Here is a 56,979-nt window from a genome sequence, read left to right on the forward strand (position 1 = left end):
AAATCTCCCACGGTCTGTACTGCGTCAACAGTCAGAATCGAGCCTTGTCCCTCCTCCTCCCTTCAAGTCCTACCATACAAGCGAGCCTGCTCGCGATGACGTTTAACCAGCCAACTCCGTCATCCGCTTAAGCACCGCATTCAGGCCATTGCTGCGCGACTGGGACAACTGCCGCCCCAGCCCCAACTGATTGAACCAGTCCGGCAAATCCACCTGTTGCAATTCGGCCACCGACAGTCCGTTGACCCGCGCCAGCAGCAACGCCACCAGCCCGCGAATCAGCCGCGCATCACTGTTGGCATTGAACTGCCAACGGCCATCGCGCAATTGCCCTACCAGCCAGACTTGGCTTTCGCAGCCATGCACCCGGTTGGCTTCGCACATGTCTTCGGCGCTCAACGCAGGCAGACGCTCGCCCCATTGCATCAACAGGCGTGCCCGCTGTTCCCAGCCGGCGGCGGCCTGAAAGGTTTCGAGCGCCGTTACGGCATCGGCAGGCAGGTTCATCGCAGTAACTCCAGCGCCTGATCCAGCGCCTCGAAGAATCGTTCCAGGTCGGCGGAGTCGTTGTACAGCGCCAGTGACACCCGGATTGCTCCGGCCAGTTCGAAGCTTTTCAGCAGCGGCATGGCGCAGTGATGACCGGCGCGCACGGCGATCCCTTGCTCGGTCAGCAAATGCGCCAGGTCGGAGTTATGCACAGCCTCGACGGTGAAACTGACCAGCGCCAGTTGCGGTTTGCCCAGCAGGCGTATGCCATTGCGCGATTGCAGGCCCTTGAGCAGGTAGTCATGCAACGCCGCCTCGTGGGCGGACACTGCGTCCTGATCGAGTCCGGCCAGATAGTCCAGGGTTGCACCCAGACCAATCACGCTGGCGATCGGCGGCGTTCCGGCCTCGAAGCCCAAAGGTGCCGGGCGAAAGCGTGCATCGTGGTAATTGGCATCCAGTACCATTTCACCGCCGAACTGCCATGGCCGCAGCTGCAGCAGCGCCTCATTGCGCCCGAACAGCACGCCCAGGCCATCGGGGCCGTAGAGTTTGTGGCTGGAGAAGACATAGAAGTCGCAACCCAGCGCCTGCACGTCGTGGCGGCCGTGGACCACGCCTTGCGCGCCGTCGATTACGGTCAGCGCGTCGTGCGACTTGGCCAGTGCCAGCAATTGCCCCAGTGGTTGCCAGGCACCGATTACATTGGACAACTGACTGACCGCCAGCAGGCGTGTGCGGGGGGTGATCAGGCGGGTGGCGAGTTCCAGGTCGATCACGCCGTCGGGATTGAGCGGCAGGATCACCAGCCTCAGATCGCGACGGTGCGCCAGTTGTTGCCATGGCAGCAGGTTGGCGTGGTGCTCCAGGGCGCTGATGACAATCTCATCGCCCGGATTGAATAGATGCTCCAGGCCGTAGGCCAGGAGATTCAGCGCGGAGGTCGCACCGTGGGTAAAGACAATCTGTCCGCTGTCACCGGCATTGAGCCATTGTGCCACTTTGCTGCGGCTATCCTCGAACGCCTGGGTGGCGTGGGCACCGGGCAGGTGCTGGGCACGATGCACATTGGCCGCGCCGTTGGCGTAGTAATGCGCCAGGGCATCGAGCAGGGCTTGCGGTTTTTGCGTGGTAGCGGCGTTGTCCAGATAGGTCTGGCCTTGCCGTTGCAGGGCGGCGATGGCCGGAAAATCGGCGCGCCAGGGAGAGGGAATCATCATGTGTTCGGCCCTATGAACTTGGGCGAGTGTACGTCGGACCTTGTGGGACCGAGCCTGTGTGGTGAAGGGACCTTGTGGCGAGGGGGCTTGCCCCCGTTGGGCCGCGGAGCGGCCCCATGCTCATGGCAATGGCCCGGGACTACTGCGTAGTCCAACGGGGGCAAGCCCCCTCGCCACATAAGCCCCCTTGACACAAGCTTGTTCCCACAGGGGATCATGCGACGCTTAGTTGTGAGCGTGCAGCGCTTCGTTCAGTTCGATGGCCGATTTGTGGGTTTTGCACTCCACGGCACCGGTCTGCGAATTGCGGCGGAACAGCAGGTCGGTCTGACCGGCCAGTTCACGGGCTTTGACCACTTTGACCAGGTTGTCGTTGGCGTCCAGCAGGGCAACCTTGGTGCCGGCGGTCACGTACAGGCCCGACTCGACGGTGTTGCGGTCGCCCAACGGGATACCGATACCGGCGTTCGCGCCGATCAGGCAGCCTTCGCCGACCTTGATCACGATGTTGCCGCCACCGGACAGGGTGCCCATGGTCGAGCAACCGCCGCCCAGGTCCGAACCCTTGCCGACAAACACGCCTGCCGACACGCGGCCTTCGATCATGCCCGGGCCTTCGGTGCCTGCGTTGAAGTTGACGAAACCTTCGTGCATCACGGTGGTGCCTTCGCCGACGTAGGCGCCCAGGCGGATACGCGACGCATCAGCGATACGCACGCCGGCCGGAACCACGTAGTCAGTCATTTTCGGGAACTTGTCCACCGAGAACACTTCCAGCAGTTCGCCGCGCAGGCGGGCTTCGAGTTGGTGCTCGGCCAGCTCGGCCAGGTCGATCGCGCCCTGGCTGGTCCAGGCCACGTTCGGCAGCAACGGGAAGATCCCTGCCAGGTTCAGGCCATGGGGCTTGACCAGACGATGGCTCAGCAGGTGCAGCTTGAGGTAGGCCTCAGGGGTGGACGACAGCTGGGCGTCTTCGGCAAGCAACGTGGCGACCAGCGGTTTGTGGCTTTCGGCCAGACGGGTCAGCAAGGCTGCCTGGGCAGCGTCGACGCCTTTGAGCGCTTCAGCCAGTTGCGAGGCCTGGGCGGTGCTGAACGCGATCGCCTGATTGCCTTCGGTGTAACCCAGAACAGGCGCGATGGCGGCGATGACTTCAGCCGAAGGATTGAGAACAGGTGCGGCGTAAAACACTTCCAGCCATGCACCTTGACGGTTTTGGGTGCCGACGCCGAAGGCCAGGCTGAACAGGGTAGTGGACATGTGTATACCTCTAACAAAATTGAACGGGCTGCTTACTTGAGCGCGGCCGCGTAGATATCAGGCTTGAAGCCAATCAGGGTTCGGTCACCGAGATCAAGCACCGGGCGCTTGATCATCGAGGGTTGTGCGAGCATCAGTTCGATGGCTTTCGTCTGGTCGAGATCGGCTTTGCGTTCGTCTTCGAGTTTGCGAAAGGTCGTACCTGCACGGTTCAACACCGCCTGCCAGCCGTGCTCGTCGCACCATTGGGTCAGGTGTTCACGGTCGATACCGGCCGTTTTGTAATCATGGAAGTCGTAGCTGACGGCGTGTTCATCGAGCCAGGTGCGCGCCTTTTTCATGGTGTCGCAGGCTTTGATGCCGAAAAGGTGCAACGTTTTGCTTGAAGCGGTCAAGGAATTGCCCCCTTTGCAGGTACTGTCGAATAAACGGTGACGGATTATGCCATGACCGGACGGTTTCGCGTCGGCTGTGGTGGATATGTCATTCGTGCGCTGGACCTGTACAAGCCTGTGCGACAATGGTGCAACGGTCAGGCGCAGTCTATGCGGCTAATATGGCACTTGTGCGCTGTCGATTGTCCGGGATCCGAGATTTATGCAAACCGCCTACACCGTCCTGATCCTGCTGATGCTGGTTGGCGTTTCACGCCTGATCGGACGGGTGGTCCCGTTGCCGTTGCCACTGGTGCAAATCGCCGCCGGAGCCTTGCTCGCCTGGCCGACGCTGGGGTTGCATGTGGCCCTTGATCCGGAGTTGTTCCTGTTTCTGTTCCTGCCGCCGCTGCTGTTCTCTGACGGCTGGCGCATGCCCAAGCGCGAATTCTGGCGTTTGCGCGGGCCGATTCTGACCCTGGCAGTGGGGTTGGTGTTGTTTACCGTGGTCGGTGCGGGATATTTCATCCACTGGCTGTTGCCGAGCATACCGTTGCCCGTCGCCTTCGCCCTGGCGGCCGTGTTGTCGCCCACCGACGCCGTGGCAGTCTCGGCGATCTCCCAGAACCGTTTGCCGACGCCCTTGATGCACATGTTGCAGGGCGAGGCGCTGATGAACGACGCCTCGGGCCTGGTGACGTTCAAGTTTGCCTTGGTGGCGGCTGTGACAGGTGTGTTCTCCCTGGCCACTGCCAGCGTTACGTTCGTGCTGGTGGCCGTCGGCGGCCTGGCTGTCGGCGTGGCCTTGAGTTGGCTGGTCGGGCGTTTGCGCGCCTGGATGATTGCCCGCGGCTGGGATGATCCGGCGACCCATGTGGTGTTCATGTTGTTGCTGCCGTTCGCCGCCTACGTGCTGGCCGAGCGCGTGGAAGTGTCGGGCATTCTGTCGGCGGTGGCGGCGGGCATGATGCAGAGCTGGCTCGACCTGCTGCCGCGCCAGACCAATACGCGCTTGCTCAACCGCAGCGTCTGGTCGTTGCTGGAGTTCGCCTTCAACGGCCTGATCTTCCTGCTGCTGGGCTTGCAACTGCCGGACATCATCAAAGCGGTGGCCAGCCACGAAACCTCGCTGTGGCCGACGCTGCTGTATCGCTGCTTTGACGTGGTGGCGATTTTCCTGGTGCTATTGGCACTGCGGTATGTCTGGGTGCAGAGCATCTGGCGAGCGTCGATTCTTCTGCGGCGTCTGCGCGGCAAGGGTGAAATGACCCAGTTGCCGACTGCGCGGTCTTGCTGGTTGCTGACCGTGGGCGGAGTGCGCGGAGCGGTGACGCTGGCCGGTGTGATGTCGGTGCCGTTGCTGATGGGTGGGGTGGCGTTCCCGGAGCGTGATCTACTGATTTTCATCGCCGCTGGTGTGATCCTGTTGTCGCTGATCGCCGCCTGTATCGCTCTGCCGCTGTTGTTGCGCGGTATCGATAAAAGCCCCGACGACAAGCGTCGCAATGAAGTACGCGAGGCCTGGCGTAAAACCGCCGAGGCGGCCATTCATGCGCTGGAAGCCGAAGAGGCCGGCCCTCAGGATGCGGCCCAGGCAGCGCTGGCCGCAGAGCTGAAAGCGCGGATCATGTCCGAATATCGGCACCAACTGGATATCTTCAATGACTCGGCAGAAGCCCAGGCCTTGGCCTTGCAGATGGACTTGCTGGAACGGCGCCTGCGTTTGAAAGCGCTGCGGGCGCAGCGCCTGGAGTTGTACAGCCTCAGCCGTCATCACCAGATTGGCGATGACGTGTTGCGTGAGGTGCTGGGCGAGCTGGACCTGAGTGAAGCCAAGCTCGGTCAGGTGAAATAACGCAGGCGGTTATTTGCGGCGCTGGATGAAGTCGCGAATACGTTCTGCCGCTTCCACACATTCGGCCAGCGGTGCAACCAACGCCATGCGCACACGCCCTGCGCCCGGATTGATGCCATCGACATCCCGCGACAGGTAGGAACCCGGCACCACGGTCACATGCTCCTGCTCGAACAGGTCACGGCAGAAGGCGGCATCGTCGCCGGCCACATTCGGCCACAGGTAGAAGCTGCCATCCGGACGTTGTACATCCATCACCGGGCTCAGGATTGCCAGCACCGCATCATACTTCTCCCGATACAGCGTACGGTTGGCCCGTACGTGCACTTCGTCGTTCCATGCTGCAACGCTGGCCAGTTGCGTCTGCACCGGCATTGCGCAGCCATGGTAGGTGCGATAGAGCAGGAAGCCCTTGAGGATGTCGGCATCACCGGCGACAAAGCCCGAACGCAGGCCTGGCAGGTTGGAGCGCTTGGACAGGCTGTGGAACACCACGCAACGCTTGAAGTCTTTACGGCCCAGTTCCACGCAGGCGCTGAGCAAGCCTGGCGGTGGGGTCTGCTCGTCGAAGTACAGTTCGCTGTAGCACTCGTCGGCGGCGATCACGAAGTCGTGTTCGTCGGCCAGGGCGATCAGTTTTTTCAGGGTTTCGACCGGGATCAGCGCGCCGGTCGGGTTGCCCGGCGAGCACAGGAACAGGATCTGGCAGCGTTTCCAGATGTCTGGCGATACCGCGTCGAAGTCCGGGTTGAAGCCGTTTTCATCCAGGCACGGCAGGTAGTGCGGCTTGGCCCCGGCGAGGAACGCGGCGCCTTCGTAGATTTGGTAGAAGGGGTTCGGGCTCACGACCAGTGCGTCGTCGCCCCGGTTGACCACGGTCTGAGTGAAGGCAAACAGGGCTTCACGGGTGCCGTTGACCGGCAGGACGTTGCGCGCGGGGTCGATCCAGCCGCCAGGTACGTTGAAGCGACGCTCGCACCAGGCGGCGATGGCTTCACGCAGGGCCGGGATGCCGAGAGTGGTCGGATACACCGCCATCTGATCCAGGTTGCTGGCCAGAGCCTCGGCGACAAAGCTCGGCGAGCGGTGTTTCGGCTCGCCGATGGACAGTGCGATGGCGCGTTTGTCCGGGTTTGGCGTGACGCTGCCGAGCAGGGCACGGAGCTTTTCGAACGGGTAGGGCTGGAGCTGGGTCAGAGCGTTGTTCATCGGGGGCCTCGTTCAGTGTGGAGGCAGGCCTGTGTGGCGAGGGGGCTTGCCCCCGTTCGACTGCGCAGCAGTCGTAAAACCATGATATGCGGTTTATCTGATAGACCGCGCTTGAGGTTTTAGGGCCGCTTCGCAGCCCAACGGGGGGCAAGCCCCCTCGCCACAGAAATCTGCTTTCACAGTGGGAAATTTGTTGATTCAGATGCTGATGCGCGACAGTTTGATATCGGGTTCCTGGTTGACGCTCAATTGCTCGACGATTGCATCCTGCAAGCGGCTGCACAGCAGCGGGTCGGACAGCGGCTGATTATTTGCGTCGGTAATGAAGAACACGTCCTCCACCCGTTCGCCCAAGGTAGCAATCTTGGCGTTCTGCAGTGACAGGTCGAACTCCAGGAATATCGTGCCGATCCGCGCCAGCAGGCCCGGGCGGTCGGGAGCCGTGAGCTCCAGCACAGTCACCGGGCGTTGGGCGTCGTTGTGGATCGTCACCTGCGGTGCAAAGGCGAAGTGCTTGAGCTGGCGTGGCACCCTGCGCTGGATGATCGTCGGGTAGTCGTCCGGGTTGCGCAAGGCTTCTGTCAGGCCATCGCGGATCTGTTTGACCCGCGCCGGGTTGTCGCCGATCGAATCGCCGTCGGTATCGAGCACGATGTAGGTGTCGAGGGTGAACTGGCTGCTGGAGGTGATGACCCGGGCGTCGTGAATGTTCAGGTTGAGCTGGTCCATCGCCGCCACGGTCACGGCGAAGAAGTCGTGCTGGTCCGGCGCATAGATGAAGATCTGCGTACCGCCTTCGAACTCGCGCTGGGTGGTTTCCTTGATCAACACCAGCGGCCCGCCGTCAGCCGGTTGCTGGAGGATCGCATCACTGTGCCAGGCAACGTCGCCGGCGGTGTGGCGCAGGAAGTAGTCATCGCCCAATTGCGACCACAGTTGCTCGACGTCGTCCGGATCGGTGCCGCCACGCACGAGAATGTCCAGGGCTGCGCTCTGGGTCTGGCGGATCTGCTCTTCGCGGTCCACCGGGTTTTCCAGGCCGCGGCGCAGGGCGCGCTTGGTCTCGGTATAGAGTTGGCGCAACAGGCTGGCACGCCAGGAATTCCACAGGGTCGGGTTGGTGGCGTTGATGTCGGCGACGGTCAGCACATACAAATAATCGAGGCGGGTTTCATCGCCGACGGCGTGGGCAAAATCGTGGATTACCTGCGGGTCGGACAGGTCCTTGCGCTGGGCAGTGGTCGACATGACCAAATGGTATTGCACCAGCCAGACGATCAGGCGGCTGTCCCACACCGGCAACTGATGGCGCTGGCAAAAGGTTTCGGCATCGACCGCGCCGATCTCCGAGTGATCGCCATGCCGGCCCTTGCCGATGTCATGGTACAGACCGGCCAGGTAGATCAGTTCGGGCTTGGGCAGCTTGCCCATGACCTTGCTGGCCAACGGGAATTTTTCCGACACCTGGGTGTACTGCAATTTACGCAGGTGTTTGATCAGGTTCAGGGTGTGCGCATCGACCGTATAGATGTGAAACAGGTCGTGTTGCATCTGCCCGACGATCAGGCCGAACTCCGGCAGATAACGCCCGAGAATGCCGTAACGGTTCATCCGCCGCAGATTGCGGTGAATGCCGATCTTGCACTTGAACAGCTCGATGAACAGGCTGGTGTTGCGGATATCGTTGCGAAAATCGTCGTCGATCAGATGGCGGTGTTCGCGCAACAGACGAATGGTGTCGGCGCGCACGCCTTTGATTTCCGGCTGCTGGGCCATCAGCACAAAGATTTCCAGCATGGCGAATGGCGTGCGGCGGAACACATTGTTGTTGCGCGCCTCGATGTAGCCGTCGTGCAGCTGGAATCGCGAGTTGATCGGTTGCGGCGGCGCTTCGTCTTCCGGTGCGAGGATGACTTCCTCGAAGTGCTGGATGATCAGGTCGCTGAGCTGGGCGATGCTCATGACCACCCGGTAATACTGCTGCATGAAGCTTTCGATGGCTTGCTTGACGTCATTGCCCTCGAAGCCCAGCAGTCCGGCGATGGTGCGCTGGTGATCGAACAGCAGGCGGTCTTCAGCGCGGCCGGCGAGCATGTGCAGGGCGTAGCGAACCTTCCACAGAAATTCCTGGGAGGACGCCAGCAGGGCGTTTTCGCTTTCGACCAGGAAGCCTTCGCCGGCCAGTGCTCGCAGGTTCAGGGTGCCATACTCGCGACGGGCCACCCACAGAATCGTCTGGATGTCCCGTAATCCGCCGGGCGAGCCTTTGACGTTGGGCTCCAGGTTGTACTCGGTGTCGTTGTACTTGTGATGGCGGGCTTTCTGCTCGGCGCGCTTGGCCAGGAAAAAGTCCTTGCTCGGCCACATGTGCGCGGTGCTGGTGACATCCAGCATGCGCTGGCGCAGGTGCTCCGGGCCGGTAATGGTGCGGCTTTCCATCAGGTTGGTGACTACCGTCAGGTCGGCGCGTGCCTCGACGGCGCATTCCTCGACCGAGCGAACGCTCTGTCCGACTTCCAGGCCAATGTCCCACAGCAGGGTCAGGAAGCGCTCGATGGAGTCGCGGAAAATTTCATGGTCTGCACTGTCCAGCAGGATCAGCAAATCGATATCGGAGTAAGGGTGCAGTTCGCCGCGGCCGTAGCCGCCGACCGCGACCAGCGCAATGTCGGCGTCTTCGCTCCAGTCAAACTGATCCCAGGCCTTTTGCAGGATGTTATCGACGAACCAGGCACGATCCTCGATCAGCCTGCGGATGTCCCGGCCGCTGCGAAACCGCGAGTCGAGCACTTCCCGGGCCTGGCGGATGGCCTTCTTGAAGGCCGATATCGGGCTTGCCTTCAGGGCCAGTTCAGCCTGGAACTGGCCGCGGTCGAAGAGTTCGGGATCCACCTGCGGCATCGATTGGCATTCCTTTCTATAAGGCTGGGTAACGGCTGGTCGGACTCAGGCCGAAACGCGTGCGATGGTATCGTCGCTGCGCAGGGTGAAGATCTCGTAACCGGTCTCGGTCACCAGCAGGGTGTGCTCCCACTGGGCCGACAGCTTGCGGTCCTTGGTAATCGCGGTCCAGCCGTCGCCCAATACCTTGGTGTCGGCACGGCCCTGGTTGATCATCGGCTCGATGGTGAAGGTCATGCCGGCTTTCAATTCCATGCCGGTACCGGCACGGCCGTAGTGCAGGATCTGCGGCTCTTCGTGAAATACCTTGCCGATGCCGTGGCCACAGAACTCGCGAACCACCGAAAAGCCGTTCTTTTCCGCGTGCTTCTGGATGATTTCACCGATGTCGCCCAGGCGGCAGCCGGGTTTGACGATTTCAATCGCCTTGTACATGCATTCCTGGGTGACCTGGGACAGGCGCTCGGCCCAGACCGGCACGCTGCCGACGTGGAACATGCGGCTGGTATCGCCGTGGTAACCGTCCTTGATGACGGTGACGTCGATGTTCAGTGTGTCGCCATCCTTGAGCGGCTTGTCGTTCGGGATGCCGTGGCAGACCACGTGGTTGATCGACGTGCAGATCGACTTCGGGTAACCCTTGTAATTGAGCGGGGCAGGGATGGCCTTCTGCTCGTTGACGATGTAGTCGTGGCAGATCTGGTTCAGTTGATCGGTGGTAACGCCCGGCTTGACATGTTCGGCAATCATTTCCAGCACATCGGCGGCCAGCTTGCCGGCGATACGCATCTTGGCGATATCCTCGGGGGTTTTGAGGGTGACGGTCATACAGGCTCTCTCTGCGCTCGAAGGCGCTTTCTAAACGGAAAGGGCGTTGCGCGATCGAACTTCGCAGCCCTGAAAAATGCGATTCTACCAGACGATCAGCGCAAATCAGCGCCTCTGTGCGTCGCTTCTCCTTATAGAATGGTGGATTGCTGGCGGATTCCAAGGCTCGGCGCCGGGATTTCATAATCCGGGTTCCGTTTTTGCCTGCCCTGTGGTATAAAATGCGCCGCTTTCCGGGGATGTCCCGAAAAGCCTAAATCCACACACGTGTCGACACGATGACCTGGGTGCCTTCAGCTGAAGCTGCTGGTTGGTCATTGGGATACGTGGAGGCCAAACCCGACTTATTAAGGAACTATCATGTCCCAAGTCAACATGCGCGATATGCTGAAGGCCGGTGTGCACTTCGGTCACCAGACCCGTTACTGGAACCCGAAAATGGGCAAGTACATTTTCGGCGCGCGTAACAAGATCCACATCATCAACCTTGAAAAAACCCTGCCAATGTTCAACGAAGCTCTGACTTTCGTAGAGCGTCTGGCCCAGGGCAAAAACAAGATTCTGTTCGTCGGCACCAAGCGTTCCGCTGGCAAGATCGTTGCTGAAGAAGCAGCACGTTGCGGTTCGCCGTACGTCGATCACCGCTGGTTGGGCGGCATGCTGACCAACTTCAAAACCATCCGTGCTTCCATCAAGCGTCTGCGTGACCTTGAAGTACAAGCCGAAGACGGTACTTTCGCCAAGCTGACCAAGAAAGAAGCGCTGATGCGCTCCCGTGACCTGGAAAAGCTCGATCGTTCCCTGGGTGGTATCAAGGACATGGGCGGTCTGCCAGACGCTCTGTTCGTTATCGACGTTGATCACGAGCGCATCGCGATCACCGAAGCCAACAAGCTGGGCATCCCGGTTATCGGCGTAGTCGATACCAACAGCAGCCCGGAAGGCGTTGACTACATCATCCCAGGCAACGATGACGCAATCCGCGCTATCCAGCTGTACATGGGTTCGATGGCTGACGCTGTGATCCGTGGTCGCAACAACGTTTCCGGCGGCACCGAAGTCTTCGTTGAAGAAGCTCCGGCAGCTGCAGCTGAGTAATTGACGCCCTGGCGTTGACTCAGTAAGCAAAAAGGGGGCTTGGCCCCCTTTTTGCCACCTCGAAAACCATTTGTCGGCGCCCACTGCTTTATCTGTAACGTGCGGCAGCTAACAAGGGTGGTTCGGGAAGAATTGAACGCCCGTTCGATCGGGTGGAATGGTTGATAACCTATCCAAGAGGAATTTTGAAATGGCAGAGATTACTGCAGCGTTGGTCAAAGAACTGCGCGAGCGTACCGGCGAAGGCATGATGGATTGCAAAAAGGCCTTGACCAAGGCTGGCGGCGACATCGAAAAAGCCATTGATGACATGCGTGCTTCGGGCGCGATCAAGGCTGCCAAGAAAGCTGGCAACGTTGCCGCTGAAGGCGCTATCGCCATCAAGGCTGACGACAAGTGCGCCGTACTGCTGGAAGTTAACTCGCAGACCGACTTCCTGGCCCTGCAAGACGACTTCAAAAACTTCGTTGCTGCCAGCGTAGAAAAAGCTTTCGCCGAGAAACTGACCGACGCAGCTCCGCTGATCGCCGCTCAGGAACCTGCTCGTGAAGCCCTGGTTGCCAAAGTTGGCGAAAACGTCAACATCCGCCGTCTGGTACGCGTGGAAGGTGACGTAGTCGGCACCTACCTGCACGGTAACAAGATTGGTGTTGCTGTTGTTCTCAAGGGCGGCGATGTTCAGCTGGCCAAAGAGATCGCCATGCACGTGGCGGCAAGCAACCCTGAGTTCCTGCTGCCATCGCAGGTTTCGCCAGAAGCCATCGAGCGCGAGAAGGGCGTTTTCCTGTCCCTGAACGAAGACAAGATGAAAGGCAAGCCAGCTGAAATCGTCGAGAAGATGATCGCTGGCCGTATCACCAAGTTCCTGGCCGAAGCCAGCCTGGTTGAGCAAGCTTTCGTCATGAACCCGGAAATCACCGTGGGTGCCCTGGCCAAGAAAGCCGGCGCTGAAATCGTTTCCTTCACTTACTTCAAAGTAGGCGAAGGCATCGAGAAGCCAGTCGACAACTTCGCTGAAGAAGTTGCCGCACAGCTGGCTGCCGCCAAGCAATAAGACGGTTTTTTAACTGTCGCCCTGAAGAGGCTGCCCGCTCACGCGCGCAGCCTCTTTTCAGATGGGGTACCAATTTTTATTTGGTTTCCTGTTGGAACTGGCTTACAAAGCCATGTTCCGATGGCGCTGAAGCAGCACCAAGCTAGAGTGAACGCCAGCTGAAAACAGCTCGCAAAGAATTTTTAAAATACGCCGCAGGAGAGATTCGCAATGGCTCAGCAGGGCAGTGGTTATCAGGCTCGCTATAAACGCATTCTACTCAAGCTCAGCGGCGAGGCCCTGATGGGCTCGGAAGAGTTCGGGATCGACCCGAAAGTTCTGGATCGCATGGCCCTGGAAGTTGGTCAACTGGTCGGCATCGGTGTCCAGGTGGGTCTGGTCATCGGCGGCGGCAACCTTTTCCGTGGCGAAGCGCTGAGCAAGGCTGGCATGGATCGGGTCACGGGCGACCACATGGGCATGCTGGCCACTGTGATGAACGCCCTGGCCATGCGCGACGCGCTTGAGCGTGCCAACATCTCGGCCATCGTCATGTCGGCCATTTCCATGGTTGGCGTGACTGATCACTATGATCGCCGCAAGGCCATGCGTCACCTGAACTCCAAGGATGTGGTGATTTTCGCTGCCGGTACCGGTAACCCGTTCTTCACGACGGATTCGGCGGCCTGCCTGCGTGCAATCGAAATCGATGCCGATGTCGTGCTCAAGGCGACCAAGGTCGATGGCGTCTACACCGCCGACCCATTCAAAGACCCGCATGCCGAGAAGTTCGATCATCTGACCTACGATGAAGTACTGGATCGCAAGCTGGGTGTGATGGATCTGACGGCCATCTGCCTGTGCCGCGACCACAAGATGCCGCTGCGCGTCTTTAACATGAACAAGCCCGGCGCCCTGCTGAACATCGTACATGGCGGCGCTGAAGGGACCCTGATCGAGGAAGGCCAACAATGATCAACGAAATCAAGAAAGACGCTCAAGAGCGCATGCAGAAGTCCCTGGAGTCTCTGTCCCACGCCTTTGGGCAGATCCGTACCGGCAAGGCTCACCCGAGTATTCTGGGTAGCGTGATGGTGCCGTACTACGGTGCTGACACCCCGCTGAGCGGCGTCGCCAACGTGACTGTGAAAGATTCCCGGACCCTCCAGGTCGTGGCGTTCGAGCGCAACATGCTCGCGGCAGTCGACAAGGCGATCCAGAGCGCGGGCTTGAACCTCAACCCGACGAACCTGGGTGAGTTGCTGCTGATCTCCATGCCGGCCCTGACCGAGGAAACCCGCAAGGGCTTCACCAAGCAGGCTCGCAGCGCTGCAGAGGATGCCCGTGTTGCCGTGCGCAACATCCGTCGCGACGCGCTGGGTGACCTGAAGAAACTGGTCAAGGACAAGGAAATCAGCGAAGACGAAGAGCGTCGTGCTGCTGCCGATATTCAGAAACTCACCGATAAGGCAGAGGCCGATATCGACGCGGCGACCAAGCAAAAAGAAGCGGACCTGATGGCCGTATAAGGGTCGCGTTTTCATGGAAAAGACCAAGCAGGTTGCACCGTCCCCGGTGCCGCGCCATGTCGCGATCATCATGGATGGTAATAATCGCTGGGCGAAAAAACGCTTTATGCCGGGTGTCGCCGGGCATAAAGCGGGTGTGGATGCGGTTCGTGCGGTTATTGAGGTGTGTGCCGAGGCCAAGGTCGAAGTATTGACCCTGTTCGCGTTCTCCAGCGAGAACTGGCAGCGCCCCGCCGATGAGGTCAGCGCCTTGATGGATCTGTTCTTCAAGGCGTTGCGTCGCGAGGCCAAGCGCCTCGACGAAAACAACATCAGTTTGCGCATCATTGGTGACCGCTCGCGCTTTCATCCCGAGCTTCAGGCCGCGATGCGCGAAGCTGAGGCCATGACCGCGGGTGCCAACCGTTTCGTCCTGCAGATCGCCGCCAACTACGGCGGCCAATGGGATATCGCGCAAGCGGCGCAGCGACTGGCAAGGGAAGTCCAGGCCGGGCATCTGCGTCCGGAAGACATTACCCCTGAGTTGTTGCAGACCTGCCTGGCTACCGGTGATCTGCCGTTGCCGGACCTGTGCATCCGCACGGGGGGTGAGCACCGCATCAGCAACTTCCTGCTGTGGCAGCTGGCTTATGCCGAGTTGTACTTCTCCGACCTGTTCTGGCCGGACTTCAAACACGACGCCATGCGTAACGCGCTGGCCGATTTCGCTTCCCGCCAGCGCCGCTTCGGTAAAACGAGCGAGCAGGTCGAGGCTGGAGCCCGGGTTTAATGCTTAAACAACGAATCATCACTGCGCTGATCCTGCTGCCGATAGCCCTGTGCGGGTTTTTTCTGCTCGAGGGTTCCGGTTTTGCGCTGTTCATCGGGCTGGTCGTCACGCTGGGTGCCTGGGAATGGGCACGCCTGGCGGGCTTTACCGCTCAGCCAGTCCGTGTCGCCTATGCCGCTGTCGTCGCCTTGATGTTGTTTGTCATGCACCTTGTGCCGGGGCTGGCGCCCTGGGTACTGGGTGCCTCGGTGCTCTGGTGGGGGGTCGCGACGTGGCTGGTGCTGACCTATCCGCGCTCCAGCGAACATTGGGCCAGCGCGGCCTGCAAGCTGGTGATCGGTCTGTTGATCCTGCTGCCGGCCTGGCAAGGTCTGGTGCAGATCAAGCAGTACCCGCTGGGCAACTGGCTGATCATGGCGGTGATGGTGCTGGTGTGGGGGGCTGACATCGGCGCCTACTTTTCCGGCCGGGCCTTCGGCAAGCGCAAGCTGGCGCCGCAGGTCAGTCCGGGCAAGAGTTGGGAGGGCGTCTACGGAGGCCTGGCCCTGAGTCTGGTCATCACCGTGCTCGTTGGCTTTTTCCGCGACTGGACCGTTGCCGAACTGTTCAAGGGGCTGATCGGCGCGGCCTTGATCGTGTTTATCTCGGTGGTGGGTGACCTCACCGAAAGCATGTTCAAGCGTCAGTCAGGCATCAAGGACAGCAGTAACCTGTTGCCCGGTCACGGTGGCGTGCTGGATCGAATCGACAGCCTGACCGCTGCGATCCCGGTGTTTGCCGTACTGCTGTGGATGGCCGCTCCATGAGCCGCCCGCAGCAGATTACCGTTCTGGGGGCTACCGGCTCGATCGGCCTGAGCACCCTTGACGTTATCGCTCGTCATCCCGAGCGTTACCAGGTTTTTGCCCTGAGCGGTTACACGCGCTTGAGTGAGTTGCTGGCGCTTTGCGTACGTCACAACCCGCGTTTCGCCGTGGTGCCCGAGGCGGCAGGGGCTCGACGCCTGCAGGACGATTTGCGTGCTGCGGGCCTTGCCACCCGTGTCCTGGTGGGTGAGGAGGGCCTGTGTCAGGTGGCCGCCGATCCTGAAGTCGACGCGGTCATGGCGGCGATTGTCGGTGCGGCAGGCTTGCGTCCGACACTGGCAGCGGTCGAGGCCGGCAAAAAAATTCTGCTGGCCAACAAAGAAGCGCTGGTCATGTCCGGTGCGCTGTTCATGCAGGCCGTGCGCAAGAGTGGGTCGGTGTTGCTGCCGATCGACAGCGAGCACAACGCGATTTTCCAGTGCATGCCACGGGATTTCGCCAGAGGCCTGGGCGAAGTCGGGGTGCGTCGGATTTTGCTGACAGCCTCCGGCGGTCCGTTCCGACAGACACCCATGGCCGAACTGGCGCATGTTTCACCTGATCAGGCGTGCGCGCACCCGAATTGGTCCATGGGGCGCAAGATTTCTGTCGACTCGGCCAGCATGATGAACAAAGGGCTCGAATTGATTGAGGCCTGCTGGTTGTTCGATGCCCAGCCGTCCCAGGTCGAAGTGGTGATCCATCCGCAGAGCGTGATTCATTCGCTGGTCGATTATGTGGACGGGTCCGTGCTGGCTCAACTGGGCAACCCGGACATGCGTACACCGATCGCCAATGCGCTGGCGTGGCCGGAACGAATCGACTCGGGCGTGGCGCCACTGGATCTGTTTGCCATTGCCCGCCTGGATTTCGAGGCGCCCGACGAAGAGCGTTTCCCGTGTCTGCGGCTGGCCCGGCAGGCTGCGCAAGCCGGTAACAGTGCGCCGGCCATGCTCAATGCTGCGAACGAAGTGGCTGTGGCGGCATTTCTCGACGGACGGGTACGTTACCTGGAAATCGCGAGTATCATCGAGGAAGTATTGAATCTCGAGCCCGTGGTCGTGGTGAATGATCTGCAGGCAGTGTTCACGGCGGACGCGAAGGCGCGAGAACTGGCCGGACAATGGTTGAGTCGTCACGGGCGGTAAGTGCTGCGCACAGATTGAACCCATGCAGCAGCGGATAGGATTGCGGAGAAAGTAGATGAGCGCGCTCTATATGATTGTCGGCACCCTGGTTGCTTTGGGTGTGCTGGTTACCTTCCACGAGTTCGGCCACTTTTGGGTCGCGCGTCGCTGTGGGGTCAAAGTGCTGCGTTTCTCCGTGGGCTTTGGCATGCCGTTGCTGCGCTGGCACGACAAGCAGGGTACCGAGTTCGTAGTGGCCGCCATCCCGTTGGGCGGCTACGTGAAAATGCTCGACGAGCGCGAAGGTGAAGTTCCCCTCGACCAGATCGAGCAGTCTTTCAACCGTAAATCTGTCCGCCAGCGTATTGCTATCGTAGCGGCAGGACCGATTGCCAACTTCCTGCTGGCCTTGGTGTTCTTCTGGGCGCTGGCGATGCTGGGAAGCGAGCAGGTGCGCCCGGTCATCGGCGCAGTCGAGTCTGGCAGCATTGCCGCGAAGGCCGGGTTGAGCCCGGGCCAGGAAATTGTTGCCATCGACGGCGAACCGACTACCGGCTGGGCTGCGGTGAATCTGCAATTGGTCCGTCGCCTGGGGGAAAGCGGTTCCTTGCAGGTAATGGTCCGTGAGCAGGGTTCCACGGCTGATTCGCCGCGCGAACTGGCGCTGGATAAATGGCTGAAAGGGGCCGATGAGCCCGATCCGATACATTCGCTGGGTATTCGCCCTTGGCGTCCGGCGTTGCCGCCGGTGCTGGCTGAGCTCGATCCGAAAGGGCCAGCCCAGGCGGCCGGCCTGAAGACCGGTGACCGCTTGCTGGCGCTCGATGGTCGCCCGCTCGAGGACTGGCAGCAGGTCGTTGATACCGTGCGCAAGCAGCCGGACAGCAAAATCATGCTGCGGGTCGAGCGTGACGGTGCGCAGATCGATGTTCCTGTCACCCTGGCTGCCCGTGGCGAGAGCAAGGCACCCAGTGGATACCTGGGGGCGGGCGTCAAGGCGGTGGACTGGCCGCCGGAGATGGTTCGCGAGGTAAGCTACGGTCCGCTGGCCGCGATTGGCGAAGGTGCACGACGTACCTGGACCATGAGCGTACTGACCCTCGATTCGCTCAAGAAAATGTTGTTCGGCGAGCTCTCGGTAAAAAACTTGAGTGGACCGATAACCATTGCTAAAGTGGCGGGCGCTTCGGCCCAGTCGGGTGTCGCTGATTTCCTGAATTTCCTTGCGTATCTGAGTATTAGCCTGGGAGTTCTGAATCTGCTGCCCATTCCTGTACTGGATGGGGGGCATTTGTTGTTTTATCTGATCGAGTGGGCGCGTGGTCGTCCCTTGTCAGATCGGGTGCAAGGTTGGGGGATACAGATCGGTATCAGTTTGGTGATCGGAGTGATGTTGCTCGCTCTGGTCAATGATCTGGGCCGACTGTAACGTCGCTGAATTGCGAATCTGCCGCATTTTGCGGCAGTTTGTTTATTGCCAGTTGGAATAAGAAAGGACTTCATGAAACGTCTGCTGCTAACTGCGGTTCTCACCGTATTGATGATCGCCGAAGTTCACGCCGAGTCCTTCACTATCTCTGATATTCGCGTCAATGGCCTCCAGCGGGTCTCCGCGGGTAGCGTCTTTGGTGCCTTGCCGTTGAACGTCGGTGAACAGGCGGATGATCGTCGCCTGGTGGAATCCACTCGTGCGTTGTTCAAAACCGGTTTCTTTCAAGATATCCAGCTGGGTCGCGATGGCAACGTACTTGTCATCACGGTAGTGGAGCGTCCATCGGTCGCCAGTATCGAGATCGAAGGCAACAAGGCGATCTCCACTGAAGATCTGATGAAAGGCCTCAAGCAATCCGGTCTGGCCGAAGGCGAGATCTTCCAGCGCGCCACCCTCGAAGGTGTACGTAACGAACTGCAGCGCCAGTACGTCGCTCAGGGTCGCTACTCGGCTACCGTCGATACCGAAGTCGTGCCGCAGCCGCGTAACCGCGTCGGCCTGAAGGTCAACATCAACGAAGGTACGGTTGCCGCTATCCAGCACATCAACGTGGTGGGTAACACCGTCTTCCCTGAAGAAGACCTGGTCGACCTGTTCGAACTCAAGACCACCAACTGGTTGTCGTTCTTCAAGAACGACGACAAGTACGCCCGTGAAAAACTGTCCGGTGACCTGGAGCGCCTGCGTTCCTACTACCTGGATCGTGGCTATATCAACATGGATATCGCTTCGACCCAGGTTTCGATCACTCCGGACAAAAAGCACGTCTATATCACTGTCAACGTCAACGAAGGCGAGAAGTACACCGTTCGTGACGTCAAGCTCAGCGGTGACCTGAAAGTCCCTGAAGACCAGGTCAAGTCGCTGTTGCTGGTTGAGAAGGGCCAGGTGTTCTCGCGCAAGCTGATGACCACCACGTCTGAACTGATCACCCGTCGTCTGGGTAACGAGGGTTACACCTTCGCCAACGTCAACGGCGTGCCAGTACCTCACGATGACGACCACACCGTGGACATCACCTTCGCTGTCGATCCGGGCAAGCGTGCTTACGTCAATCGCATCAACTTCCGTGGCAATACCAAGTCCGAAGACGAAGTACTGCGTCGTGAAATGCGTCAGATGGAAGGCGGCTGGGCTTCGACCTACCTGATCGACCAATCCAAGACCCGTCTGGAGCGTCTGGGCTTCTTCAAGGAAGTCAACGTAGAGACTCCGGCCGTGCCAGGTGTCGATGACCAGGTCGATGTCAACTACAGCGTTGAAGAGCAGGCTTCCGGTTCGATCACCGCCAGCGTCGGTTTCGCCCAGAGCGCGGGCTTGATTCTCGGTGGTTCGATCACCCAGAACAACTTCCTGGGTACCGGTAACAAGGTCAGCGTCGGCCTGACCAAAAGCGAATACCAGACCCGCTACAACTTCGGTTTCGTTGACCCCTACTGGACCGCCGATGGCGTGAGCCTGGGTTACAACGCGTTCTACCGCACGACTGACTACGATGAACTCGATACTGACGTTGCCAGCTACGCCGTAGACAGCCTGGGTGCCGGTGTGAGTGTCGGTTATCCAATCAGCGAGACTTCGCGTCTGACCTTCGGCCTGAATGCGCAACAAGACGAAATCAAGACCGGCGTTTACACCGTTGACGAGATTTTCGACTTCGTAAACCAGGAAGGCGACAAGTACCTGAACTTCAAGGCGTCGGCCGGTTGGTCCGAGTCCACCCTGAACAAGGGCGTGCTCGCCACCCGTGGCCACTCCCAGAGCCTGGTGCTGGAAAGCACCATCCCTGGCAGCGACCTGTCGTTCTTCAAGCTCGACTACCGTGGCCAGTTGTTCCAGCCGCTGACCGAAAACTACACGGTGCGCCTGCATACCGAATTGGGTTATGGCGATGGTTACGGTTCGACCGATGGCTTGCCGTTCTATGAAAACTACTATGCTGGTGGCTTCAACTCGGTACGTGGCTTCAAGGACAGCTCCCTGGGTCCTCGCAGTACGCCAAGTACCGGCAAGAATCCCGGCACCGCGTTTGACCCGGACCAGGATCCGCTGCCGTTTGGTGGTAACGTCCTGATCCAGGGTGGTGCAGAACTGCTGTTCCCTCTGCCGTTCGTCAAGGATCAACGTTCCCTGCGCACCTCGGTATTCTGGGATGTGGGTAACGTATTCGACTCGTCGTGCTCCGATAGCACCAACGCCGATGGCACTCCGTCCAATACCAAGTGCAACGACATCAGCCTGAGCAACATGGCCAGTTCTGTCGGTTTAGGCGTGACCTGGGTGACTGCGCTGGGTCCTCTGAGCTTCGCTTTGGCCATGCCAGTGAAGAAACCGGATGACGCTGATACTCAAGTGTTCCAATTCTCCCTCGGCCAGACGTTCTAAGCGTCTGACCCAAGATAACGACAACGGATTTTTTAGGGGTGCATCGTGCGTAAGTTGACTCAATTGGTTCTGCTGGCTTCCGTACTGGTAGCAGGCCCGGCATTTGCCGACATGAAAATCGCTGTCCTGAACTATCAGATGGCTCTGCTGGAATCCGACGCAGCCAAGAAATACGCTGTGGATGCCGAGAAGAAGTTCGGTCCTCAGTTGACCAAGCTCAAGACGCTGGAAAGCAGCGCCAAGGGCATCCAGGATCGTCTGGTGGCAGGTGGCGACAAGATGCAGCAAGGCGAGCGTGAGCGCCTTGAGCTCGAGTTCAAGCAAAAGGCCCGTGACTTCCAGTTCCAGTCCAAGGAGCTGAACGAAGCCAAAGCTGTTGCCGACCGTGAAATGCTGAAGCAGCTCAAGCCGAAACTGGACAGCGCTGTGGAAGAAGTCATCAAGAAAGGTGCTTTTGACCTGGTCTTCGAGCGTGGCGCAGTGATTGATGTCAAACCTCAGTACGACATCACTCGCCAGGTTATCGAGCGCATGAATCAGCTGAAGTAACCATGACAGCGACTATAAAGCTCGGCCAGCTGGCCGAGTTCCTCGGCGCCACGTTACGTGGCGACCCGGAGAAAGCAATCACTGGGCTAGCCACCTTGCAGGAGGCTGGCCCAGCTCAGTTGAGCTTTCTGGCAAATCCTCAATACCGTAAATACCTGGCAGACAGCCGGGCCGCAGCCCTGTTGCTGAAGGCTGCTGATGCCGAAGGTTTTTCCGGTGATGCCCTGGTGGTGCCTGATCCGTACCTGGCCTACGCGCGCATTTCCCATTTGTTCGATCCCAAGCCCAAGGCAGTTGCCGGTATTCACCCGACAGCGGCAGTGGCCGAGGACGCAGTGGTTGATCCGGCAGCGAGCATCGGTGCGTTTGCGGTAATCGAAAGCGGCGCGCGTATTGCGGCGGGCGTGACCATCGGCGCTCATTGCTTCATCGGTGCGCGCTGCGAAATCGGCGAAGGCGGCTGGTTGGCCCCGCGTGTCACGCTGTACCACGACGTGCGCATCGGCAAGCGAGTGGTCATTCAGTCCGGTGCCGTGCTCGGCGGGGAAGGCTTCGGTTTTGCCAACGAGAAAGGTGTCTGGCAGAAAATCGCCCAGATCGGTGGTGTGTTGGTCGGTGACGATGTTGAGATCGGCGTGAATACCGCTATAGATCGCGGCGCGCTGGCCGATACCATTCTCGGTAATGGCGTCAAGCTCGACAACCAGATCCAGATTGCCCACAACGTGCAGGTCGGCGATCACACCGCCATGGCTGCCTGCGTGGGGATTTCCGGCAGCACCAAGATCGGCAAGCATTGCATGCTTGCCGGTGGCGTAGGGCTGGTGGGGCATATCGAAATTTGCGACAACGTTTTCATCACCGGAATGACCATGGTGACCCATTCGATAACCGAAAAGGGTGCCTATTCTTCCGGTACAGCCATGCAACCGGCTGCCGAGTGGCGCAAAAGCGCGGCACGCATCCGCCAGCTCGATGACATCGCGCGGCGACTGCGACAACTGGAAAAGCAGGTTGGGGAAGTGACCCCTGACGGTAATGCTTCATCAGATGGCTGATACCATTTCCATATCAAGTATGCACAGCTACTAGACTGCATCCTTGATTTGCTAGAGGAGTGCGTGCCCCTCGCGCGCTCCCAATCTTTACATAGGCTTCCCCCCGAAATGATGGACATCAACGAGATTCGCGAATACCTGCCTCACCGTTACCCGTTCCTGCTGGTGGACCGGGTAGTGGACCTCGATGTGGAAGGCAAGCGCATTCGCGCCTACAAGAATGTCAGCATCAACGAACCGTTCTTCAATGGTCATTTCCCTGCGCATCCAATCATGCCGGGCGTACTGATCATCGAAGCGATGGCTCAGGCTGCCGGGATCCTTGGTTTCAAAATGCTCGATGTGAAGCCGGCCGACGGCACCCTTTACTACTTCGTCGGCTCCGACAAGCTGCGCTTCCGTCAGCCGGTGTTGCCGGGCGATCAGTTGATCCTTGAAGCCAAGTTCCTGAGCTGCAAGCGTCAGATCTGGAAGTTCGAATGCCAGGCTTCGGTCGATGGCAAGCCGGTCTGCTCCGCTGAAATCATCTGTGCGGAACGCAAGCTATGAGTTTGATTGACCCTCGCGCAATCATCGATCCGACGGCCGTACTGGCCGAGGGTGTCGAGGTCGGCCCATGGTCGATCATCGGCGCAGGTGTGGAAATCGGCGAGGGGACAGTGATCGGGCCACACGTGATCCTCAAAGGGCCGACCCGGATTGGTAAGCACAACCGCATCTACCAGTTTTCCTCGGTGGGTGAAGACACGCCGGACCTCAAATACAAAGGCGAAGAGACCCGCCTGGTAATTGGCGACCACAACACCATCCGTGAGGGCGTGACGATTCACCGTGGCACCATCCAGGACCGTGCGGAAACGACCCTGGGCGATCACAATCTGATCATGGCCTACGCGCACATCGGTCACGACAGTGTCATCGGCAATCATTGCATCCTGGTGAACAACACTGCACTGGCTGGCCACGTGCACGTGCATGACTGGGCGATCCTGTCCGGCTTTACCCTGGTCCATCAGTACTGCCACATCGGCGCTCACAGCTTTTCCGGCATGGGCACCGCCATCGGCAAGGATGTTCCTGCCTACGTCACAGTGTTCGGTAACCCGGCCGAAGCCCGCAGCATGAACTTCGAAGGCATGCGCCGTCGTGGTTTCAGCGAGGACGCCATTCACGCCCTGCGTCGTGCCTACAAGGTGGTTTACCGCCAGGGCCTGACGGTAGAGCAGGCGCTCGCCGAGCTGGCCGAACCCTCGGCGCAATTCCCGGAAGTGGCGGTATTTCGCGACTCCATCCAGTCTTCGACTCGCGGCATCACCCGCTAATCATGGCCAATCTGCGTATTGCGCTGGTGGCGGGCGAGGCTTCCGGTGACATTCTGGGCGCCGGTCTCATGCGCGCGCTCAAGGCTCAACACCCGGCGGTCGAGTTCATTGGTGTCGGCGGGCCGTTGATGCAGGCCGAAGGCCTGACTTCGTACTTCCCCATGGAACGCCTGTCGGTCATGGGCCTGGTGGAAGTGCTGGGCCGGTTGCGCGAGTTGCTGGCGCGACGCAAGAAGCTGGTTGCCGACCTGATCGCCGCGAAGCCGGATGTGTTCATCGGTATCGATGCCCCGGACTTCAACCTCAATATCGAACTCAAGCTGCGTCAGGCCGGGATCAAGACCGTGCATTACGTCAGCCCGTCGGTCTGGGCCTGGCGGCAGAAGCGGGTGCTGAAGATTCGCGAGGGTTGCGACCTGATGCTTACGCTGTTCCCGTTCGAAGCGAAATTCTATGAAGAAAAGGGCGTGCCGGTGCGATTTGTCGGGCACACCCTGGCCGATGCCATACCGCTTGAGGCCGATCGCGCGGCCGCCCGGGCTCAGCTCGGATTGCCTGACGGGCCGCTGGTAGCGCTGATGCCTGGCAGCCGCGGCGGTGAAGTCGGCCGGCTTGGCGCATTGTTTTTCGATACGGCGCAACGCCTGCGGGCCCTGCGTCCGGGCGTGCGCTTCGTCGTGCCTTGCGCCAGCCCGCAGCGTCGGGCGCAGCTTGAAGAGCTGTTGGCCGGTCGCGACTTGCCCCTGACGTTGCTCGACGGTCAGTCCCATCTGGCGCTGGCGGCCTGCGACGCCGTGCTGATTGCCTCGGGAACGGCGACGCTTGAAGCGCTGCTGTACAAGCGGCCAATGGTGGTCGCCTACCGAATGGCGCCTCTGACGTTCTGGATTCTCAGGCGCATGGTGAAAAGCCCGTACGTCTCCCTGCCGAACCTGCTGGCCCAGCGGTTGCTGGTGCCCGAGTTGTTGCAGGACGATGCGACAGTCGAAACCCTGGCTCAGACGCTGTCGCCGCTGATCGAAGGTGGCGAAGAGCAGACCCGTGGCTTCGATGAAATTCACCGGACCCTGCGTCTGGATGCCTCCAATCAGGCTGCGGACGCAGTACTGAAGTTGATCGGCCAAGCACAATGAGTAAAACAAGCATGCAAATGGGCCTGGATTTCACCTTGGTCGCCGAAGTCGAAGAACTGGTTGCCGGAGTCGATGAGGTCGGTCGCGGCCCGCTCTGTGGTGCGGTGGTCACGGCGGCGGTGATCCTTGATCCGAACCGTCCGATCCTCGGTCTGAATGACTCGAAAAAGCTCACCGAGGCGCGGCGCGAAAAACTCTACGACGAAATCTGCGAAAAGGCTCTGAGCTGGTGCATCGCTCGCGCTGAAGTCGAAGAAATCGACGAGCTGAACATCCTTCACGCCACCATGCTGGCCATGCAGCGCGCGGTGGCAGGTCTGCACATCCAGCCGAAACTGGCGATGATCGACGGCAACCGTTGCCCGAAACTGCCGATGCGTGCCGAGGCGGTGGTGCAGGGCGATGGCAAGGTGCCGGCGATCGCCGCGGCATCGATCCTGGCCAAGGTCAGCCGTGACCGTGAAATGGCTGCTTTCGAATTGATCTACCCGGGTTACGGGATCGGCGGCCATAAAGGCTACCCGACGCCCGTTCATCTGGAAGCGCTCGCGCGCCTGGGGCCGACGCCTATTCACCGGCGCTCGTTCGCTCCAGTGCGTCTGGCATACGAAGCGCGGGAAAGCCTGATCGAGAGTTAGCCACAAGGCTGATTTTTTTTGCCAAGGCCCGGTACAATCCGGGCCTTGTTGTTTTCATGACTCAACGCAGGATCACTATGCCGGCTTCATTCGTTCATCTACGCCTGCACACTGAATACTCCCTGGTCGACGGTCTGGTGCGGATCAAGCCGCTGGTCAAGACCCTGGTGGGCATGAACATGCCTGCCGTCGCGGTCACCGACCAGAACAACATGTGTTCCCTGGTCAAATTCTATAAAAACGCCATGGGTGCCGGGATCAAGCCGATCTGCGGCGCTGACCTGTGGCTGTCGAACAAGGACCCGGATAACCCGCTGAGCCGCATCAGCCTGCTGGTGATGAATGCCGAAGGTTATCGCAACCTCACCGAGCTGATTTCTCGCGGTTTCATCGATGGTCAGCGCAACGGCTCGATCATCATCGAGCGCGAGTGGGTCGCCGAGGCAAGCGACGGCTTGATCATGCTCTCGGCGGCGAAAGAGGGCGAGATCGGCCAGGCCATGCTCAGCGGCAACCCCGCGGAAGCCGAAACCCTGGCCCGTGAGTGGATGGCGGTCTTCCCGGATCGTTTCTACCTGGAAATCCAGCGCACCAACCGCCCCAATGATGAAGAACAACTGCACGGTGCCGTGGCGCTGGCCGAGAAGATTGGTGCGCCGCTGGTGGCAACCAACGACGTGCGCTTCATCAAGCAGGAAGACTTCGCCGCCCACGAAACCCGCGTTTGCATCGGCGAGGGCCGCGCCCTCGACGATCCGCGGCGTTCGAAGAACTACAGCGACCAGCAGTACCTCAAAAGCGCCGAGGAAATGGCCGAGCTGTTCAGCGACATTCCCGAGGCGCTGGAAAACACCGTCGAGATCGCCAAGCGCTGCAACATTGAAGTGAAGCTGGGCACGCACTTCCTGCCCAACTTCCCGATTCCCGATGGCATGACCATCGACGAGTATTTCCGCAAGGTGTCCTTCGATGGTCTGGAGGAGCGCCTTGCCGTTCTGCTGCCCAAGGACACCACCGAAGACTACGAAGCCAAGCGTCAGGTCTACGTCGACCGGCTGAATTTCGAGCTGGATATCATCATCCAGATGGGTTTCCCCGGTTACTTCCTGATCGTGATGGACTTTATCCAGTGGGCCAAGAGCAACGGCGTGCCGGTCGGTCCTGGCCGGGGGTCGGGTGCCGGCTCGCTGGTGGCTTATGTGCAGAAGATCACCGACCTTGATCCGCTGGAATATGACCTGCTGTTCGAACGTTTTCTCAACCCGGAACGGGTATCGATGCCCGACTTCGACGTCGACTTCTGCATGGATGGTCGCGACCGGGTGATCGACTACGTGGCCGAGAAATACGGCCGCAACGCAGTGAGCCAGATCATCACCTTCGGTTCCATGGCCGCCAAGGCTGTGGTGCGTGACGTGGCGCGGGTGCAGGGCAAGTCCTATGGCCTGGCGGATCGCCTGTCCAAGATGATTCCGTTCGAAGTCGGCATGACCCTGGAAAAGGCCTACGAGCAGGAAGAAATCCTGCGCGACTTCATCAAGGTCGATGAAGAAGCGGCGGAAATCTGGGAGATGGCCCGCAAGCTCGAAGGCGTGGTGCGTAACGTCGGCAAGCACGCCGGTGGTGTGGTTATCGCACCGACCAAGCTGACCGACTTTTCGCCGATCTATTGCGACGAAGCCGGTGATGGCCTGGTAACCCAGTTCGACAAGGACGACGTTGAAGCTGCCGGGCTGGTGAAGTTCGACTTCCTCGGCCTGCGGACCCTGACGATCATCGACTGGGCGCTGAAAACCATCAATCGCGACCGCGCCAAGGTCAACGAACCGCCGCTGGATATCGCCTTTATCCCGCTGGACGACAAGCCGACCTACTCGCTGCTGCAAAAAGCCGAAACCACGGCGGTGTTCCAGCTTGAATCCCGGGGCATGAAAGAGCTGATCAAAAAGCTCAAGCCCGACTGCCTGGAAGACTTGATCGCACTGGTGGCACTGTTCCGTCCGGGCCCGCTGCAATCGGGCATGGTGGACGACTTCATCAACCGTAAGCACGGTCGAGCCGAACTGGCGTACCCGCACTCGGATTACCAGTACGAAGGCTTGAAGCCAGTGCTGGCACCGACCTACGGCATCATCCTGTATCAGGAACAGGTGATGCAGATTGCCCAGGTCATGGCCGGTTACACCCTCGGCGGCGCAGACATGCTGCGTCGAGCCATGGGTAAGAAAAAGCCCGAGGAAATGGCCAAGCAGCGCGGCGGTTTCATTGAGGGTTGTGCGACCAACAACATCGACGCGGACCTGGCCGGTAACATCTTCGACCTGGTGGAAAAATTCGCCGGTTACGGCTTCAACAAATCCCACTCGGCGGCGTATGGCCTGGTGTCGTACCAGACCGCGTGGCTGAAAGCGCATTACCCGGCGCCGTTCATGGCGGCGGTGCTCTCGGCGGATATGCACAACACCGACAAGGTCGTGACCTTGATCGAGGAAGTGCGCACGATGAAGCTGCGTCTCGACGCGCCGGACGTGAACACCTCCGAGTTCAAGTTCACGGTGAACGACGAAGGCCGGATCATCTATGGCCTGGGCGCGATCAAGGGCGTGGGCGAGGGGCCGGTCGAAGCGATCACCGAAGCGCGGTTGGCCGGTCCGTTCAAGGATCTGTTCGATTTCTGCGCCCGTGTCGACCTCAAGCGCATCAACAAGCGGACCCTCGACGGCTTGATCCGCAGCGGTGCCCTGGATCGCCTTGGCCCGTATTTCCATGATGAACAGAAGGCCTATCAGGCCAATATCGACCGCAACCGCGCGGTATTGCTGACGGCCATGGAAGAAGCCATCAAGGCGGCCGAGCAGACTGCCCGCACCCAGGACAGTGGGCACGCCGACCTGTTTGGCGGGTTATTCGTCGAGGAAGACGCCGACGTCTACGCCAACCACCGCAAGGCCAAGGAGTTGACCCTCAAGGAACGCCTGAAAGGGGAAAAAGACACCTTGGGCCTGTACCTGACCGGTCACCCGATTGATGAATACGAAGGTGAAATCCGCCGCTTCGCCCGTCAGCGCATCATCGACCTGAAGCCGGCCCGCGATACCCAGACCGTCGCCGGGATGATCATCGCCCTGCGGGTGATGAAGAACAAAAAGGGCGACAAGATGGGCTTCATCACCCTTGACGACCGTTCCGGGCGAATCGAAGCTTCGTTGTTTGCCGAGGCGTTCCATTCCGCGCAGTCGCTGTTGCAGACCGATGCCATGGTGGTGGTCGAAGGCGAGGTCAGCAATGACGACTTCTCCGGTGGCCTGAAGCTGCGGGTCAAGCGGGTGATGAGCATGGAAGATGCGCGCACCAACCTCGCCGAAAGCCTGCGCCTGAAGTTGCATGCCAAAGACCTCAAGGGCGATCAGCTACGCTGGCTGGGTGAACTGCTCAAGCGTCACCGCGGCGCGTGCCCGGTCACCATGGACTACACCAGCCCTGACGCCAAGGCCTTGTTGCAGTTCGGCGAAGGCTGGCGAATCGATCCGGCGGATGCGTTGATTCAAGCCTTGCGTGACCAGTTCGGGCGAGACAACGTCTTCCTCCAATACCGTTGACGGTGAGGTGGCATTCTTTACTATTGAGAACGCCCCTCGATCTCGACCCGATTTTTTAATCTCGACCTGAACGCGCCTGTCCCTTATGGTAGGGCGCGAATAGACAACCGGCCGGCCCAAGCTCTCTTGGATGTCGACCCAAGACGGACGCCTATGAACCCGAATTTCCTGGATTTCGAACAGCCGATCGCCGACCTGCAAGCCAAGATCGAAGAGTTGCGCTTGGTCGGTAATGACAATTCGCTGAATATCGGCGATGAGATCTCCCGCCTGCAGGACAAGAGCAAAACGCTGACCGAGGACATCTTCGGCAAGCTGACCAGCTGGCAAATCGCACGTCTGGCGCGTCACCCGAAACGTCCTTATACCCTGGACTACATCGAACACATCTTCACCGAGTTCGATGAACTGCACGGTGACCGTCACTTCTCCGACGACGCAGCCATCGTTGGCGGCATTGCCCGTCTGGATGACAAGCCAGTAATGATCATCGGCCACCAGAAAGGCCGTGAAGTGCGTGAGAAGGTTCGCCGCAACTTCGGCATGCCGCGTCCGGAAGGCTACCGCAAGGCTTGCCGCCTGATGGAGATGGCCGAGCGCTTCAAAATGCCGATCCTGACCTTCATCGACACCCCGGGCGCCTACCCTGGCATCGACGCCGAAGAGCGCAACCAGAGCGAAGCGATTGCCTGGAACCTGCGCGTGATGGCGCGCCTGAAAACCCCAATCATCGCCACCGTGATCGGTGAAGGTGGTTCCGGTGGTGCGCTGGCGATTGGTGTCTGCGATCAGTTGAACATGCTGCAGTACTCGACCTACGCGGTGATCTCGCCGGAAGGTTGCGCTTCGATCCTGTGGAAAACCGCCGAGAAAGCGCCGGACGCCGCAGAAGCCATGGGCATCACCGCCGAACGCCTCAAAGGCCTTGGCATCGTGGATAAAGTGATCAGCGAGCCACTGGGCGGCGCGCACCGCGATCCGGCCGCTGCTGCTGCTTCGATCCGCGCCGAGCTGAGCTCGCAACTGGCGATGCTGAAGAAGTTCGACAACGATGCGCTGCTCAAGCGCCGTTACGATCGTCTGATGAGCTACGGTCTGTAATCGACCACGCAATACCCAATGTGGGAGCGGGCTTGCTCGCGAAAGCGGTATAACATTCAACACATTCGTTGTCTGTTGTACTGCTTTCGCGAGCAAGCCCGCTCCCACATTTGATTTGTGCAAAGGGGAAGATATGGATCGGCCCGCAATTGATTTGCCTTCCAGGCTTTTGCTGAGTCTGAAACCGTGGCGCAATGCTGCGACCTGGCACATCGCCTTCTCCGGCGGCCTCGACTCCACCGTCCTGCTGCACCTTCTTGCAGTCCTCGCAAAAACCGAATCCCTGCCGGCGCTGAGCGCCATCCATGTCCATCACGGCCTTCAGGCTGTGGCTGATGCGTGGCCGGAGCATTGCCAGTCCGTTTGTAATGCGCTTGCAGTCCCGCTGCAGGTGGTTCGCGTACAGGTGCAACCCGGCTCCAGTCTTGAGCGAGCGGCCCGGGATGCGCGCTACGCGGCGTTCATGGAGGCCACTCAAGCCAACGAAGTGCTGCTGACCGCCCAGCACCGCGACGATCAGGCGGAAACGCTGCTGTTTCGCTTGTTGCGCGGAGCCGGCGTGCGCGGATTGTCCGCAATGCCGCGTCAGCGCCCGTTGGGCAAGGGGCATTTGCTGCGGCCAATGCTTGATGTCACGCGGGCTGAACTGGAGGCTTATGCCTGTGCGCATGGCTTGAGCTGGATCGAAGACCCCTCGAACCAGGATCGGCAGTACTCGCGCAATTACCTTCGGCATCAAGTCTTGCCCGTACTGATCCAGCGCTGGCCCCAAGCGGTGGCGACCATGGCCCGTAGCGCGGCGCATTTGACCGAAGCGCAGGGACTGCTCGAAGAGCTGGCAGACATGGATTTGCGCAAGGCCAGTACTGACAGTGAGTTCGCCTGGCTGGGCTTGCGCTCCCTTGAACTGGCGCCGCTTGCGCAATTGTCCGATGCCCGGCAGCGCAATGCCTTGAGTCATTGGCTCGAACCGCTGACCCGCCTGCCGGACACTGACCATTGGTCGGGTTGGCAGGATTTGCGCGATGCCACCGGCGACGCCTGCCCGGTATGGCGCCTGGCCGATGGCGAGCTGCATCGGGCGGGCGGACGGATCTGGTGGCTGTCCGGCCACTGGCTGCGGCCTCTGCCCGGCGCCGGGGTGTGGCAGGAACCGGCTTCACCACTGGCTATCCCGGGTAACGGCATGCTTTCGCTCACCGGCCAAATCCCCAATGGCCCCTTGCAGATCCGCTATCGTGAAGGGGGAGAGGTCATGGCTTTGCCGGGCCGTGGTCATCGGGACTTGAAACGTTTGCTCAATGAAAGCGCTGTACCGTCCTTCGTGCGCGGCAGATTGCCGCTGCTCTACAAAGACGGGCAACTGCTGGCGGTAGCGAACCTCAAGGGGCTCGATGGTGGTGCACTCGGCGACTGGCATTTGCATTGGCAGCCATTGAACGAAGATCAAGGTTTGAGGTGAAAGGGGCTTTCCGGTAGACTACGCTCCCTTCTTGATACAACTTCTGTGGATTCGCCTGAATTGCAGGAGTTGCCGATTACCAAGCAGTCTTTGCTGGGCGATTCCAAAAAATGTGTAGCGAGCAACGTACCGGTGTTTCATCTGCCGGTCTGTCCCAACGCGGCGGTTTTTTTGAAAGGTGCACTGTGATTAATGCAGGTGATCGGGGGCTTCGGCCTTCCTTCGCTTTCCCCGGCGGCTCGGACCGCTTTAACGCAGACTTCTAGGGTTTTTCATGACGCGCTACATATTCGTCACGGGCGGTGTTGTTTCTTCATTGGGGAAAGGCATTGCATCGGCATCATTGGCGGCCATCCTGGAGGCGCGGGGACTTAAGGTCACCATGCTGAAGCTGGACCCGTACATCAACGTCGACCCGGGCACCATGAGCCCGTTCCAGCACGGTGAAGTGTTCGTCACCCACGACGGCGCCGAGACCGACCTGGACCTGGGCCACTACGAGCGGTTCATCCGCACGACCATGACCCAGAACAACAACTTCACCACTGGCCGTGTCTACGAACACGTCCTGCGCAAGGAGCGCCGTGGTGACTACCTGGGTGCAACCATCCAGGTGATCCCGCACATCACCGACGAAATCAAGCGCCGCATCATCAAGGGTGCAGGCGATGCCGACGTGGCAATGGTCGAGATCGGTGGCACCGTGGGTGACATCGAGTCGCAACCGTTCCTCGAAGCCATCCGTCAGTTGCGTTTCGAAGTCGGCGCCAAGCGCGCGATGCTGATGCACCTGACGCTGGTACCGTACATCGCCACTGCCGGCGAAACCAAGACCAAGCCAACCCAGCACTCGGTCAAGGAACTGCGTTCCATCGGCCTGCAGCCTGACGTGCTGGTATGCCGCTCCGACCACCCGATCGATGTGTCTTCGCGTCGCAAGATCGCGCAGTTCACCAACGTTGAAGAACGGGCGGTCATCGCGCTGGAAGACGCCGACACCATCTACAAGATCCCGGGCATCCTGCACTCCCAGGGCCTGGACGACTTCGTCGTCGAGCGCTTCGGCCTGCAATGCGGCGGTGCCGATCTGTCCGAGTGGGAAGCCGTGGTCGACGCCAAGCTCAATCCTGAGCACGAAGTCACCATCGCCATGGTCGGCAAGTACATGGAACTGCTGGACGCCTACAAGTCGCTGATCGAAGCGATGAGTCACGCTGGCATCAGCAACCGTACCAAGGTCAACCTGCGCTACATCGATTCAGAAGACATCGAAAACCAGGGCACTGCGCTGCTCGAAGGTGTCGATGCGATCCTGGTTCCGGGTGGCTTCGGTCTGCGTGGCGTGGAAGGCAAGATCACTGCCGTTCAATACGCTCGCGAAAACAAGGTTCCGTACCTGGGCATCTGCCTGGGCATGCAAGTGGCCGTGATCGAGTTCGCTCGTAACGTGCTGGGCTGGAAAGACGCCAACTCCACCGAGTTCGACCGTGCCAGCGGCCACCCGGTCGTGGGCCTGATCACCGAGTGGGAAGATGCCACCGGTGCTGTCGAAACCCGTACCGAAGCGTCCGATCTGGGCGGCACCATGCGCCTCGGCGCCCAGGACTGCCTGCTGGAGCCGGGTTCCCTGGTTCACGGTTGCTACGGCAAGGACGTGATCGTCGAGCGTCACCGTCATCGCTACGAAGTGAACAACAACCTGTTGCCGCAAATCATGGAAGCCGGCCTGAAAATCTCCGGTCGCTCCGGTGATGGCGCGCTGGTTGAAGTGGTTGAAGCACCGGATCACCCATGGTTCGTCGCTTGCCAGTTCCACCCGGAGTTCACTTCGACGCCTCGCGACGGTCACCCGTTGTTCAGCGGTTTCGTCAAAGCTGCCTTGGCTCAGCACCAGAAGAAGGCGTAAAACCTGATGGCCCAGAAGATCATCCGCGTCGGCGATATCGAGATTGCCAACGACAAGCCAATGGTGCTGTTCGGTGGCATGAACGTGCTGGAAAGCCGCGACATGGCGATGCAGGTCTGCGAAGAATACGTCAAGGTTACCCAGAAACTGGGTATCCCTTACGTGTTCAAGGCCAGCTTCGACAAGGCCAACCGTTCCTCCGTGACCTCTTACCGTGGCCCCGGCCTGGAAGAGGGCATGCGGATTTTCCAGGACATCAAGCAAGCCTTCGGCGTGCCGATCATCACCGACGTCCACGAGCCTGAGCAGGCCGCGGTCGTCGCCGAGGTCTGCGACATCATTCAGCTGCCGGCCTTCCTGTCGCGCCAGACCGACCTCGTTGTCGCGATGGCCAGGACTGGCGCAGTGATCAACATCAAGAAAGCCCAGTTCCTCGCACCCCAGGAAATGAAACACATCCTGAACAAGTGCGTGGAAGCGGGTAACGATCAGTTGATCCTCTGTGAGCGTGGTTCGAGCTTCGGCTACAACAACCTGGTCGTCGACATGCTCGGTTTCGGCATCATGAAGCAGTTCGAGTACCCGGTGTTCTTCGACGTGACCCATGCGCTGCAAATGCCTGGCGGTCGCGCCGATTCCGCCGGCGGTCGTCGTGCCCAGGTCCTCGACCTGGCGAAAGCCGGCATGAGCCAGTCCCTGGCCGGCCTGTTCCTTGAGGCGCATCCGGATCCGGACAACGCCAAATGTGACGGCCCTTGTGCCTTGCGTCTGGACAAACTGGAGCCATTCCTGGCCCAGCTCAAAGCCCTGGACGAACTGGTGAAGAGTTTTCCGACGGTAGAAACCGCGTAATCCTCATTTCTCCGGTAAAGTACCGCACGATTTATTGCTCAGGCCCTCGGGCCTGAGCCTTGTCGTCTGCAAGACTGCCCGCTGCACCTCACTTGCCGACGATCAAAGATTTCCTACAGCTGCGTCGTTTTCGTCAACTTTGGAGTGTTTACAACAATGGCTAAAATCGTCGACATCAAAGGTCGTGAAGTTCTCGACTCCCGTGGCAATCCCACCGTGGAAGCGGATGTGCTTCTCGACAACGGCATCATCGGCAGCGCCTGCGCGCCGTCCGGTGCTTCCACTGGCTCGCGTGAAGCGCTCGAGCTGCGTGATGGCGACAAGAGCCGTTACCTGGGCAAGGGCGTTCTCAAAGCCGTAGCCAACATCAACGGCCCGATTCGCGACCTGCTCAAAGGCACTGATCCAAGCGACCAGAAAGCGCTGGACCTGGCGATGATCAAGCTCGACGGTACTGAAAACAAAGGCTCCCTGGGCGCCAACGCGATCCTCGCCGTTTCCCTGGCCGCGGCCAAGGCAGCAGCACAGGACCAGGACCTGCCGCTGTACGCACACATCGCCAACCTGAACGGCACCCCAGGCGTCTACTCGATGCCGGTTCCGATGATGAACATCATCAACGGTGGCGAGCACGCCGATAACAACGTCGACATCCAGGAATTCATGGTTCAGCCGGTTGGCGCCAAGTCTTTCTCGGAAGGTCTGCGCATGGGCACCGAGATTTTCCATCACCTCAAGGCTGTCCTGAAGGCCCGCGGCCTGAGCACCGCCGTAGGTGACGAAGGTGGTTTCGCGCCGAACCTGGCTTCCAACGAAGACGCTTTGAAAGTGATCTCCGAAGCCGTGGCCAACGCTGGCTACAAGCTGGGTACCGACGTGACCCTGGCACTGGACTGCGCGGCCAGCGAATTCTACGAAGACGGCCAGTACAACCTGGCTGGCGAAGGCCAGGTGTTCACCGCTGAAGGTTTCGCTGATTACCTCAAAGGTCTGACCGAGCGTTACCCGATCATCTCCATCGAAGACGGCCTGGACGAGTCCGACTGGGCTGGCTGGAAAATTCTCACCGACAAGATCGGCGAGAAAACCCAACTGGTAGGCGACGACCTGTTCGTGACCAACACCAAGATCCTGAAAGAAGGCATCGACAAGAAGATCGCCAACTCGATCCTGATCAAGTTCAACCAGATCGGCACCCTGACCGAAACCCTGGAAGCCATCCAGATGGCCAAGGCCGCTGGTTACACCGCAGTGATCTCGCACCGCTCCGGCGAAACCGAAGATTCGACCATTGCCGACCTGGCCGTGGGCACCTCGGCTGGCCAGATCAAGACCGGCTCCCTGTGCCGTTCCGACCGCGTTTCCAAGTACAACCAACTGCTGCGTATCGAAGAGCAGTTGAATGGCAAAGCCAAGTACAACGGTCGTGGCGAGTTCCGCGGTTAACTGCAAGATGGTAAAAAGTCAGCGGATTTGTGTCAGAAAAGTCGCTACAAGGACGTTTTTGCCACTATCCTGACGCCTTATCAGCACAAGCCTGGTCCTTCCAGGCTTCGTGCTGTCAGTAGCTTCACGTTTTGGCTCGGCTGTCTTTTTTCACTGGATACCTGATATTCGATGCGCAGTCCCAATTGGTTGTTTCTCGTCTTGCTTCTGCTGCTGGCTGGCCTGCAGTACCGCCTGTGGGTGGGTAATGGCAGTCTGGCGCAAGTGGCCGACCTGACTCAGCAGATTGCCGATCAGCAAGCTGAGAACCAGACACTGCTGGAGCGCAACCGGGTCATGGACGCTGAAGTCAGTGAGTTGAAAAAGGGCATGGAGACCGTTGAAGAACGGGCTCGGCATGAGTTGGGCATGGTCAAGGACGGTGAAACCCTTTACCAGCTAGCCCAATGAACCCGACCTTGCCGGCCTTCTGGGCCGTTATTCCTGCCGCGGGCGTCGGTGCCCGTATGGCCGCGGACCGTCCCAAGCAGTACTTGCAACTGGGTGGACGCACTATTCTCGAACACAGCCTCGGCTGTTTCCTTGATCATCCTTGCCTGAAAGGGCTGGTGGTCAGTCTTGCTGTCGATGATCCTTACTGGCCGAACCTGGCTTGTGCCAGCGATGCGCGCATTGCCCGGGTCGAGGGCGGTGCCGAGCGTTCCGGCTCGGTGCTCAACGCATTGCTGCACTTGCATGCGCAGGGCGCCGATGATGAGGATTGGGTGCTGGTTCACGATGCTGCACGGCCGAACCTGTGCCGTGACGATCTGGACAAGTTGTTGGCTGAGCTGGCTGATGACCGGGTTGGCGGGCTGTTGGCCGTGCCCGCGCGCGATACCCTGAAGCGCGTCGACAAGCACGGTCGCGTCGTCGAAACCGTGGACCGCAGTGAAATCTGGCAGGCCTACACGCCACAGATGTTTCGCCTGGGTGCATTGCATCGCGCTTTGGCGGACAGCCTGGTGGCGGATGCCGTCGTCACCGATGAAGCGTCGGCCATGGAGTGGTCCGGTTTATCGCCGCGCCTGATCGAGGGGCGAGCGGACAATCTCAAGGTCACCCGGCCTGAAGATCTGGAGTGGTTGCGTCAGCGCTGGGCCAACCGTCGCTGACTGCCGTGGTGTCTGCCAGATTGCTTTCGCGAGCAAGCCCGCTCCCACATTTGATCACCTTTGTTTGAATGAACGCGGCCCCATGTGGGAGCGGGCTTGCTCGCGAAAGCGATGGTTCAGACAGTCGACATTTCACTGACACACCGATAATTTCCTAGTTTCGGTATTCAGGCCGCTCGGCCAACCCTTCCTTCAGATAATCCACCAGCTTGCGCACCTTCGGCGACAAATGCCGCTGCTGCGGATACAACGCCCACACCGCCGTATTCGGCGGCTGATGCGCCTCCAGCAGCGAAATCAATGCGCCGCTATTCAGATGCTCCAGCACGTAATAATCCGGCAACTGACACAAACCGACACCCTGCAGTGCCGCATCCAGCACCGCTTGCCCACTGTTACAGCGCCAGTTGCCCTGTACCCGCTGGGAAAACTCCCGCCCGTTCTGTTCCAGTTGCCACAGGTCTGAGCTGCCAATGAGGCAGTTGTGACGGCTCAGTTCCGACAAGCTGTGCGGGCGACCATAGCGTTCCAGGTAGGACGGCGAGGCGCACAGATACATGCGTCGCGGCGCGAGGCGGGTGGCCACCAGCCGTGAGTCCTGCAAGCGCCCCAGACGGATCGCCAGGTCCAGGCCTTCGTGCACCAGATCGAGTTGACGATTGGTCAGTTCGATATCGACGCGCAACTGCGGATACAGCCCCATGAAACGCGTCACCAGCGGTACGATGAATCGCTCGCCGTACGCCACGGCGCAGGTCATGCGCAGCATGCCCTTGGGCTCGCTGGTCAGGTCGCCGACTGCTCGCAGCGCTTCTTCGCGACCATCCTGCAGTCGCTGGCAATGTTGCAGAAAAGTTTGCCCGGCCTCGGTCAGGGTAACTCTGCGGGTGCTGCGGTACAGCAAACGGGTTTGCAGGCGCTCTTCAAGGCGTACGATTTGTCGACTGACATGCGAGGAAGAAACCCCGAGGCGCTCGGCGGCAGCGGTGAATTGGCTGCATTCGGCGACGGCGACGAATTCGTCTATGCCTTCCCAGCGGTTTTCGGACATGAATGATTATCCCTGCATGGCAATAATGTTTTGCTTTTGTCCTGATTATTCATCGTTAGGTGCTGTATTACACTCTCCCTCTCGTTTTTATTCATTGGAGTATCACCATGATCAAGTCGCGTGCTGCCGTTGCCTTCGAGGCCAAAAAGCCTCTGGAGATCGTCGAGGTCGATGTCGCCATGCCCAAGGCCGGTGAAGTGTTGCTGCGCGTGGTGGCCTCCGGTGTCTGCCATACCGATGCCTACACCCTGTCGGGCGCTGATCCGGAAGGCATCTTCCCGTCGATCCTCGGTCACGAAGGCGGTGCGATCGTCGAAGCGATTGGTGAGGGGGTGACCTCCGTTGCAGTCGGCGATCATGTGATCCCGCTTTACACCCCGGAATGCCGCCAGTGCAAATTCTGCCTTTCGGGCAAGACCAACCTGTGTCAGGCAATTCGCGCTACGCAGGGTAAAGGTTTGATGCCAGACGGCACGTCGCGTTTTTCCTACAAGGGCGAAACGATTTTCCACTACATGGGGACTTCCACTTTTTCCGAGTACACCGTGCTGCCGGAAATCTCCGTCGCTAAAATTGCCAAGGAAGCACCGCTGGAAAAAGTCTGCCTGCTGGGCTGCGGTGTCACCACTGGCATTGGCGCAGTTCTCAACACCGCCAAGGTGAAACCCGGTGATACCGTGGCCATCTTCGGCCTCGGCGGCATCGGCCTGTCGGCCGTCATTGGTGCGGTCAAAGCTAAGGCTGCGCGGATCATTGCCATCGATATCAACCCGGCCAAATTCGAGATCGCCAAACAGCTGGGTGCAACCGATTGTGTAAACCCGAAAGACTTTGATCGCCCGATCCAGGAAGTCATCGTCGACATGACTGATGGCGGCGTCGACTTCTCGTTCGAGTGCATCGGCAATGTACAACTGATGCGTGCCGCGCTTGAGTGCTGCCACAAGGGCTGGGGCGAATCGGTGATCATCGGCGTCGCCGGCGCCGGTCAGGAAATCGCCACCCGTCCGTTCCAGTTGGTCACCGGTCGCGTCTGGCGCGGTTCAGCTTTTGGTGGCGTGCGTGGCCGTACCGAGTTGCCAAGCTACGTGGAAATGGCCGAGACCGGCGAAATCCCGCTGGATACCTTCATCACCCACACCATGGGCCTGGAAGATATCAACAAGGCTTTCGACCTGATGCATGAAGGAAAAAGCATCCGCTCCGTCATTCATTTCTAAGGAGCAGCGACAAGCTGCAAGTTAAAAGCTGCAAGAAGGCTCAGCGCCCACTTGCAGCTCGAAGCTTGGGGCTTGCGACTGAAATATCTATGAGTCTGGAAAACATCTCCTGCCAGAAAAGCTTCGGCGGCTGGCACAAGCGTTATCGCCATCGCTCGGATGTGCTTGGCTGCGACATGGTGTTCGCCGTATACCTGCCGCCGCAGGCGGAACAGGGCGGCAAGCTGCCGGTGCTGTACTGGCTGTCGGGCCTGACTTGCACTGACGAGAACTTCATGCAAAAGGCCGGCGCCATGCGCATGGCTGCCGAGTTGGGGCTGATCATCGTCGCACCGGACACCAGCCCTCGCGGCCCCGATGTCCCTGGGGATCCGGATGGCGCGTGGGACTTTGGCCTCGGCGCCGGGTTCTATCTGAATGCCACGCAGGAGCCGTGGTCGCGACACTATCGGATGCATGACTATGTCGTGCAGGAATTGCCCGCTTTGGTCGAAGCCCATTTCCCGGCTTCCGACAAGCGCGGTATCAGCGGTCACTCCATGGGGGGGCACGGTGCACTGGTGTGTGCCTTGCGCAATCCGGGGCGTTATCTGTCGGTGTCGGCGTTCTCGCCGATCAACAATCCGATGGACTGTCCGTGGGGACACAAGGCCTTTTCCCGCTACCTGGGAGAAGACCGTTCGAAGTGGCGCGAGTGGGATGCCTGTGCGCTGATTGCAGAGGCGGGGGAGAAACTGCCGCTGCTGGTCGATCAAGGCGATCGCGATGATTTCCTCGCTACCCAGCTCAAGCCGCAGGCCCTGCAACAGGCCGCCAAACTGGCCGGTCATCCGTTGACGTTGCGCCTGCAACCTGGCTACGACCACAGTTATTTCTTCATCGCCAGTTTCATCGATGATCACTTGCGGCATCACGCACATGCTCTAGTTGCCTAATGCAGGTAGAATCACGCCCTGACAAAAATCGGGGCGTTTTTTTTTATGCGTATTGGCCACGGCTATGATGTGCACCGTTTCGCTGAAGGCGATTTCATCACTCTGGGCGGCGTGCGTATCGCACACGACTTTGGATTGCTCGCGCACTCCGACGGTGATGTCCTGCTGCATGCGTTGAGCGATGCCCTGCTGGGTGCGGCCGCGCTGGGTGATATCGGCAAACACTTCCCGGATACCGATCCGCAGTTCAAAGGTGCCGACAGCCGCGCACTATTGCGTCACGTCGTCGCTTTGATCCACGCCAAGGGCTGGAAAGTCGGCAACGTCGATAACACCATCGTCGCCCAGGCGCCGAAAATGGCCCCGCATATCGAATCGATGCGCGCGCTGATTGCCGCGGATCTTCAAGTTGAGCTCGATCAAGTGAACGTTAAAGCTACCACCACCGAAAAGCTCGGCTTTGTCGGTCGCGAAGAAGGTATTGCCGTGCATTCCGTTGCCTTGTTGCTGCGCCCATGAACGAACTGCAACTGCTCGGCCCGCGGGCCTATGGTGAACCCCTCGGCACTGCGGTACTGAAAGCCATCGCCGAAGATTTCCAGGTCGATGAAGTCCTTGATATCCCCTTGAGTGGCGACGGTGAACACCTGTGGATCTGGGTGGAAAAGCGCGGCCTGAATACTGAAGAGGCCGCACGGCGGATTGCCAAGGCTGCGGGCGTGTCCCTGCGCACTGTCAGCTATGCCGGGCTCAAGGATCGTCAGGCGTTGACGCGTCAGTGGTTCAGCGTGCAACTGCCAGGCAAGGCCGATCCAGATCTGTCGGCAGCCGAAAACGACACGTTGAAAATACTCAAGACCAGCCGCCACAAGCGCAAGCTGCAACGCGGTGCGCACTCGGCCAACGGTTTCACCCTGCGCCTGACCCAGTTTGCCGGCGACAAGGCCGCCATCGAAGAGCGGCTGCAACTGATAACCAAACTGGGCATTCCCAATTATTTCGGCACCCAGCGCTTTGGTCACGACGGCGGCAACGTCGTCGATGCACGCGCCTGGGCGGCACGCAAGGCACTGCCAGAACAACGCAACGTGCGTTCGCGGCTGCTCTCGACCGCCCGTAGTTTTCTCTTCAATCAGGTGCTGGCCGCGCGTGTCGCCGATGGCACCTGGCAGCGTGCCCAGGTCGGTGACTTGCTGGCATTTACAGACAGTCGCAGTTTTTTCCCGGCTGGCGAAGCCGAATGCAGCGATCCGCGACTGGCGATTCTCGATCTGCATCCGACCGGTCCACAGTGGGGCGAAGGTGACTCGCCGGCCACTGGCGTTGTCCATGAACTGGAGCAGGCCATCGCCGCGCGCGAAGCGGACCTGCGTGATTGGTTGATCAGCGCCGGTATGAGTCACGAACGTCGCATCCTGCGGCTGCCCATTGCCGGGTTGACGTGGCATTATCCCGAACCTGACATTCTGCAACTGGAATTCGTCCTGCCGGCCGGATGCTTCGCCACCGTATTGGTGCGCGAACTCGTTGATCTGGTACCGGTAGGGCAGACGGACAGCCAATGCGTATTCTGATTTCTAACGATGATGGGGTAACCGCACCCGGTCTTGCCGCGCTTTATGCTGCGCTGGCGGATTACACCGAATGCGTGGTTGTCGCCCCGGAGCAGGACAAAAGCGGCGCCAGCAGTTCGCTGACGCTCGACCGTCCGTTGCACCCGCAAATCCTCGCCAACGGCTTTATCAGCCTCAATGGCACACCCACCGATTGCGTGCACCTGGGGCTCAACGGCCTGCTGGAACGCGAAGTCGACATGGTGGTTTCCGGTATCAACCTGGGCGCGAACCTGGGCGACGACGTGCTGTATTCCGGTACTGTGGCAGCCGCGCTGGAGGGGCGTTTCCTCAAGAGTCCTTCGTTTGCCTTTTCATTGGTCTCACGCCAAGTGGAGAATCTTCCCACAGCTGCCTATTTCGCGCGCAAACTGGTCGAGGCCCATGCCGACCTGGATCTGCCCCCGCGTACGGTACTGAACGTGAATATTCCCAACTTGCCGCTGGACCATATCCGCGGTATCCAGTTGACCCGTCTGGGCCATCGCGCCCGCGCTGCGGCCCCGATAAAAGTGGTCGATCCGCGTGGCAAGGCCGGTTACTGGATTGCGGCGGCGGGTGATGCGGAAGACGGCGGCCCCGGCACCGATTTCCACGCCGTGATGCAGGGCTACGTTTCCATTACGCCTCTGCAACTGGATCGCACCTTCAATGATGCCTTCAGAAGTCTCGACGGCTGGCTGGAGGGGCTGCGCTAATGGGTCGTGAACAAGACGATATGTTGCGTCGCGGTATCGGGATGACGTCTCAACGCACCCGTGAGCGCTTGATTCAGCGTCTGTATGAAGAAGGCATTTCCAGTGCCCGGGTGCTGGAAGTCATCCGTCGTACCCCGCGCCACCTGTTCGTCGACGAGGCGCTGGCACACCGTGCCTACGAGGACACGGCGTTGCCGATTGGCAATAACCAGACCATCTCCCAGCCTTATATGGTGGCTCGCATGAGCGAGTTGTTGCTGGAGGCCGGTCCCCTGGACAAAGTGCTGGAGATCGGCACCGGTTCGGGTTACCAGACGGCGGTGCTGTCACAGCTGGTCGAGCGGGTATTTTCCGTCGAGCGAATCAAGGTTCTGCAGGACCGGGCCAAGGAGCGCCTGGTTGAGTTGAATTTGCGTAACGTGGTGTTTCGCTGGGGCGATGGCTGGGAAGGGTGGCCGGCATTGGCGCCGTACAACGGGATAATCGTGACCGCCGTGGCAACCGATGTGCCCCAGGCTCTGCTTGATCAATTGGCGCCCGGAGGGCGATTGGTGATTCCGGTAGGGGCCGGCGAAGTCCAGCAATTGATGTTGATCGTGCGGGAAGAACAAGGTTTTTCAAGAAGGGTTCTGGGAGCCGTACGCTTTGTTCCACTGCTCAATGGGCCACTGGCCTGACATTAGTTTTCACCACGCTGAATTCTCTTCGATTGCCTCTGTCTTACACCGGCATCGATGGTTTAAACGGAGTTCAACGTAAGGCAGCAAACGTGTGCGTCGTTGATTGAAGGTAAAGCCTGCGCCGCCCGTTATACTTGCCACTTCGTACCGCAGTCCGGTAATTCAAAAATTTCAGCCACCACAAAGGGAGCGGCGGGTGAGTCTCACAGTCATTGTGCAGCGTATGGGTACAACAAGCTTTCAGCGCCTGGTGACTGGCCTTGTCTTGAGCACCTTGCTGGTCGGGTGTTCCAGCAACAAATCGAGCGATGTGGGCGTGGTCGATCGCAACAAGGCTGCAGCCCAGCGTCCGGCAGTGACGACAGGGCAATATATCGTCAAACCCAAAGACACTCTGTTCTCCATCGCTTTTCGTTACGGTTGGGACTACAAGGCCCTCGCGGCCCGGAACAACATTCCTGCGCCCTACACCATCCGGCCGGGTCAGACGATTCGCTTTGATGGTCGTACCGGTTCAACGTCGACCTCGGTGGTCAGCTCATCGAATTCATCGCCTTCGTCGTCGAGTAAAACCACGGTTTACCGGCGTCCGGTAAACGCAGCCACCTCCAGCACGGCCGCTGTTGCACCGTCCGTCGCCAGCAAACCGGCCCCCGCTCCATTGCCCCCGCCCGGCCCAGCCCCGACCGGCTGGGGGTGGCCTTCTAATGGCATTCTCATCGGGAAATTCTCTTCAAACGGCAGTTTGAATAAAGGAATTGATATCGCCGGAGATTTGGGACAGCCTGTTTTAGCTGCGTCTGATGGGACTGTCGTATACGCCGGGAGTGGCTTAAGGGGCTACGGCGAATTAGTGATCATCAAACACAGCGAAACCTACGTCAGTGCCTACGGACATAACCGCAGGTTGTTGGTTCGGGAGGGGCAGCAGGTCAAGGTCGGACAGACAATTGCCGAAATGGGGTCAACGGGTACAGACCGGGTGAAGCTGCATTTTGAGATTCGCCGACAAGGTAAACCAGTAGATCCGCTGCAATTCCTGCCACGTCGTTGATCGCTTACCAGCCTGTTCCGTCGCGTAGAGGGGACAGGCTCCAGCGTTGCCAAGGATAAAGGCGCCGCTTGAGCTTGAGGTCGAACTCACCAAAGGACTATAACAATGGCTCTCAGTAAAGAAGTGCCGGAGTTTGACATCGACGATGAGGTTCTCCTGATGGAGGCCGGCATCGACACGGATTCGATGTCGAATGATGAAGGGGCAGCTCCACCTTCCGTTCGCGTCAAATCCAAACACTCCGCTTCGTTGAAACAACACAAGTACATTGACTACACGCGGGCGCTGGACGCTACGCAGTTGTATCTCAATGAGATTGGTTTCTCCCCTCTGCTGTCTCCCGAAGAAGAAGTTCATTTTGCGCGGCTGTCGCAAAGTGGCGATCCTGCCGGGCGCAAGCGCATGATCGAAAGTAACTTGCGGCTGGTGGTGAAGATCGCCCGACGCTACGTCAATCGTGGGCTGTCGCTGCTTGACCTGATCGAAGAGGGCAACCTCGGCTTGATCCGGGCGGTGGAGAAGTTCGATCCGGAACGCGGCTTCCGCTTTTCGACCTACGCGACCTGGTGGATCCGTCAGACCATCGAACGCGCAATCATGAATCAGACCCGTACCATTCGGTTGCCGATCCATGTGGTCAAAGAGCTGAACGTATACCTGCGCGCCGCTCGGGAACTGACGCAAAAACTCGACCACGAACCTTCACCCGAAGAAATCGCCAACCTGCTGGAAAAACCGGTGGGAGAGGTCAAGCGCATGTTGGGCTTGAACGAGCGGGTTTCTTCGGTCGACGTCTCGCTGGGTCCGGATTCGGATAAAACCCTGCTGGACACCCTTACCGACGACCGACCTACCGATCCTTGTGAACTGCTGCAGGACGACGACCTGTCCCAGAGCATCGATCAATGGCTCTCCGAGCTGACCGACAAGCAACGTGAAGTGGTGATACGCCGCTTCGGTCTGCGTGGTCACGAGAGCAGTACCCTTGAAGACGTAGGCCTGGAAATTGGCCTGACCCGGGAGCGGGTCAGACAGATTCAGGTTGAAGGCTTGAAGCGGCTGCGCGAGATCCTGGAGAAAAACGGCCTGTCGAGCGAGTCGCTGTTTCAATAATTCGACCGTCTCTGATGGCCCGGAAACCCTCGACTGGCTCGAGGGTTTTTTTATCGCCGGGCGCAGGGCAGGAGTCATCTCGGGTTTACAGACTTTCAATGTAAGCCCTGGCTTACTCTTTCGTAAGTGTTCGTTATTTTTACACGTTGGAAGTTGCCAGTTTTTTGATTGATGGATTTTAACTTATTGATTTATAAGAAATTCTGCTAATCAATACGAAGTTATGCCAACAATTTGATCGTGTTTGGTGGGTTGCTCCTGCCAGGGAAAACTCTAATATCCAGGTTGTGTCGACGGACAGACACGCCCTTCAAGGATGAAGGGAATGGAAATCGCAGGATGCGATTCATCAGGACGATGAAAAGGAACACAGGGAATAGGGAAAAAGGTGGGCGGGTCAAACCGCCCCTTTTTTTTGCCTGCAGAAAAGCAAAAAGGCCCTTGTGGGGCCTTTTTCGGCAACGCGGGGATAATCAGCGTTCGAGCTGTTCGATCTTGCCTGGTTTGCCATCCCATTCAGCGGAATCGGGCAAAGGATCTTTTCTTTCAGTGATGTTTGGCCAGATATCAGCCAACTCTGCGTTCAGCTCAATGAAGTTTTCCATGCCGGACGGCACTTCATCTTCGGAGAAGATGGCCACGGCAGGGCATTCAGGTTCGCACAGGGCGCAGTCGATGCACTCATCCGGGTGAATCACCAGGAAGTTCGGGCCTTCGTAAAAGCAGTCCACCGGACAGACTTCTACGCAGTCGGTGTACTTGCACTTGATGCAGTTGTCGGTGACGACGAAGGTCATTTCTAATTTTCTCCTCAGGCGCGGCTTGCTGCGCCCCTTCACGTGGGGGTCGCAGGTTCGGGAGCGATAGTCTGCTGGCCAGGCTATTAGCCAGCAGCATCCCAAACCGCGCGAGATTCTAACAGCTTGCGGCCCGCTGCGTTAGATCCGGTTCTTTAGTGCATAGAGCATTTCGAGTGCACGGCGTGGCGTCATGTCGTCCAGGTCGAGCTTTGCAAGCTCATCGAGCACTGGGTGCGGCAAGCTGGCGAACAAGTCGCTTTGCTGCGGCGCAGCCGGTTTGCCCTTGGCAGGCTTCGGTGCTTCATGAGGCAGCGCGGTGTCTTCCAGGCGGCTCAGGTGCTCACGGGCACGCAAGATCACCTCCGTCGGCACACCCGCCAGCTGCGCCACGGCCAGGCCGTAGCTTTGGCTGGCGGGCCCGGGGAGTACATGGTGCAGGAACACAATGCGCTCGTTGTGTTCGGTGGCATTGAGGTGCACGTTGGCTACCAGCGGCTGGGATTCGGGCAGCACGGTCAGTTCAAAGTAGTGGGTGGCGAACAGGGTGTAGGCGCGAAGTTGTGCCAGGCGCTCGGCCGCCGCCCATGCTAGGGACAGGCCATCAAAGGTGCTGGTGCCGCGACCGACTTCGTCCATCAGCACCAGGCTGCGTTCGGTGGCATTGTGCAGGATGTTTGCAGTCTCGCTCATTTCGACCATGAAGGTCGAACGCCCGCCGGCCAGGTCATCGCTGGAGCCGATCCGGGTAAAGATGCGGTCGACCAGCGACAGCTCACAGCTGGCGGCCGGCACGAAACTGCCGATGTGCGCCAGCAATACGATCAACGCGGTCTGGCGCATGTAGGTGGATTTACCGCCCATGTTCGGACCGGTAATCACCAGCATGCGGGTGCTGTCGTCCAGGCTCAGGTCGTTGGCCACGAACGGCGTAGTCAGTACCTGTTCGACCACCGGGTGACGGCCCTGGCTGATGCGCATGCAGGGTTCGCTGACGAAACGCGGGCAGTTCAGGTCAAGGTTCAGCGCGCGCTCGGCGAGGTTGCTCAGCACATCCAGTTCGGCCAGTGCACCCGCGGTATCTTGCAGTGGTGGCAACTGGCTGATCAGGTCTTCGAGCAGCGCTTCGTAGAGCATTTTCTCGCGGGCCAGGGCGCGGCTCTTGGCCGACAGCGCCTTGTCTTCAAAGGCCTTGAGTTCCGGGGTAATGAAGCGCTCGGCACCCTTGAGGGTCTGGCGCCGAATGTAGTCGGCCGGTGCCGATTCGGCCTGCTTGCTCGGCAGTTCGATGAAGTAGCCGTGGATGCGGTTGTAACCGACCTTCAAGTGGGAGAGACCGGTGCGGGCCTTTTCCCGGGCTTCGAGGTCGATCAGGAATTGCCCGGCGTTCTCACTGAGCGATTGCAGGTCATCGAGCTCGCTGTCGTAACCGGTCTTCAACACGCCGCCGTCACGGATCACTGCCGGCGGGTTGTCGATGATGGCTTTTTCCAGCAGTGCCGCCAGTTCCGGGTAGGTGCTGGTGATGGTCGCCAGTTGCTGCAGGTGCGGCGCTTCGAGCTCGGTCATCGCCACTTGCAGTTCGGGCAATGCACCCAGGGCATCGCGCAAGCGCGCAAGGTCACGCGGGCGGGCGTTACGCAGGCCGATCCGCGCGAGAATACGCTCGATGTCGCCGATTTCCTTGAGTTGCGGTTGCAGGCGCTCGAACCGGTAGCGGTCGAGCAGGCAGGTGATCGACGACTGGCGTGCCAGCAACACCGTCAGGTCACGCAGCGGACGGTTCAGCCAACGGGTCAACAGACGGCTGCCCATGGCGGTCTGGCAGCGGTCGACCACCGATTGCAGGGTATTGTCGCGACCGCCGGCCAGGTTGGTATCGAGTTCCAGGTTGCGACGGCTGGCACCGTCCAGCACCACGGTGTCGTCCAGGCGTTCATGACGCAAGCTGCGCAAATGGGGCAGGGCGGTGCGCTGGGTTTCCTTGGCGTAGGCCAGCAGGCAACCGGCGGCGCCGATGGCCAGGGTCAGGTTTTCGCAGCCAAAGCCTTTGAGGTCCTGGGTGGAAAATTGCTGGCACAGGCTTTTGAATGCCGAGTCGCGCTCGAAATCCCACGGCGCGCGGCGACGAACGCCACGACGTTTTTCCGCCGGCAAATCCTTTGGCCAGTCATCCGGGATCAACAGCTCTACGGGATTGACCCGCTCCAGTTCCGCCAGCAGGTTTTCCCAGCCCTTGATTTCCAGCACGCTGAAGTTGCCGCTGGTGATATCCAGCACCGCCAGGCCGAACAGGCGCTCATCGCCCAGAACGGCGGCGATCAGGTTGTCCCGGCGTTCATCCAGCAGCGCCTCGTCACTTACCGTCCCCGGGGTGATGATCCGCACCACCTGACGTTCCACCGGCCCTTTGCTGGTAGCCGGGTCACCGACCTGCTCGCAAATCACCACCGATTCGCCCAGCTTCACCAGTTTGGCCAGGTAGCCTTCGGCGGCATGGTAAGGAATACCGCACATCGGAATCGCCTGCCCGGCCGACTGCCCGCGGGCGGTCAGGGTGATGTCCAGCAGCTTGGCGGCCTTCTTCGCGTCTTCGTAGAAGATCTCGTAGAAGTCGCCCATGCGGTAGAACATCAGCTGGTCTGGGTGCTGGTTCTTCAGGCGCCAGTATTGCTGCATCATCGGGGTGTGCGAGGACAGATCGGAAGTAGCTGTATTCATCGGTAGCTTAGGAAGACTCGTTGAAAGGTGTGGGGCAAAAGGAGGGGCATCGGCCCGGCTTTTCCGCGATGGGCGCAAGGTTACCATGGGCGGTCTACCCGCCGCAGGCATGAAAGCCGCTGCTCGCCTTGTCACTTGTCGTGACACTGATGGTTGGGCGCCCGGCAACATTGGCGCAGGCGCTGGCTCTGCACATTTTGATCCGTCTTGTAACTTGCAAGTGCGACCCGCTGGTGTACGGTTAGTCTCATCCGCCCCATCAGGAGATCACCGTGAAAGAAATCACCCAGCTGGCCGCTGAACTTGGCCGACGCTTGCAGGTTCTCAATGCCCACGTGACCACGGCCGAGTCTTGTACCGGTGGCGGCATCGCCGAGGCCATTACCCGTATTCCGGGCAGTTCCGCGTGGTTCGAAGCCGGTTACGTCACCTACTCAAATCGACAGAAAACCCTGCAACTGGATGTTCCAGTGGAGTTGTTCACCACGGTGGGGGCGGTTAGCCGCGAGGTGGTCGAGGCCATGGTTCGTGGCGCACAGGAAAAAAACCGCGCGTATTTCTCCGTGGCCGTCAGTGGTATCGCCGGGCCGGATGGTGGAACAGCGAACAAGCCGGTGGGCACGGTCTGGCTGGCCTGGGGTGTGGGCGACCAGGTGTTCACCGAGCTTCAGCACTTCCCTGGCAACCGCGATGACGTCCGCCGACAAACGGTGAAGGCCGCGCTAGAGGGGCTGCTGCGCTATGCCGCGGCAGAAATCTCAAATCAGGGGTAGGCGATCGGCAAACCCTGTGGAATAATACTGTCTACTTATACAGGTGTTGGCCGTCAGGCCTTATTGATTACGTGAGGACTTTAATGGACGACAACAAGAAGAAAGCCTTGGCTGCGGCCCTGGGTCAGATCGAACGTCAATTCGGCAAGGGTGCCGTAATGCGTATGGGCGATCAGGACCGTCAGGCGATCCCGGCCATTTCCACCGGCTCTCTGGGTCTGGACATCGCACTGGGCATTGGCGGTCTGCCAAAAGGCCGTATTGTTGAAATCTACGGTCCTGAATCTTCCGGTAAAACCACGCTGACCCTGTCCGTGATCGCCCAGGCGCAAAAAGCCGGCGCAACCTGCGCATTCGTCGATGCGGAACACGCCCTCGACCCGGAATACGCCGGCAAGCTGGGCGTCAACGTCGACGACCTGCTGGTTTCCCAGCCGGACACCGGCGAGCAGGCCCTGGAAATCACCGACATGCTGGTGCGTTCCAACGCGGTTGACGTGATCATCGTCGACTCCGTGGCTGCCCTGGTACCCAAGGCGGAAATCGAAGGCGAAATGGGTGACATGCACGTGGGCCTGCAAGCCCGCCTGATGTCCCAGGCGCTGCGTAAAATTACCGGTAACATCAAGAACGCCAACTGCCTGGTCATCTTCATCAACCAGATCCGTATGAAAATCGGCGTGATGTTCGGCAGCCCGGAAACCACCACTGGTGGTAACGCGCTGAAGTTCTACGCTTCGGTTCGTCTGGACATCCGCCGCACTGGCGCGGTGAAAGAAGGTGATGAGGTTGTCGGTAGCGAAACCCGCGTCAAGGTTGTGAAGAACAAGGTTGCTTCGCCGTTCCGTCAGGCCGAGTTCCAGATTCTTTACGGCAAGGGCATCTACCTCAACGGTGAGATGATCGACCTGGGTGTTCTGCACGGTTTCGTCGAGAAGTCCGGTGCCTGGTATGCCTATGAAGGCACCAAGATCGGTCAGGGCAAGGCCAACTCGGCCAAGTTCCTGGCAGACAACCCGGAAATCGCCGCGAAGCTCGAGAAGCAACTGCGTGACAAGTTGCTGTCCCCGTCATCGGTTGCTGATGCCAAAGCTTCAGCGGTCAAAGAGACCGAAGACGACCTGGCTGACGCTGATATCTGATCAAAGCGATGACCGCCGTACTCGATACCCTCGTCGCGGTGCGGCGAACCGCCATGGACCTGCTCGCACGACGCGAGCACGGTCGAGTCGAGCTGACGCGTAAACTGCGTCAGCGCGGCGCCAGCCCTGAAATGATCGAAACAGCGCTCGACCGTTTGACGGAAGAAGGCCTGTTATCCGAAGCCCGTTACCTCGAAAGTTTTGTCTCCTATCGTGCCCGTTCCGGTTACGGCCCTTTGCGTATTCGTGAAGAGTTGAGCCAGCGCGGCCTGCAGCGTAGCGACATAGAACTGGCCTTGCGCGAGAGCGGTATCCTTTGGCATGAGCAGCTGGAAGATACCTGGCGACGAAAATTTTCCGGGCAATTGCCGACAGACGTTCGGGAGCGCGCCAGGCAAGGCAGGTTCCTGGCGTATCGGGGGTTCTCGATGGAGATGATCAACCGCTTGTTCAGCGGTAGAGGGATGGATGATTAAGAAGCGGCCCGCTATTTCGATAGCGGGCCGTTTTTTTTGCATCAGGAAACCTTTGAAGCTGCCCGTGCGCGCTGTTGCACCTTGGGTGTGGGTTGCGCCCGGTTTTCCGGCAGGTTGATGTAGTCCACCAGCTCGCGCAGGCGACCATGATTACGCGCGTTGAAGTTGAAGGCCAGTCGCGCAAGATGGCTGTACTGGGCTTCGTCGTGTTCTTCGCCGTTGTAGGCGTGCTGATGGAAATGATCGCTCAGGCACAGATCGGCAAACGCCTGCTGCATGTGTTCGAGTGCCTGGTCGCTGAGCGGGTGATTCATGCGAATCAGGAATTGCTGCTTGAGCCAGCGGCTGGAGTGGAAGTTGCTGTAGAACTGGTTGATGTGTTCCACCGCTTCATCGACGTTGTAGACGAGTTTCACCAGCTTCATGTCGGTGGGCAGGATGTAGCGATTTTCTTCCAGTTGCTCGTGTATGAAGTTCAGCGCTCCTTGCCAGAACGTGCCGCCCGGCGCGTCCAGCAGTACCACAGGTACCAGCGGGCTTTTGCCGGTCTGGATCAGAGTCAGCACTTCCAGTGCTTCATCCAGGGTACCGAAGCCGCCCGGGCACAGCACCAGCGCATCGGCTTCCTTGACGAAGAACAGCTTGCGGGTGAAGAAGAAGTGGAAAGGCAGCAGGTTGCTCGTACCGTTGACGGTGGGGTTGGCGTGCTGTTCGAAGGGCAGGGTGATGTTGAATCCCAGGCTGTGAGTCAGGCCGGCCCCTTCGTGGGCCGCGGCCATGATGCCGCCACCGGCACCGGTGATGACCATCAGGTCCGAGCGCGCCAGTGCGGCGCCGAGCTCCCGCGCCATCGCGTAGAGCGGGTGTTCTATCGGGGTTCGGGCGGAACCGAACACAGTGACTTTGCGTCGTCCCTTGAACTGTTCAAGCACGCGAAAGGCCTGCTCCAGTTCGCGCAAGGCTTGCAGGGTGATCTTGGCGTTCCAGCGGTTGTGGTCTTCCTGGGCCATGCGCAGCACAGTCAGGATCATGTCTCGATAGATCGGAATGTTCGGGCTGTTGGGTGAAATGAGGTTGAGTTGTTCTTCGACCTTTTTGATGAGGTCGTGGCCGCTTTCTGCAAAATGACGGCTGAGGAGGTCATTCGGTTGGTAAGGCATTCAACTTCTCCTTCTGCACAGAACCCAGGGCTTCGACTGCGTATGTCGAATGCCGCGACACGTCCTGCGTCGCTGTCTGCTCAGGTCCATGCCTGGGCGATCCACTTGGCCCGACTGGCAGCCGGGTCATCCAGACAGGCTCTGTTTGTCCTTGGATGAAAGAAACGTTCGCACAACACGACGCGTTACGGGCAGCCCCTTTCCTGCCCTGAAAGTGAACATGGTTAGCGCACATCCCGACCTTGCAATGAATGGCTGCCTTGATCATTGCGCCATAAGGTCTTTCCTGGCAATCGCTTATTGACGATTTGCAAGGTGGTTTCGCCGCTCGACTCATTTGAGTCTTGAGGAGGAGTACTGCCGACGATTACGTGGTGCTGAGCGTCGGTCGCACTTTTTGCAGGCGTTGTTGGCGCAACTGCGCGCCGAGGATGAACAACGGCGCGCCAGTTTCCGATGATTACTTCTTCTTCGCCGGGGTTGCTTTCGGGCAATCCGATTCCTCGAAGCTTGCGGAGCCGACCGGACGGTTGGTTTTCACTTCGGTGAAGTCGTAGCGCATGATCGCGCCCTTGGCCATCAGCTTGCGAAAGCCTGGGTTATTGCAGACCGAGGAACCGAGCTGGAAGTACACCGCTTTGGGGTCCGCGCGCATTTTATCGGCGTGGCTGCTTTGTACGCTCAGGTGGTTGATCAGCACCTTGCCTTCGACGGTATAGCCTTGATCGAGGATGTCTTCGTTGATCGCCCTTGGCGTGCCGACACTGCTTTGAGTGGCGACGTTTTTCAGCTCTCTGTTCAGATTCTGCTCATTCAAGGACGCAGCCTGAACGCTAAAGGACGACGCCAGCAAAATGGCAGCGGTAGGAACGATAAGGCGCAGCATGAAACTCTCCTGGTTCAGTGATGGGCGTTTGACCTATCACGTGACTGTGCGTTCAGTGGCGGCGAATTATAGGGGAGCCGGTCTGGACGGTACAGGCTTGCGCCGGCTGGTCTGGTAAACTGTGTGATCTTTTTGCCCTGCCGAGTGTGTTTCGTGTCGATTTTCCCTCCCTGCCGACGTTGCCTGCAATGAGCCATGTCCCTGCGCGTTTTGCCTCGAACGCTGTAGCCCGCTTGCGCGACCAGCGCGAAGAGGAGGGCATCAGGCCGATTCAGGCCCGTGGCTGGCGGGCGACCCGTTGCCGCGCGTGCCGGGTGATCGAGAGTCATTGCCTGTGCGCGTGGCGTCCGCAGGTTGAGAGCCGTTCCGGCATCTGTCTGATCATGACCAGCAAGGAGGTGTTCAAACCGAGCAATACCGGATGGCTGATCGCCGATGTCGTGCCGGACAATCATGCTTTCATCTGGTCGCGTACCGAGGTCGATCCGCAGTTGCTGGCATTGCTGGCCGACCCGACATGGCAACCTTATCTGGTGTTTCCCGGCGAGTACGTTGCACCGGAGCGCGTGACCAACACCGTCGAGATCAACAGCACCAGGCGGCCGCTGTTCATTCTGCTGGATGCGACCTGGACCGAAGCGCGGAAGATTTTCCGTAAAAGCCCATATTTCGATAAGTTGCCGATCCTCAGCCTGCTACCCGAACGACTCTCGCGCTATCGGCTGCGTCGTTCGACTCGCAGTGAGCATCTGTGCACGGCGGAAGTGGCGGCATTGTGTCTCGATCTGGCGGGCGACGTTGCCGCCGCTTCGGCGCTGGATGCTTATTTTGACGTGTTCAGCCAGCACTACCTCGATGCCAAGCATCAGCTGGAAATGAATGTTTCGACCCCGGCACACGCCGAGTTAATGCCTTATGTGTAGCAGCTAGCCAGATTGGTGTGCTGATTGTTGCGTATACTGCAATAAAGTGTACTGGCCATTCGGCTTGACCACCCCGGTTTCGCTGGGCATGCTTGGCACCGATTGGGTTGCGGCCAGCGTTTGAAACGCCGTTTATCTGGCGTTGAACGTGCCCGGTCGGTGCGGCTGCGTGGCCGTACTCGAGTTGTGTTGGCGATGCCCGAATGCATCGGGTATTCCCTGAAAAACAGGATCATTTGAAACATGGCCACATACGAAATCCTGATTGCCGATGATCACCCTCTTTTTCGTAGCGCGTTGCACCAGGCACTGACGCTGGGTCTTGGCCCGGATGTGCGTCTGGTGGAGGTGGCGAGCATTGCCGAGCTGGAAACCCGCCTGACCGAAAAATCCGATTGGGATCTGGTGCTGCTGGATCTGAACATGCCGGGGGCGTATGGTTTTTCCGGATTGGTCCTGTTGCGTGGTCAGTATCCACAGATTCCGGTGGTCATGGTGTCGGCCCAGGAAGAGGCGACCATCATGGTCAAGTCTCGCGAATTCGGTGCCAGCGGTTTTATCCCCAAGTCCAGTGATCTGAGTGTTATTCAGAGTGCAGTGCGTGCGGTGCTTGACGGCGATGTTTTCTGGCCGCCCCAGGCGTTCGAAGCGGTCAGCGTTTCCGAGGAAGCCAAGGCTGCCAGCGAGGGTCTGGCGAGCCTGACTCCGCAGCAGTTCCGGGTATTGACCATGGTCTGCGAAGGCTTGTTGAACAAACAGATCGCTTACGAACTGAGCGTTTCCGAAGCGACCATCAAGGCCCACGTGACCGCGATTTTCCGTAAGCTGAATGTGCGGACCCGAACCCAGGCTGCGTTGCTCTTGCAACAACTTGAGTCAATTTCCAGCCACTAACGCTGGAACGTTCACGCTTTTTTGACTTTGGTTAATCTAGCTTTCCCACTTCTTTTTTTCAGTTGCCTACTCTATGTCACCTTTCAAAGGCCAAACCGGCCTTAAACGTATTCTCAACGCCTCCGGTTATTCGCTGGATGGACTGCGCGCCGCTTTCACTGGCGAAGCGGCTTTTCGCCAGCTGGTGTTGCTTAACGCGATCCTGATTCCACTGTCTTTCTTCCTGAATGTCAGCCGGGTCGAGCAGGCGCTGCTGATTGCGGTGTGCCTGTTGGCATTGATCGTCGAGTTGCTCAACTCAGCGGTGGAAGCGGCGATCGACCGCATTTCCCTTGAGCTGCACCCGCTATCCAAGAACGCCAAGGACATGGGCAGTGCCGCGCAGTTCGTGGCACTGAGCATGATTGCGCTGGTGTGGGCGGTGATACTGCTTTAAGCGATTGTCGGCAGTACGATCTCGTCGCTGCGCTGAACCCCGGCGGTGAAGGCGCGGCAGAGCTCGAGGAATTCGCGCATGGCCGAGGTCTGGTATTTCTGTTTGTGCCAGATGAAATAGAACTGCCGCGCCAGATCCAGGTCCGGTGTTTCCACGGCCACCAGGCTGCCGCGGCGGAACGCATCGCGCAGTGCCAGCCTCGAAATGCAGCCAATCCCCAGGCCTGACTCCACCGCGCGTTTAATTGCTTCGGTGTGCTCAAGCTCCAGGCGAATGTTCAGTGCGCTGTGATGGTGACGCATGGCCTGGTCGAAGGTCAGTCGCGTGCCCGAGCCTCGTTCCCGCAGGATCCAGGCTTCCTGGCTCAACTCGTCCATGGTCGCCGAACCGCGCTTGGCCAGTGGATGCTGAGGGGCGCAAAACACCACCAGTTCGTCTTCGACCCAACTCTGGACTTCGATGTCCGGGTGGCTGCAATCACCTTCGATTAGACCCAGATCAATTTCATAGTGAGCTACTTGTTGCACGATATTGGCAGTGTTCTGCACGTGTAGCTTCACCTGGCTTTCCGGATGGCGCTGCATGAAGCTGCCGATCAGCAGCGTGGCCAGGTAATTGCCGATGGTCAGGGTCGCCCCCACTGCCAGCGAGCCGAAACCGGACTTGCCATTGAGCAGGTCTTCGATCTCCTTGGCCTGATCGAGCAGGGCCACGGCTTGTGGCAGCAACTGCTTACCGAGGGCGTTGAGGCTCAGCCGTTTGCCGGCACGGTCGAACAGCTGGCAGCTGCACTGACGCTCCAGTTCGGTGATCGAGGTGCTCGCCGCCGATTGCGAGAGGTTAAGCAGGCCCGCAGCACGGGACACGCTTTCCTGCTGGGCGACGGCGACGAAGACTTGAAGTTGACGGAGAGTAAATCGCATATCGATATAACCGATAACCCTTATCTTAATAATCCATTTAACAGATATTGTGTCTGCCTTTAGAATGCGATGCAATTGCGCAAAGCCGCTTGTCGTCCAAGACCAGGCGCAGAATATCTCCAGGAGTCCCACGTACATGAGCAACATGAACCACGAGCGTGTCCTCAGTGTTCACCACTGGAACGACACTCTGTTCAGCTTCAAGTGCACCCGTGATCCGGGCCTGCGCTTCGAGAACGGTCAGTTCGTGATGATCGGCCTGCAACAGCCCAACGGCCGCCCGCTTATGCGCGCTTACTCGATTGCCAGCCCAAACTGGGAAGAGCATCTGGAATTCTTCAGCATCAAGGTGCCGGATGGCCCGCTGACTTCCCAGTTGCAGCACCTGAAGGAAGGCGACGAGATCATCATCAGCAAGAAGCCTACCGGCACGCTGGTGCTGGATGACTTGAAGCCTGGCAAACATTTGTATCTGCTCAGCACCGGTACCGGTCTGGCGCCATTCATGAGCGTCATCCAGGACCCGGAAACCTACGAGCGTTTCGAAAAAGTGATCCTGTGCCACGGCGTACGTTACGTCAACGAAGTCGCCTACCGCGAATTCATCACCGAGCACCTGCCGCAGAACGAGTTCTTCGGCGATGCACTGCGTGACAAGTTGATCTACTACCCGACCGTGACCCGCGAGCCGTTCGAGAACGAAGGGCGCCTGACCGACCTGATGCGCAGCGGCAAGCTGTTCAGCGACATCGGCCTGCCGCCGATCAACCCGCAGGACGACCGCGCCATGCTGTGCGGCAGCCCGAGCATGCTCGACGAGACCAGCGAAGTGTTGAATAGCTTCGGCCTG

The 56,979-nt window shown here is 59.4% G+C and carries 53 protein-coding genes (1 of these 53 only partly in view); 39 read left to right on the plus strand and 14 right to left on the minus strand.

Annotation, left to right across the window (positions count from 1 at the left end; translation table 11 throughout):
- Positions 1–102: 102 nt before the first annotated feature.
- The 4 genes from ASE98_RS08960 to ASE98_RS08975 all read right to left on the minus strand — a co-directional run bounded on the left by ASE98_RS08960 (position 103) and on the right by ASE98_RS08975 (position 3,310).
- Positions 103–507, minus strand: a complete 405-nt coding sequence (locus ASE98_RS08960; protein WP_060541020.1) for a SufE family protein — start codon at positions 505–507, stop codon at positions 103–105.
- On the minus strand, positions 504–1,709 hold the full coding sequence (locus ASE98_RS08965; protein ID WP_060541021.1) for an aminotransferase class V-fold PLP-dependent enzyme: 1,206 nt from the start codon (positions 1,707–1,709) through the stop codon (positions 504–506). The genes ASE98_RS08960 and ASE98_RS08965 overlap by 4 nt, the downstream gene beginning before the upstream one ends.
- Positions 1,710–1,934: 225 nt before the next feature.
- The gene (gene dapD / locus ASE98_RS08970) at positions 1,935–2,969 is read right to left on the minus strand and encodes a 2,3,4,5-tetrahydropyridine-2,6-dicarboxylate N-succinyltransferase (RefSeq protein ID WP_060541022.1); all 1,035 of its coding nucleotides are present in this window, start codon (positions 2,967–2,969) and stop codon (positions 1,935–1,937) included.
- 32 nt (positions 2,970–3,001) lie between these two features.
- Positions 3,002–3,310 (minus strand): arsenate reductase, encoded by a 309-nt coding sequence (locus tag ASE98_RS08975; RefSeq protein WP_236707790.1) that lies wholly within the window; start codon positions 3,308–3,310, stop codon positions 3,002–3,004.
- Between the two features lie 256 nt (positions 3,311–3,566).
- Here ASE98_RS08975 and ASE98_RS08980 point away from each other — a divergent pair, with 256 nt between their 5' ends.
- Complete coding sequence (locus ASE98_RS08980) at positions 3,567–5,198, plus strand: Na+/H+ antiporter (protein WP_060541024.1); 1,632 nt, start codon at positions 3,567–3,569, stop codon at positions 5,196–5,198.
- A 9-nt stretch (positions 5,199–5,207) separates the two neighbouring features.
- Here ASE98_RS08980 and dapC read toward each other — a convergent pair whose 3' ends face one another.
- From dapC to map, 3 genes are all read right to left on the minus strand, one after another.
- Positions 5,208–6,407, minus strand: a complete 1,200-nt coding sequence (gene dapC, locus ASE98_RS08985) for a succinyldiaminopimelate transaminase (protein ID WP_060541025.1) — start codon at positions 6,405–6,407, stop codon at positions 5,208–5,210.
- Between the two features lie 198 nt (positions 6,408–6,605).
- Positions 6,606–9,308: a [protein-PII] uridylyltransferase gene (locus ASE98_RS08990; RefSeq protein ID WP_060541026.1), complete on the minus strand. Its 2,703-nt coding sequence runs from the start codon at positions 9,306–9,308 to the stop codon at positions 6,606–6,608.
- 45 nt (positions 9,309–9,353) lie between these two features.
- Positions 9,354–10,136, minus strand: coding sequence for a type I methionyl aminopeptidase (gene map / locus ASE98_RS08995; protein WP_060541027.1), 783 nt, complete (start codon positions 10,134–10,136; stop codon positions 9,354–9,356).
- 360 nt (positions 10,137–10,496) lie between these two features.
- On the opposite strand from map, the gene rpsB reads away from it, so the two are divergent.
- The 23 genes from rpsB (at position 10,497) to ispD (ending at position 36,634) form a co-directional block, all read left to right on the plus strand.
- Entirely contained in the window at positions 10,497–11,234 is a 738-nt protein-coding gene (rpsB, locus tag ASE98_RS09000; RefSeq protein ID WP_060541028.1) for a 30S ribosomal protein S2, read from the plus strand.
- 190 nt (positions 11,235–11,424) lie between these two features.
- On the plus strand, positions 11,425–12,288 hold the full coding sequence (gene tsf / locus ASE98_RS09005) for a translation elongation factor Ts (protein ID WP_060541029.1): 864 nt from the start codon (positions 11,425–11,427) through the stop codon (positions 12,286–12,288).
- 210 nt (positions 12,289–12,498) lie between these two features.
- Positions 12,499–13,242, plus strand: a complete 744-nt coding sequence (gene pyrH, locus ASE98_RS09010; RefSeq protein ID WP_003222124.1) for a UMP kinase — start codon at positions 12,499–12,501, stop codon at positions 13,240–13,242.
- The gene (gene frr, locus ASE98_RS09015; protein WP_028622555.1) at positions 13,239–13,796 is read left to right on the plus strand and encodes a ribosome recycling factor; all 558 of its coding nucleotides are present in this window, start codon (positions 13,239–13,241) and stop codon (positions 13,794–13,796) included. Before pyrH ends, frr begins: the two co-directional genes overlap by 4 nt.
- 13 nt (positions 13,797–13,809) lie before the next feature.
- Positions 13,810–14,565, plus strand: coding sequence for a polyprenyl diphosphate synthase (gene uppS / locus ASE98_RS09020; protein WP_060541030.1), 756 nt, complete (start codon positions 13,810–13,812; stop codon positions 14,563–14,565).
- On the plus strand, positions 14,565–15,371 hold the full coding sequence (locus ASE98_RS09025) for a phosphatidate cytidylyltransferase (protein WP_060541031.1): 807 nt from the start codon (positions 14,565–14,567) through the stop codon (positions 15,369–15,371). Before uppS ends, ASE98_RS09025 begins: the two co-directional genes overlap by 1 nt.
- Positions 15,368–16,558 (plus strand): 1-deoxy-D-xylulose-5-phosphate reductoisomerase, encoded by a 1,191-nt coding sequence (ispC, locus tag ASE98_RS09030; protein WP_060541032.1) that lies wholly within the window; start codon positions 15,368–15,370, stop codon positions 16,556–16,558. The genes ASE98_RS09025 and ispC overlap by 4 nt, the downstream gene beginning before the upstream one ends.
- 55 nt (positions 16,559–16,613) lie before the next feature.
- The gene (rseP, locus tag ASE98_RS09035) at positions 16,614–17,966 is read left to right on the plus strand and encodes a sigma E protease regulator RseP (protein ID WP_060541033.1); all 1,353 of its coding nucleotides are present in this window, start codon (positions 16,614–16,616) and stop codon (positions 17,964–17,966) included.
- Positions 17,967–18,038: 72 nt separating this feature from the next.
- Positions 18,039–20,414 (plus strand): outer membrane protein assembly factor BamA, encoded by a 2,376-nt coding sequence (bamA, locus tag ASE98_RS09040; protein ID WP_060541034.1) that lies wholly within the window; start codon positions 18,039–18,041, stop codon positions 20,412–20,414.
- 45 nt (positions 20,415–20,459) lie between these two features.
- On the plus strand, positions 20,460–20,963 hold the full coding sequence (locus ASE98_RS09045; RefSeq protein WP_060541035.1) for an OmpH family outer membrane protein: 504 nt from the start codon (positions 20,460–20,462) through the stop codon (positions 20,961–20,963).
- A gap of 2 nt (positions 20,964–20,965) precedes the next feature.
- Positions 20,966–22,021 (plus strand): UDP-3-O-(3-hydroxymyristoyl)glucosamine N-acyltransferase, encoded by a 1,056-nt coding sequence (gene lpxD, locus ASE98_RS09050; protein ID WP_060541036.1) that lies wholly within the window; start codon positions 20,966–20,968, stop codon positions 22,019–22,021.
- Positions 22,022–22,129: 108 nt separating this feature from the next.
- The gene (gene fabZ / locus ASE98_RS09055) at positions 22,130–22,570 is read left to right on the plus strand and encodes a 3-hydroxyacyl-ACP dehydratase FabZ (protein WP_007907157.1); all 441 of its coding nucleotides are present in this window, start codon (positions 22,130–22,132) and stop codon (positions 22,568–22,570) included.
- Positions 22,567–23,343, plus strand: a complete 777-nt coding sequence (lpxA, locus tag ASE98_RS09060; protein ID WP_060541037.1) for an acyl-ACP--UDP-N-acetylglucosamine O-acyltransferase — start codon at positions 22,567–22,569, stop codon at positions 23,341–23,343. Before fabZ ends, lpxA begins: the two co-directional genes overlap by 4 nt.
- Positions 23,344–23,345: 2 nt before the next feature.
- Complete coding sequence (lpxB, locus tag ASE98_RS09065; protein ID WP_060541038.1) at positions 23,346–24,476, plus strand: lipid-A-disaccharide synthase; 1,131 nt, start codon at positions 23,346–23,348, stop codon at positions 24,474–24,476.
- Positions 24,477–24,487: 11 nt separating this feature from the next.
- On the plus strand, positions 24,488–25,114 hold the full coding sequence (rnhB, locus tag ASE98_RS09070) for a ribonuclease HII (RefSeq protein WP_060541039.1): 627 nt from the start codon (positions 24,488–24,490) through the stop codon (positions 25,112–25,114).
- A gap of 77 nt (positions 25,115–25,191) precedes the next feature.
- Positions 25,192–28,713 (plus strand): DNA polymerase III subunit alpha, encoded by a 3,522-nt coding sequence (gene dnaE / locus ASE98_RS09075; protein ID WP_060541040.1) that lies wholly within the window; start codon positions 25,192–25,194, stop codon positions 28,711–28,713.
- A gap of 153 nt (positions 28,714–28,866) precedes the next feature.
- The gene (locus ASE98_RS09080; protein WP_060541041.1) at positions 28,867–29,814 is read left to right on the plus strand and encodes an acetyl-CoA carboxylase carboxyltransferase subunit alpha; all 948 of its coding nucleotides are present in this window, start codon (positions 28,867–28,869) and stop codon (positions 29,812–29,814) included.
- A 133-nt stretch (positions 29,815–29,947) separates the two neighbouring features.
- Positions 29,948–31,276, plus strand: a complete 1,329-nt coding sequence (tilS, locus tag ASE98_RS09085; RefSeq protein ID WP_060541042.1) for a tRNA lysidine(34) synthetase TilS — start codon at positions 29,948–29,950, stop codon at positions 31,274–31,276.
- Between the two features lie 274 nt (positions 31,277–31,550).
- Positions 31,551–33,182, plus strand: coding sequence for a CTP synthase (locus ASE98_RS09090; RefSeq protein WP_060541043.1), 1,632 nt, complete (start codon positions 31,551–31,553; stop codon positions 33,180–33,182).
- Between the two features lie 6 nt (positions 33,183–33,188).
- Complete coding sequence (gene kdsA, locus ASE98_RS09095; protein ID WP_060541044.1) at positions 33,189–34,034, plus strand: 3-deoxy-8-phosphooctulonate synthase; 846 nt, start codon at positions 33,189–33,191, stop codon at positions 34,032–34,034.
- Between the two features lie 156 nt (positions 34,035–34,190).
- A complete protein-coding gene (eno, locus tag ASE98_RS09100) occupies positions 34,191–35,480 on the plus strand; it encodes a phosphopyruvate hydratase (protein WP_060541045.1) in 1,290 nt (429 codons plus the stop codon).
- A gap of 171 nt (positions 35,481–35,651) precedes the next feature.
- Entirely contained in the window at positions 35,652–35,930 is a 279-nt protein-coding gene (gene ftsB, locus ASE98_RS09105; protein WP_008019784.1) for a cell division protein FtsB, read from the plus strand.
- Positions 35,927–36,634 carry a 2-C-methyl-D-erythritol 4-phosphate cytidylyltransferase gene (gene ispD / locus ASE98_RS09110; protein ID WP_060541046.1) on the plus strand — a complete coding sequence of 236 codons (708 nt, stop codon included), beginning with the start codon at positions 35,927–35,929 and terminating at the stop codon, positions 36,632–36,634. Before ftsB ends, ispD begins: the two co-directional genes overlap by 4 nt.
- A 154-nt stretch (positions 36,635–36,788) precedes the next feature.
- On the opposite strand, the gene ASE98_RS09115 is transcribed toward ispD, so the two are convergent.
- Positions 36,789–37,685: a LysR substrate-binding domain-containing protein gene (locus ASE98_RS09115; RefSeq protein ID WP_060541047.1), complete on the minus strand. Its 897-nt coding sequence runs from the start codon at positions 37,683–37,685 to the stop codon at positions 36,789–36,791.
- Between the two features lie 107 nt (positions 37,686–37,792).
- Here ASE98_RS09115 and ASE98_RS09120 point away from each other — a divergent pair, with 107 nt between their 5' ends.
- From ASE98_RS09120 to rpoS, 8 genes are all read left to right on the plus strand, one after another.
- Positions 37,793–38,905, plus strand: coding sequence for an S-(hydroxymethyl)glutathione dehydrogenase/class III alcohol dehydrogenase (locus tag ASE98_RS09120; RefSeq protein ID WP_060541048.1), 1,113 nt, complete (start codon positions 37,793–37,795; stop codon positions 38,903–38,905).
- Positions 38,906–38,994: 89 nt separating this feature from the next.
- Positions 38,995–39,840 (plus strand): S-formylglutathione hydrolase, encoded by an 846-nt coding sequence (gene fghA, locus ASE98_RS09125; protein ID WP_060541049.1) that lies wholly within the window; start codon positions 38,995–38,997, stop codon positions 39,838–39,840.
- A gap of 45 nt (positions 39,841–39,885) precedes the next feature.
- Positions 39,886–40,359: a 2-C-methyl-D-erythritol 2,4-cyclodiphosphate synthase gene (gene ispF, locus ASE98_RS09130; protein WP_060541050.1), complete on the plus strand. Its 474-nt coding sequence runs from the start codon at positions 39,886–39,888 to the stop codon at positions 40,357–40,359.
- Positions 40,356–41,414: a tRNA pseudouridine(13) synthase TruD gene (gene truD / locus ASE98_RS09135; protein ID WP_060541051.1), complete on the plus strand. Its 1,059-nt coding sequence runs from the start codon at positions 40,356–40,358 to the stop codon at positions 41,412–41,414. Before ispF ends, truD begins: the two co-directional genes overlap by 4 nt.
- A complete protein-coding gene (surE, locus tag ASE98_RS09140; protein ID WP_060541052.1) occupies positions 41,402–42,151 on the plus strand; it encodes a 5'/3'-nucleotidase SurE in 750 nt (249 codons plus the stop codon). Before truD ends, surE begins: the two co-directional genes overlap by 13 nt.
- A 41-nt stretch (positions 42,152–42,192) precedes the next feature.
- Positions 42,193–42,828 (plus strand): protein-L-isoaspartate(D-aspartate) O-methyltransferase, encoded by a 636-nt coding sequence (locus ASE98_RS09145; protein WP_177336961.1) that lies wholly within the window; start codon positions 42,193–42,195, stop codon positions 42,826–42,828.
- Positions 42,829–43,027: 199 nt separating this feature from the next.
- Positions 43,028–43,885 (plus strand): peptidoglycan DD-metalloendopeptidase family protein, encoded by an 858-nt coding sequence (locus tag ASE98_RS09150; RefSeq protein WP_060541054.1) that lies wholly within the window; start codon positions 43,028–43,030, stop codon positions 43,883–43,885.
- A 105-nt stretch (positions 43,886–43,990) separates the two neighbouring features.
- Positions 43,991–44,998, plus strand: coding sequence for an RNA polymerase sigma factor RpoS (gene rpoS / locus ASE98_RS09155; protein ID WP_060541055.1), 1,008 nt, complete (start codon positions 43,991–43,993; stop codon positions 44,996–44,998).
- A gap of 473 nt (positions 44,999–45,471) precedes the next feature.
- Here the strand turns inward: rpoS and fdxA are convergent, their stop codons facing one another.
- Positions 45,472–45,795 (minus strand): ferredoxin FdxA, encoded by a 324-nt coding sequence (gene fdxA / locus ASE98_RS09160; protein ID WP_060541056.1) that lies wholly within the window; start codon positions 45,793–45,795, stop codon positions 45,472–45,474.
- A 141-nt stretch (positions 45,796–45,936) separates the two neighbouring features.
- Positions 45,937–48,516, minus strand: a complete 2,580-nt coding sequence (gene mutS, locus ASE98_RS09165) for a DNA mismatch repair protein MutS (RefSeq protein WP_060541057.1) — start codon at positions 48,514–48,516, stop codon at positions 45,937–45,939.
- A gap of 272 nt (positions 48,517–48,788) precedes the next feature.
- On the opposite strand from mutS, the gene ASE98_RS09170 reads away from it, so the two are divergent.
- From ASE98_RS09170 to recX, 3 genes are all read left to right on the plus strand, one after another.
- Positions 48,789–49,289: a CinA family protein gene (locus ASE98_RS09170; RefSeq protein WP_060541058.1), complete on the plus strand. Its 501-nt coding sequence runs from the start codon at positions 48,789–48,791 to the stop codon at positions 49,287–49,289.
- 83 nt (positions 49,290–49,372) lie between these two features.
- Positions 49,373–50,431, plus strand: a complete 1,059-nt coding sequence (gene recA, locus ASE98_RS09175) for a recombinase RecA (RefSeq protein ID WP_060541059.1) — start codon at positions 49,373–49,375, stop codon at positions 50,429–50,431.
- An 8-nt stretch (positions 50,432–50,439) separates the two neighbouring features.
- A complete protein-coding gene (gene recX, locus ASE98_RS09180; protein WP_060541060.1) occupies positions 50,440–50,907 on the plus strand; it encodes a recombination regulator RecX in 468 nt (155 codons plus the stop codon).
- 41 nt (positions 50,908–50,948) lie between these two features.
- Here the strand turns inward: recX and ASE98_RS09185 are convergent, their stop codons facing one another.
- The 3 genes from ASE98_RS09185 to ASE98_RS09190 form a co-directional block, all read right to left on the minus strand.
- Positions 50,949–52,067 (minus strand): TIGR00730 family Rossman fold protein, encoded by a 1,119-nt coding sequence (locus ASE98_RS09185; protein ID WP_060541061.1) that lies wholly within the window; start codon positions 52,065–52,067, stop codon positions 50,949–50,951.
- Between the two features lie 224 nt (positions 52,068–52,291).
- Positions 52,292–52,561 (minus strand): hypothetical protein, encoded by a 270-nt coding sequence (locus ASE98_RS26530; protein WP_156465488.1) that lies wholly within the window; start codon positions 52,559–52,561, stop codon positions 52,292–52,294.
- Positions 52,528–52,953, minus strand: a complete 426-nt coding sequence (locus ASE98_RS09190; RefSeq protein ID WP_060541062.1) for a PA3611 family quorum-sensing-regulated virulence factor — start codon at positions 52,951–52,953, stop codon at positions 52,528–52,530. The genes ASE98_RS26530 and ASE98_RS09190 overlap by 34 nt, the downstream gene beginning before the upstream one ends.
- A 188-nt stretch (positions 52,954–53,141) precedes the next feature.
- On the opposite strand from ASE98_RS09190, the gene ASE98_RS09195 reads away from it, so the two are divergent.
- The 3 genes from ASE98_RS09195 (at position 53,142) to ASE98_RS09205 (ending at position 55,206) form a co-directional block, all read left to right on the plus strand.
- Positions 53,142–53,876 (plus strand): tRNA-uridine aminocarboxypropyltransferase, encoded by a 735-nt coding sequence (locus ASE98_RS09195; RefSeq protein ID WP_060541063.1) that lies wholly within the window; start codon positions 53,142–53,144, stop codon positions 53,874–53,876.
- Between the two features lie 243 nt (positions 53,877–54,119).
- Positions 54,120–54,770 carry a response regulator transcription factor ErdR gene (gene erdR / locus ASE98_RS09200; RefSeq protein ID WP_060541064.1) on the plus strand — a complete coding sequence of 217 codons (651 nt, stop codon included), beginning with the start codon at positions 54,120–54,122 and terminating at the stop codon, positions 54,768–54,770.
- A 73-nt stretch (positions 54,771–54,843) separates the two neighbouring features.
- Positions 54,844–55,206: a diacylglycerol kinase gene (locus ASE98_RS09205; RefSeq protein WP_007907286.1), complete on the plus strand. Its 363-nt coding sequence runs from the start codon at positions 54,844–54,846 to the stop codon at positions 55,204–55,206.
- On the opposite strand, the gene ASE98_RS09210 is transcribed toward ASE98_RS09205, so the two are convergent.
- Positions 55,203–56,129, minus strand: coding sequence for a LysR family transcriptional regulator (locus ASE98_RS09210; RefSeq protein ID WP_060541065.1), 927 nt, complete (start codon positions 56,127–56,129; stop codon positions 55,203–55,205). The genes ASE98_RS09205 and ASE98_RS09210 overlap by 4 nt on opposite strands.
- 136 nt (positions 56,130–56,265) lie before the next feature.
- Between ASE98_RS09210 and fpr the strand changes: the two genes are divergently transcribed.
- A protein-coding gene (gene fpr / locus ASE98_RS09215; RefSeq protein WP_008054100.1) for a ferredoxin-NADP reductase crosses the window boundary here: on the plus strand, positions 56,266–56,979 show its 5' portion. The gene runs 66 nt beyond the window's last position; only the first 714 of its 780 coding nucleotides appear in the window; it begins with the start codon at positions 56,266–56,268; its stop codon lies off the right edge, out of view.

It is taken from the genome of Pseudomonas sp. Leaf48, from assembly GCF_001421885.1.
Taxonomy (GTDB): domain Bacteria; phylum Pseudomonadota; class Gammaproteobacteria; order Pseudomonadales; family Pseudomonadaceae; genus Aquipseudomonas.

Bases quoted from the DNA above. Each gene is read 5' to 3' on its own strand.
- ASE98_RS09145 (WP_177336961.1), top strand. From the start codon at position 42,193: ATGACGTCTCAACGCACCCGTGAGCGCTTGATTCAGCGTCTGTATGAA.
- lpxD (WP_060541036.1), top strand. From the start codon at position 20,966: ATGACAGCGACTATAAAGCTCGGCCAGCTGGCCGAGTTCCTCGGCGCC.
- ASE98_RS08980 (WP_060541024.1), top strand. From the start codon at position 3,567: ATGCAAACCGCCTACACCGTCCTGATCCTGCTGATGCTGGTTGGCGTT.
- rnhB (WP_060541039.1), top strand. From the start codon at position 24,488: ATGCAAATGGGCCTGGATTTCACCTTGGTCGCCGAAGTCGAAGAACTG.
- rpoS (WP_060541055.1), top strand. From the start codon at position 43,991: ATGGCTCTCAGTAAAGAAGTGCCGGAGTTTGACATCGACGATGAGGTT.
- surE (WP_060541052.1), top strand. From the start codon at position 41,402: ATGCGTATTCTGATTTCTAACGATGATGGGGTAACCGCACCCGGTCTT.
- dapD (WP_060541022.1), bottom strand. From the start codon at position 2,969: ATGTCCACTACCCTGTTCAGCCTGGCCTTCGGCGTCGGCACCCAAAAC.
- ASE98_RS09080 (WP_060541041.1), top strand. From the start codon at position 28,867: ATGAACCCGAATTTCCTGGATTTCGAACAGCCGATCGCCGACCTGCAA.
- erdR (WP_060541064.1), top strand. From the start codon at position 54,120: ATGGCCACATACGAAATCCTGATTGCCGATGATCACCCTCTTTTTCGT.
- ASE98_RS09190 (WP_060541062.1), bottom strand. From the start codon at position 52,953: ATGCTGCGCCTTATCGTTCCTACCGCTGCCATTTTGCTGGCGTCGTCC.
- pyrH (WP_003222124.1), top strand. From the start codon at position 12,499: ATGGCTCAGCAGGGCAGTGGTTATCAGGCTCGCTATAAACGCATTCTA.
- rseP (WP_060541033.1), top strand. From the start codon at position 16,614: ATGAGCGCGCTCTATATGATTGTCGGCACCCTGGTTGCTTTGGGTGTG.
- dapC (WP_060541025.1), bottom strand. From the start codon at position 6,407: ATGAACAACGCTCTGACCCAGCTCCAGCCCTACCCGTTCGAAAAGCTC.
- rpsB (WP_060541028.1), top strand. From the start codon at position 10,497: ATGTCCCAAGTCAACATGCGCGATATGCTGAAGGCCGGTGTGCACTTC.
- ASE98_RS09120 (WP_060541048.1), top strand. From the start codon at position 37,793: ATGATCAAGTCGCGTGCTGCCGTTGCCTTCGAGGCCAAAAAGCCTCTG.
- eno (WP_060541045.1), top strand. From the start codon at position 34,191: ATGGCTAAAATCGTCGACATCAAAGGTCGTGAAGTTCTCGACTCCCGT.
- mutS (WP_060541057.1), bottom strand. From the start codon at position 48,516: ATGAATACAGCTACTTCCGATCTGTCCTCGCACACCCCGATGATGCAG.
- recA (WP_060541059.1), top strand. From the start codon at position 49,373: ATGGACGACAACAAGAAGAAAGCCTTGGCTGCGGCCCTGGGTCAGATC.
- ftsB (WP_008019784.1), top strand. From the start codon at position 35,652: ATGCGCAGTCCCAATTGGTTGTTTCTCGTCTTGCTTCTGCTGCTGGCT.
- tilS (WP_060541042.1), top strand. From the start codon at position 29,948: ATGGATCGGCCCGCAATTGATTTGCCTTCCAGGCTTTTGCTGAGTCTG.
- ASE98_RS08965 (WP_060541021.1), bottom strand. From the start codon at position 1,709: ATGATGATTCCCTCTCCCTGGCGCGCCGATTTTCCGGCCATCGCCGCC.
- ASE98_RS09195 (WP_060541063.1), top strand. From the start codon at position 53,142: ATGAGCCATGTCCCTGCGCGTTTTGCCTCGAACGCTGTAGCCCGCTTG.
- fabZ (WP_007907157.1), top strand. From the start codon at position 22,130: ATGATGGACATCAACGAGATTCGCGAATACCTGCCTCACCGTTACCCG.
- bamA (WP_060541034.1), top strand. From the start codon at position 18,039: ATGAAACGTCTGCTGCTAACTGCGGTTCTCACCGTATTGATGATCGCC.
- ASE98_RS08990 (WP_060541026.1), bottom strand. From the start codon at position 9,308: ATGCCGCAGGTGGATCCCGAACTCTTCGACCGCGGCCAGTTCCAGGCT.
- kdsA (WP_060541044.1), top strand. From the start codon at position 33,189: ATGGCCCAGAAGATCATCCGCGTCGGCGATATCGAGATTGCCAACGAC.
- lpxA (WP_060541037.1), top strand. From the start codon at position 22,567: ATGAGTTTGATTGACCCTCGCGCAATCATCGATCCGACGGCCGTACTG.
- fghA (WP_060541049.1), top strand. From the start codon at position 38,995: ATGAGTCTGGAAAACATCTCCTGCCAGAAAAGCTTCGGCGGCTGGCAC.
- frr (WP_028622555.1), top strand. From the start codon at position 13,239: ATGATCAACGAAATCAAGAAAGACGCTCAAGAGCGCATGCAGAAGTCC.
- ASE98_RS08975 (WP_236707790.1), bottom strand. From the start codon at position 3,310: ATGAAAAAGGCGCGCACCTGGCTCGATGAACACGCCGTCAGCTACGAC.
- truD (WP_060541051.1), top strand. From the start codon at position 40,356: ATGAACGAACTGCAACTGCTCGGCCCGCGGGCCTATGGTGAACCCCTC.
- ASE98_RS09090 (WP_060541043.1), top strand. From the start codon at position 31,551: ATGACGCGCTACATATTCGTCACGGGCGGTGTTGTTTCTTCATTGGGG.
- ASE98_RS09205 (WP_007907286.1), top strand. From the start codon at position 54,844: ATGTCACCTTTCAAAGGCCAAACCGGCCTTAAACGTATTCTCAACGCC.
- ASE98_RS09185 (WP_060541061.1), bottom strand. From the start codon at position 52,067: ATGCCTTACCAACCGAATGACCTCCTCAGCCGTCATTTTGCAGAAAGC.
- ASE98_RS09210 (WP_060541065.1), bottom strand. From the start codon at position 56,129: ATGCGATTTACTCTCCGTCAACTTCAAGTCTTCGTCGCCGTCGCCCAG.
- lpxB (WP_060541038.1), top strand. From the start codon at position 23,346: ATGGCCAATCTGCGTATTGCGCTGGTGGCGGGCGAGGCTTCCGGTGAC.
- map (WP_060541027.1), bottom strand. From the start codon at position 10,136: ATGACCGTCACCCTCAAAACCCCCGAGGATATCGCCAAGATGCGTATC.
- ispC (WP_060541032.1), top strand. From the start codon at position 15,368: ATGAGCCGCCCGCAGCAGATTACCGTTCTGGGGGCTACCGGCTCGATC.
- recX (WP_060541060.1), top strand. From the start codon at position 50,440: ATGACCGCCGTACTCGATACCCTCGTCGCGGTGCGGCGAACCGCCATG.
- tsf (WP_060541029.1), top strand. From the start codon at position 11,425: ATGGCAGAGATTACTGCAGCGTTGGTCAAAGAACTGCGCGAGCGTACC.
- ASE98_RS09025 (WP_060541031.1), top strand. From the start codon at position 14,565: ATGCTTAAACAACGAATCATCACTGCGCTGATCCTGCTGCCGATAGCC.
- fdxA (WP_060541056.1), bottom strand. From the start codon at position 45,795: ATGACCTTCGTCGTCACCGACAACTGCATCAAGTGCAAGTACACCGAC.
- ASE98_RS08960 (WP_060541020.1), bottom strand. From the start codon at position 507: ATGAACCTGCCTGCCGATGCCGTAACGGCGCTCGAAACCTTTCAGGCC.
- ispD (WP_060541046.1), top strand. From the start codon at position 35,927: ATGAACCCGACCTTGCCGGCCTTCTGGGCCGTTATTCCTGCCGCGGGC.
- ASE98_RS09115 (WP_060541047.1), bottom strand. From the start codon at position 37,685: ATGTCCGAAAACCGCTGGGAAGGCATAGACGAATTCGTCGCCGTCGCC.
- ispF (WP_060541050.1), top strand. From the start codon at position 39,886: ATGCGTATTGGCCACGGCTATGATGTGCACCGTTTCGCTGAAGGCGAT.
- dnaE (WP_060541040.1), top strand. From the start codon at position 25,192: ATGCCGGCTTCATTCGTTCATCTACGCCTGCACACTGAATACTCCCTG.
- uppS (WP_060541030.1), top strand. From the start codon at position 13,810: ATGGAAAAGACCAAGCAGGTTGCACCGTCCCCGGTGCCGCGCCATGTC.